Source organism: Microcoleus sp. PH2017_08_TRC_O_A, assembly GCF_020738665.1.
In the GTDB taxonomy this organism is placed as follows: Bacteria; Cyanobacteriota; Cyanobacteriia; order Cyanobacteriales; family Microcoleaceae; genus Microcoleus.
The window spans coordinates 40,194-82,723 of record NZ_JAEQCE010000083.1 but is presented as its reverse complement, the minus strand read 5'-3'; the positions used below and the strand labels follow the sequence as shown (position 1 = coordinate 82,723).

Here is a 42,530-nt window from a genome sequence, read left to right as displayed (position 1 = left end):
CCCAAAATCCCTTTCTTGCCGTAAAAGAGCTGATGGATGGGTGAAAAAATCAACAATTCTACTCCTTGGGACACAGGGAGTCTGCCGGAAAAGATAAGTGATTATCTTGCTAGTTAGGATCACCTTCGGGTGAGTGAAACCTACGGAGGGAGGATAAGACCAGCTTAGAGATGGCTCGCGTCGAGGCTCTCCCGTTGAAAGAGGAAGCCCGCACTCTATTTGTTTACAAAATGAGTGTCGGGTATGTCACGCCTTTAAGGCTTTGCGGGTATGGTACCAAGCTGCCATGCCCATCACTGGAACTAAAAAGCCCAAACTCAGCAGCACGATCCGCAAGCCGAGGTCATCCGATCCCACGGCTTTGCTGACAGCATCCGTCAGCGGGCCGGTCAGTGCTAAAGGCAAGCTGAGAGCAATATTAATCGCATTGTTCTCCAAGCCAAAGACTTTTCCCCGCATAGATTCGGGAGTTTTTTCTTGAATCAAAGCTTGCATCGGGCCGTTAATTAAGGAAGCGCCAAAACCGAACAGAGCACTCAATCCGAATCCCAGCCAAAGCTGTCTGACAAAGGCAAACATTCCCAACACAAAACCCATCATTACGAAACCAATTAATGGCAAAGGTTTGTTGTGCATTCGATCGCCCCAGTGGCCCAAAAACGCCGCGCCGAAGACCATTCCGATGCCCGCAGCAGCCAGCAAAAACCCAAATTGAGTTTCTTTGAGACCTATTTTGCCCGAAAGTGCGATCGCCAGAACTTGCAGCGCCGCAAACACCGAATACAAAATCGTCAACTGCACCATCGCGTTGCTAATCAGGCGATTGTGCTTCAAATACCGCAAACCTTCTTTAAAGTCTTGCCAAGGATGAACATTTTTGCCACTGCTACCGCCGCGATTTTCTTTAATGTGCATCAAGTAGAGCAAACCTGCTGAAATCAGGTACAACCCGCCCAGAAAAAACTCTTGAGAAGCTGGCCCGTAGCTGTGTTTGAGCCAAGTAAATATCGGTTCGCCGATCGTCATTCCGACAATTATCCCGCCCATTGTGGACGAGGCGAACAGAGCATTTGCCGACATCAGTCCCTCTCGCCCCACAGCCAGCGGGATTGCCGCCGCCTCTGCGGGAGCAAAAAATTGCGTTACGGTAGACACTAAAAACGTGAGTACCAACAACACCACAAAAGTTTTGGGCAAAAACGGCAAAGATCCAATCAACACCGCTCGGATCGCGTTGCAGCCGATCAGCATTTGCTTTTTGGAAAAGCGGTCTACCACGATACCGGCCGCCGAACCAAAGACGATCGCCGGTAGCGTGTAGGCGATCATCACCGCTGACAGCATCGAATTTTCCGAATGCTGCCAAGAAACGGGCCAGGGTCGGTAATCGCCTGTTTTCAGCAGAATAATCAGCAATACGTAAAAGATTTTATCCGCCACTTGGGCCAACAACTGGCCAGTCCACAAGGTGAGGAAGGGGCGATTTCTCAGTAGGGCATCAAGCCCGCTGCGGTCAGGGGGAGGGCTAGCTGGGTGCATAGGAATAGTTTAACTGACCGCTTCTGGCAATTATAGTTTTCAGCAATACGTGCAAATCTGACTTGTGCAAAGCGGAAACCGGCGAAAAATCCTGTCTCCTGTGTTCTTTTTCTGTTTTAGCAGATCGGCGACGGACGGCTTGGGTCTTTTTCACTCTAGCGCGATCGGCTCCACACGGCCACCACCGCCGGAAAATCAGGGAATGTTGTTAAATGTTGACCTGCATTATTTCATCGGGAGTACAACATAAGGTAATATATTTGACAAAATAGTTGCTGTTGGCAGTGATCTTAAAAGATGTCACGCCGATTAAGTAATATAACGAACGTAGTAATGTTAGGAGTGAGAAACTTGAAAAAGGTTGAAGCTATTATTCGCCCGTTTAAACTTGACGAAGTGAAAATCGCACTCGTCAATGCTGGGATTGTGGGGATGACTGTTTCTGAAGTTAGAGGTTTTGGCCGTCAGAAGGGCATGACAGAACGCTATCGCGGTTCTGAGTACACTGTTGAGTTCTTGCAAAAGCTCAAGGTCGAGATTGTTGTCGAAAACGATCAGGTTGACATGGTGGTTGATAAAATTATCGCTGCTTCCCGCACGGGCGAGATTGGCGACGGCAAGATTTTCATCTCCACCGTAGAACAAATTATCCGCATTCGGACGGGAGAAAAGAACCTGGAGGCAATCTAGAATACTGGGGAATTGGGAATGGGGAATTGGGAATGGGGCATTGGGCATTGGGCATTGGGCATTGGGCATTGGGCATTGGTAATCAATCACAAATAACCAATAACTAATAACCCATAACAACTGACTTCTTCCTTCTTCCTTTTTCCCTCCGAAATTACTTGACTAATGACTTCATTTGTGGTAATAAAGCCTGGAATGCTTGACCGCGATGGGAGTGCGATCGCTTAATTTCGGGTGTCATTTCGGCAAAACTCTGTTGCTGTGCGGGTACGTAAAAAATTGGGTCATACCCGAAACCTCCCGTACCGCGAGGAGAGTGCAGGATTTCGCCGCGACAAATTCCTTCTACTTGCAGGGCAATTGTACCGTCGGGACGGGCGATCGCGATCGCACACACAAATTGTGCACCCCGGTTCTGTTCGGTTCCCAATTCTTTGAGAAGCCGAGATATCCTGTCAGCATCGGTTTTTCCGTAGCGCGCCGAGTAAATCCCAGGTTGACCGTCGAGTGCATCTACCATTAAACCAGAATCATCGGCGATCGACCATTCACCGATCGCTTTGGCAATTTCCGAAGCTTTCAAACAAGCATTAGCGATAAAAGTCTCGCCAGTTTCTTCTATTTCCAACTCTGCCGGCTTCAGTTGCAACTCCCATCCCAAATCCTGAAGATAAACCTGCATTTCCTTAACTTTGCCAGGATTGCCCGTAGCCACAACTAGCAATTTATTATTTGTCATTATTTCTGTTAAAAATTACGGATCTATCTTAACAAAAGATTGGTGAAACGGCTGCAACAAAATTCCCAAAATCTTATCAACGTCTTGAATATAATATTCGATCTGATCGATATAAACAGTAGTTTCCTCCAAAATCAAGAATTTCCAGTTAGTACCCGTTGTCACCGCGCCGTAAATGCGATCGATCTCAGTGTCTTGATTTTGATTAAAAGATTGAGCCGCCACCATTGCTGCAACACATTGACCCAACCCGCCCATAATATCTTCTTTTTTTGCCTCAAAAATTGTTACAACCGGAGCGCTGATGAATAATTGTTCTGGAGAACCGCTCATGATATAATCGCAAAACCCTTGCAAACCTCTTTCTGGATCGACTATAAAATCTTTACCTGAGAAAAGAGAAACTCGTTTGTTTAACATTCGCCTAACTTCTGCCAAAATCGGAGCAATTAAAAATTCCGATCGAGCTTTTTGAGTTGATATGAAAGTTGCGAGTGGCACATAATCGATGAGAAGTGTTGTTAATATTTCTGATGGTGTAACAGGTTCTGTGTCTGCAAATAAATTGCGCGTTTCATCTAAAGTTAATCCAAAATCTTTTTTGACTCTCGCAAGGCTGAAATCGCTGTATGCCATTTGCTTTTATACCAATTATTAAAAACTCTTACAACATTCTTCCGTAGGGTGTGGATCTCTTAAAAATCTCTGCATAAAAATCAACTGTTCGAGTGGCGACGCACCTTACACAATTGTTGAATAAACAAGCACGAACAATTATTGTGTATCAAGCTTTGTCAGGTGCGCTGCTTTAAGATTGTTTGTCTAATTTAGAGATTTTTAATGGCGGCACATCCTGCAATACTTTTGATTTATGAATAAGAAAGATTTTTTTGAACCACAGAGGCCGCAGAGAACACAGAGAAAGAGAGGTTTCATATTAATTCATCCGCGTTTATCTGCGTTTATCTGCGGTGGCAAACTCTTCTCAATTCTGTGCCCAACTCTTCGCCCAATTCAAGTTTTGCATCACCTCTTTCAAGGTCGCAGCTTCCGAATACAACCGCAACACTGGTTCAGTACCGCTAAACCGAATTAACAGCCAACTTCCGTCAGCCAAACGGAATTTATATCCGTCAACTTTGTTGCAATCTACAACTGCTTTCCCCGCTATTTCTGTGAGAGGTTGATTTTGCAGCAGCGACAGCAAACGCGCTCTTTCTGCCATGCTTGCTAGATGCAAGTCAATGCGATCGTAAGCTGAAGTAAAATTAGTTTCTGTTTGCAGTCGGCGATAGATGTCGCTCAAATCTTCCCCGGATTTGACAACGGCTTCTAGCAAGTACAGCGCCGATAGCAACGCGTCTCTTTCGGGTATGTGGGTACCGTAGCCGATTCCGCCGGATTCTTCGCCGCCGACTAGGACTTGGGTGGTTAACATTCGATCGGCTATATACTTGTAACCGATCGGCGTTTCAAACAATGGTAAGCCATAAAGTTCGGCAATTTTTGGCATGATGTCGGAACCGCTGACGGTTTTGATGACTTCTCCGGTGAAGCCGCGCCGTTTGGCTAAGTGTTCGATTAATATAGGAACTAGGATTTGCGAACTGAGGAAGTTTCCGCTAGAGTCAACGGCTGCAATCCGATCGCTATCTCCGTCAAATACAAATCCGATCGACAAACCAGATGCTTTTCGCTGGTGAGTCCGCATGACGCGGAACAACTGCGACAGGTAGCGCGGCAAAGGTTCCGGTGCACCGCCACCAAACAGCGGATCGCGATCGCTGTTGACTTCCTGCACTGTTTCTTCTAATATTTGAGCTAATCCGCCCGCCGCTGCGCCGTGCATTACATCTACAAATACTGTGATTTTCCCGGATGCGATCGCCCCCTTAATCGCTTCAATATCCACCATTTCCCGCAAGGTTTTGCAGTAAGCCGGCCAAGGATTGAAACTTTCCAATTTTCCGGGAGTTGCTGAAAGTGCCGCCGGATTTTCGAGTTTTGCTTCTATCTGTTGCGTAACTTCGGGCGAAACTGAACCGCCAAATCCGCCCTTGACTTTTAATCCTAAATATGCACCGGGATTGTGGCTGGCTGTCAGGACGATCGCACCTAAAGCATTTAATTGTTTGGCAGCTAAACTAAAAGCCGGAGTTGGGGCGTAGGATTCGCTGAGGAGCACGTCAAATCCGGCGTTTTGGACTGCCTTAGCTGCTGCGAGGGCAAAATCTTCAGCCAGAAATCGGCGATCGTAACCGACAATTACAGTGCCGCTACTGGCATTATTGCCGCCGGTTTGTGCGAGAACTTGTGCTGCTAGGGGAGCTACCAACGCTACGCGATCGAAGGTAAAATCGTCAGCAATGATGCCGCGCCAGCCATCTGTACCGAATTTAATAGGATTCATCGTTTAGTCACAAGCCATAAGTCACTCGTCTATTTTATGAGCTTATTTGGCGATCGTCAGTCTATTTTAGATTTTAGATTTTAGATTTTAGATTTTCTTGCAGCCTTGAATCTGGCAGCTTGAACAAGACTCTAAAATTTGGGGAGCTCCTTTTAACGAGTGTACCTGGCACGGTACCGGTTTTGGGGCTGCTTAAAAGTCATCATTAGTCAGCAGTAAGCAGTCATCAACTGTCAACCGACAACTGACAACTGTCAACCGACAACTGTCAACTGTCAACCGACAACTGACAACTGTCAACCGACAACTGTCAACTGTCAACCGACAACTGTCAACTGTCAACTGTCAACTGTCAACTGTCAACTGTCTAAAAGAATGCCGGTTGGTGGCGGATCAAATTCAGGAATTCTTCGCGAGTTTTTTGTTCCTCCTGAAACACGCCCAACATCGCACTCGTCACTGTCCAAGCACCGGGTTTTTGCACGCCCCGCATCGTCATGCACATATGGCTGGCTTCCATTACTACAGCCACTCCCTGTGGTTCCAATATTGTCTGAACTGCTTCGGCAATTTGGCGCGTCAAACGTTCTTGTACCTGCAATCGTCGGCTGTACATTTCGACAATTCTCGCTAGTTTGCTCAGTCCCACTACTTTTTGGTTGGGAATGTAAGCGACGTGAACTCGACCCATAAATGGCAGCATATGGTGTTCGCACATACTGAAGGCGCTGATATCTCGCACCAGTACCATTTCGTTGTGACCTTCGTCAAAGATAGCGCCGTTGAGGAGTTCTTCGAGGGATTGACTGTAACCGCTGGTGAGAAACCGCATTGCTTCTGCTACCCGCTTCGGGGTTTTGAGCAATCCTTCGCGTTCGGGATCTTCTCCTATTCCCAGCAGCATCGTCCGAACGGCTTCCATCATTTCTTCCTGACCTATTTCTGAGGTTACCGGAACGTTGGATTCTTGACCGTGGGAGGAATTGCGATCGGGTCGAGTGGCGATGCGGGGCAAGTTGTTATCGGCGGTTGCGGGCTGTTTCATGGTGTCAGTTGAGATTGAGTTTGAGCCGTTCGTACCGTTATTCGATGCAATTGTCATAAAAAGTTGGTGTGAGGATGAATCTATTTTCGATTTTCGATTTTCGATTCGGCATATACCTATCGATTTTCGATTTTCGATTGAGGGATAGAACGAGAGATTTAAAGATTGTTGAATTCGATAAAAATCCAGCTTTCTACAATCTCAAGTTCACAAAACTCCGGCGTTGGACATGAGCGTGATTTCTTCAATTACTGCACTTGCCGGTAACTGAACTGCGTGCAGGATTGATTGGGCGACGATTTCTGGAGTTAACATCGCGCTGCGATCGAAATCGGCTTGGACGCTCTCTGTGTCCCACATGGGAGTGTTGACAGAACCCGGACAGATGGCTGTGACGCGAATTCCGCCAGCCCGTTCTTCTGCGGCTAATGTCTTGGATAAAGCCATGAGACCGAATTTGCTGACGCAGTAGGCTCCCCAGTTGGGGAAGGTTTGGGTGCCTGCGATCGAGGAAACGTTGATGATGATTCCCGATCGCCGATCGCGCATTCCCGGCAAAATTCCTAAAATACACTGCCAAACGCTAGTAAGATTCAGGTCTAGAACGTTCTGCCAGTCGGCTAGGGGCGTTTCGGTCAATGAGCCGGTGTAGCCCATGCCAGCGCTGTTGACCAGGATATCTACGGGGCCGAATTGAGCTGCGATCTCGCTGATGCCGCTTTGCACTTGCTCAATTTTTGCCAAGTCTAAGGGATAAGCTTCTGCTTTCACTCCGAATTCTCGGGCTGCTGTGGCAACGGCTTCTAGGTTTTCTGACTCTCGGCTAACTAAGGCCAGATTTATGCCAACGGCAGCGAACCCTAGAGCAGTTGCTTTGCCAATACCGCTGCTGGCTCCGGTAATCAGAGCCTGCTTTGTTGTTCGATCGTTCATTAAATTTCCTGATACTTTCGCTCGGCAACTCTCTCAAGCGTTACAGCCTTCTTCGGCAAATTAGAAAGCTGTTTGCCACGGGTGAACACAGTTAATTATGAAATTAACATTAAGAACTGTTAAGCCGATGTCATCTGAAAAATTATAACACTGCTGACAGATTCGCAGAATGGTGAGTTGTGAGTTATGAGTTTGAAGTTAAGAGATTTTTAACTCATAACTAATAACTATGAATTCGTCGGCTCAAGCAACCTTTTCAGTGAACACACCGATGTCGCGGAATTTTTGATACCGGAGATCGCGTCGCTGCTGGCCGGTGAGCTGTGTCAGTTCTGCTAAGTTTTCCAACAAAGCTCCTTTGAGCATAGCCGCAGCTTTCAGGGGATTGGAGTGCGCGCCACCAACGGGTTCGGGTACTATCTGATCGAGAACGCCGAGGTTTTTCAAATCCCAGGAAGTAATTTTGAGGGCTTCGGCGGCTAAGTTGGCTTTACCGGAGTCTTTCCAGAGGATGGCCGCACAAGCTTCGGGGGTGGCTACGGTATACACGGAATGTTCTAACATTAACAGCCGCTCGCCGACGCCGATACCTAATGCGCCGCCGGAACCGCCTTCGCCGATGACAGTGCAAATAATTGGAACGTCGAGGCGAAACATTTCTCGGAGGTTGCAGGCGATCGCCTCTCCCTGTCCGAGCTGTTCGGCTTCTAAGCCAGCCCAAGCCCCCGGAGTATCGATAAAGGTGAAAATTGGCATACCGAAGCGATCGGCGTGTTCCATCAACCGCAGGGCTTTGCGGTAGCCGCCGGGAGCTGCCATCCCGAAGTTGCGGGCGATATTGTCTTTGGTGTCGCGTCCTTTTTGATGGCCGATGATGACTGTAGGGCGCCCGTCTATGCGGGCAATTCCGCCGACGAGGGCGGGGTCGTCTCCCCCGCGCCGATCGCCGTGGAGCTCGATCCACTCGTCGCTAATTGCCTGAATGTAGTCGAGGGTGCTGGGGCGGCGCGGGTGACGGGCGAGTTGCAGCCGCTGCATAGGGGACAAGCTGCTGAAAATTTCTTGTCGCAGTTGGGCGGAACGAGCTTCGAGTTTGCGAATTTCGTCGGTGACATCGACGCTGTTTTCTGCGGCGAGTTCGCGAATCTGGTGAATTCGGGTTTCGAGTTCGGCCAGAGGCTTTTCAAAATCTAGGAGTAATGGTTTGCGGTCGGGGTTTGCCACGCTGATAATTTCTATAGGGTTTTTAAGGTGAAAGTCGATCGACTGTTTCCCGATCCTACCTTGTCAGTTGACACTGAAAAAGAGGGTTCTTGGGAAGTTTTGAATTTTGAATTATGTTTTTCTTCGTAGCCAGAGTTGAAAACCTGAGGCTTGAGCCTCGTTTTTTGTTACACTATTTTTGCTTAATCCCAGAGTTTTACCAGAAAGAATTGGTTTAAAGCCGAAACCCTTGTAGGGAGAAATTAAAATCAGACTATTCATTAATCCAATCCTCTTGCTTCCAGGTAGCTGTTAACTGTCAACTGTCAACTGTCAACTGTCAACTGAACCACCCCCCCTATGCCTGCCCACAGCCACAAAAGACCTAACCCTGCTGAATTGTTCCAAAGCGCAAAAAGCGATACAAGTGCGATCGAACTCAGTCCGTCGGAAGCTTTGACAGCTATTTCAGTCTTAGCTGTTGCCGCCGACGGTGAAATATCCGAAGCCGAAAGACAAACCCTTGCCGCCAATCACATTCGCTTGTTCGGCTCTTATTCTGGCGAACACTTCCAAGAACTATTTAAGAAAGTTCTGAAATTGAGCAGTCTGTACACTCCGGCCGAAGTATTTGCCGCAGCTAAAAACGCATTGAATGCTCAGCTTCGAGAAACAGCTTTTGCAATTGCCACAGATTTGGTCTTGGTAGATGGAGTTTTCACAACCGAGGAAAAAGATTTCTTAGTTGAACTTTCCCAAGCTCTCGACATCTCCGAGACAATGGGCAAAAAAATCATCGAAGTCATGACCATCAAAAACTGCGGGGACAATTTGATCTCAGCTCAATCTCTTGAATAAGTTGAGCGATAGACCACTATATCATGTCTGGTTAAATAACCGTTAGCTGTATATTTTTGACCGATCCGCACTCTTTGTCCTGACTGCCAAAAACTTTTCTTCGAGTCGTGCGATCGAACACAATCTCAACTCTTAACTCCCTCAAAAAAAAAGTTACTGGTTATTATCAGAAAAAATTTCCTCAATAACCAATAACCCTTAATCAATCACATCAAAATGACATCAAAGGTCGGAAACCGTGCTTGACGGAAATTTCTCCGATTTGCTCCATCTTTTCTACCGTAATTTGATTCCGTCCCCAAGAAAAATTGGTGTACAACTTTTCAAATTCCAGCAGCATGGATTCGGCAAAACAGGCAAATAACTGCCGGCCCGGCACATCCATATTCACAATCTTCATAATCTTCCACTCAATATCGAGGGAATGCTCCACAATCCCGCCATTGAGTACGTAAATTTCGGGATGCTGAACCTGAGTTGCCAGATTTTTCGGATAACCACCGTCAATCAACAAACAGGGTTGCTTCAATGTCTTCGGGTCAATTTCTACTCCCTTTGGCATACTGGCTACCCAGACTACAATATCCGCTTGGGGGAGAGCTTCTTCCAAATCCATGATTTTGCCTCGTCCCAATTCCGATTGCAAATCTTGCAATCGTTCTTTGTCGCGGGCAATGAGCAACAATTCTGCTACATTAGTTTTAACATTCAGCCAGCGGCAGACAGCACTGCCAATATCTCCAGTAGCACCACAAACCGCCACAGTAGCTTTTGAAAGTTCAATCCCCAATTTGGGGGCTGCTTCTTCTACTTGGCGGCAGAGGATGTAAGCCGTGTGGGTGTTACCAGTGGTGAAGCGTTCAAACTCCAACTTTAGATTGCGGATTTGCTTAATTTGCTGCAAGTTGAAGGTTTCAAAAATGATCGAAGAAAAGCCGCCTAAAGCAGTGATATTAATCCCGTTTTTTTGAGCGTGTGCCATCGCGTTAATGATTTTGCGAGTGGCTGCTTTGATCCGGCGAGTGGCTAGCATTTCTGGTAGAAAACACGACTCCACATAGCGGCCTTCTATTTTTTGCCCGGTAATGCTAGTGACAGTGATATGATCGACTATCTGGGGCGGTGCGCTGCACCAAAAATCGAGCCCTTGATCGGCATATTCTGGATAGCCCAGCTCGTTAGCTACTGATTGGGCGTGTTCTAAGCTGGTTAAGTGACCGATTAGACCAAACATTAAGTTGTCAAATGAAGGAAGAAGAAAGATGTCAGTTGACAGTTGACAGTTGACAGTTGTTAGTTGTCAGTTATCAGTTATCAGTTGTCAGAAGTCAGAAGGGAAAATTAATTTTTTTTAATTTAGTTCCCGTTCTTTATTTCCAACTTGATTGGGGTACAAGACCTTGTAATGCAGAAGGAAGAAGGGAAAATTAAAAGGTTTTAATTTTTAATTTTTATCCCATTCCTTATTTCCAAATTGATTAGGCTGCGAGGCCTTGTGCTGACATCCGCATGATGTCGCGGTTGTTAAACCCTATGTTACCCAGGGCTTCGCCGTAGGCAATCATGAAGTCTTCAATTAAAGCATCTTTTTCCATTCCCAAAACGCTAGCATCGTCTGCGACAGCGTTTAGCAGCCTCCAGATGATGGGCAGGTTTTGGCGGTTGGCGGCTTCGAGTTCAGCTTTGGATTCTTCAAAGTGAGCTTGCAGCCAGACTTCCCCAAAGTTGAGGTGGCTGTATTCTTCTTTGACGACGCCTTCGGTGATTTTGCGGGCAAAGTCATCGGCGACGGGAATGTAGATGTTGTAGGCTGCGATCGCAAAACACTCGATAATGAGTGATTGAATCAGCAAGCAAGTTACAACCTTACCTTCGGCGGATGCCGTTTGGAAGTTGCTGTGCAAATCCGAAAAGAACTCCTTGGCAAATACCATGTCAGGCGTGACTTTGAGATTCTTGCCACAAGCTTGGAAGCCTTTCATGTGGCGGTTCTCCATCTTGGACAAGCCAATTAACTCACTTTTTTTGTCAGCCAACATTTCTGCCAGTTGCAGGTAATTGTCATGAGCTTCTTGTTCGCCTTCAATCACAATGGCGTTGATGCGGCTGTAAGCATCTTTGTAAGTTTCGGTTTGAAAGTCAATTGTTGGGCTGGCCTCAAGCTGGGGCATAGATATGTCGTCTCCTTATATAACCTTGTAGGATGTTTGGAAACCCCTTTGAATTTTGGGGTCACGTGCACTACACTTTACCTATTTTTGACTAAAAATTTACGGTTGTGTGGGAATCTGGAAGGCGATCGGGTTTGAGAGCCTCACAAGCTTATTATTTTAGGTTAATTCACAAGTTTATGGGTAAATCCTTTGACAGGTCTCAAGCGCTGGAACTGCTGAGTTTTATTTTGTTGCTGGCGGGGGCTGCGCTGGTGCTGCTGCCGCTGGCTGCTGTTTTTTGGGTTTCTTTATCACCATCTGGTGTCGGTGTCAAGGCGACAGACCTGACTTTTGCAAACTATCAGGAGGCTTGGCGACGGGGGAATTTTTTGTTGGCATTTGCTAATTCTACTCTAGTGGCGATCGCAGTTACTGCTTTTCAGGTAGTGACTTCTGCTTTAGCGGGTTATGCTTTGGCCAGGCTGAAGTTTCGCGGGCGACAGGCCCTAGTTTTGGTGGTTTTGGCGACGCTAGTGATTCCGTTTCAGCTTTTGGTGATTCCAATATTCATGGTTTTGAAGTGGGGTCATTTGCTGAATACTTACGGGGCGCTGATTTTGCCGACGGCGGTTAACGGTTTCGGAATTTTTCTGCTGCGCCAGTATTTTCTGACAATTCCGGTGGAGTTGGAGGAGGCGGCAATGCTGGATGGGGCTAACCGCTGGCAGGTGTTGTGGCAGGTGATGCTGCCTTTGGCGCGCCCTGCTTTGGTGACACTGTTTTTGTTTACCTTTATCGGCGAGTGGAACGATTTGTTTAAGCCGCTGGTGTTTACAACGCGACCAGAGTTGCGGACTGTGCAGTTGGTTTTAACCCAGTTTCAGGAACAGTTTACTAGCAGTTGGCAGTTGTTGATGGCGGCGGTGGTAATTGGGACTGTGCCGGTGGTGTTGCTGTTTTTGGCGGGCCAGCGGCAGTTTATTCGCGGGATTGCGGCAACGGGAATTAAGAATTGAGTTGGTGGGCCGAAGAAGACCGGGCGGTTGAAACCGCGTCTATACAAACAAAACCCACCTCCGTGGGTTGAAGAGTGAGCAATTAAAATTACGTTATTTTCTTTACACCCTCGCTCGGACTTCCTTTGTGTATGCGCGGTTTTAACCGCGGCCCGATCTATAATTATCCAATAAATGAAATCTATGCAGAATTTGCAAAAGCTGGGTTGGTTTTTATTTATTGCATCTTTTTTGCCCTGGCTGGGAATCTTGTTTGTTGTACCATTCCTACCACTGAGCATCGCCGAAAAAACGCAAATAGATGTTGTTTTAGCTGTGCTAGCCGAAGTGTGTTTTTGGCTGAGCGTGGTAATTTTGGGGAAAGAAGTAGTTACTAAATATCGGCGTTATTTGAATCCCCGCTATCTTTGGAACAAAATCAGAAATTTTCACCGCAGATAAACAGGGATTGACGCAGATTTGGTTCGTAGTGAGGACTTTAGTCCGCATTTCTGAGGACTAAAGTCCTCACTACGAACCCAGGTCAAGGTTGAGCTATTCGCTGATAATTTGCAAGCGAATAGAGCGCTCTCCGTCTCCAAAATCCACTTCAATCTTTTCTCCGGAAAGACTGTCCAAGCATCCCAAAAGTAAGCGCAAATTTGGTGTGCTTGCTCCTGTATCCACGTACAATCTATCTGCCAAACTTCCTAAACGCTTCCAAACAGTGTAGAGTTTGACTACAGTTTGTTCTAGCAAGGCGGCTTGTTTGACAACATCGGCGGTAGTTCCCAAACAGCCGACTCGCAAAGATTCTTCCAAAGCCATTTCCATGTCTAAGTGAGACTGGTTGAGAGCTTGCACTTGGGCGGCCGCATCGAGATATTTCGATAAATTCTTGGCGTCGGAAGTTAGCTGTTTGACAGTATCTACGTCGGGATTTTCTGCTACTTCTTTTTGAATTTCGCTTTGGTGAGATGGGGAGAGTTTCTCCATTTCTTTGACTAAAGGAGCCAGATAGCGGGAAGGAAGAGAACCGCTAGATGCTTTTTCTTTGACTTCTTCTGGCAATAAATCGGAGTTCATTGCCATCCATTCGTCGGATAGTTGTTTGACTTCGCGGCGGGTAATGCGATCGCCCTTTCCGGCAGCATCTGTTACCATTTGCTGTACTTCTGGAGATGCTTTGGCAGTTTCGACAAAGGCTCTTTTGCTGAAGTTTCTAATGGATTCTGGGTCTAAATCTCCTTGTTCGATGAGAGTATCGGCACTTTTAGCTAATTCGATTAAAGAATAGGCTTGACTTTTGCTGATTTCTCTTTCTTTTAGCCAATTCAAGAAGCCGGTACCGCGTCCGTCGCCGCCTTTTTTTTCTCTATCTCTGACTGTGCGGAGAATTTGTCCGCGCCAGATGTCGGTTTGTAAGTCGAAACGATCGCACACTTTCCAGGCGTTGTCAACCTGCGATTCAAAATCGAAGTCTGGTATTTGTTCGTCTTCGGGATCTGGTAATTGGAAATTGATATCTGTCAAGCCTCTGAGGGCTTCGGCGAGTTCTGTGGGAGATTGGGGGACTTCAGCCATTAGGAGAAATTTGTGTAGAGCGACAGCCGGTTTAATTGGGAATTTGCACGAATTGAGATTGAAGACGCTATCTGTAGTAGTAAGGCGGCAAGGCTGGCACTACTGATAGAGTTTTTGTGCAAGTTATCTCATTATTGCATGGCGGGGGGCGATCGGCGAAAAGATACTCAAAAAGACTCCGGGTACGGCCCTGATGGGACTTGATGCGAGTGCTGGCTGTGGGGGGATTGAGTTAAAGTGAATTAGGAAACTAAAGGAACTAATAAAATGCTGGAAACTACCAAACGTTAGGAGCGCTTTATCCCTTTGTTAAGCTAGAATTGAGAAAATAAGGTAAAGGAAAAGTGCCATGTCAGAACAAGACATCGCTAAGATCATTACGATCGAACCGGGGAAGCGTGGTGGCAAACCCTGTATTCGGGGCATGAGAATTACGGTTTATGACGTGTTGGAATATCTTGCATCTGGGATGAGTTATGAAGAAATCCTAGATGATTTTCCCTATCTCACGCAACAGGATATTTTGGCTTGTTTGAGTTTTGCTTAAGAGGTAACTATGTCAACAACTGCGATCGACATTGGCACGCTGGTTGTCAGTACGCCTGAAACTTGTGGAGGGCGGCCCCGAATTGCGGGAACCAGAATTTCTATTGCTCAAATTGCCGTTTGGAATAAACAAGGAATGAGTGTAGAAGAAATACTCGAAGAGATTCCCTATTTAGATTTAGCACAGGTTTATGCGGCCCTATCTTACTATCATGCTAACCGTAATGAAATTGAGGCAGATTTAGCTGCGGAATTAGCTGAATATCAGCTTTTGGAAGCTGAACACAGGGCGGGGAATCTTTAATGAGCCAGATTCGTTTGTATTTGGATGAGGATACGCTTAGAAAAGCATTCGTGCAAGCCCTGCGAGAGAATGGGGTTGATGTGGTGACTGTCTCAGATGCCAATAATTTAGGGCGTATAGATGAAGAACAACTGATATGGGCAACAGAGCAAGGTCGAGTCATTTATACTTTTAATAGTCGAGATTTCTGTCGGTTGCACGGGAACTTTATCGAAGTAGGTGGGAGTCATGCAGGAATTATTGTTGCACCGCGACAAAGTTACTCTGTAGGCGAACAGTTGCGCGGGTTGTTGAATTTGATTCGTAGCAAGTCTGCTGAGGAAATGATGAATCAACTGGAATTTTTAGGAACTTACATCAGGTATGAATAAACGTATCTAAGTCAGTGGTTGTAACTATCCCTGCCTTGTGCTAGATTTTTATCCAATTCAATAAAACTTTTATCAGGGCGATCGCCACAGCATCGCAATGAAAAAATAACTACTATCTCCCTGCGTGAAATCATGCCCCAAGACTTCTCCGGTAAAAATCTCCGAGGCCGCAATTTCAAAGGTCAAAATCTCACAGGTGCAAAATTCATCGGTGCAGACATCCGAGGCGCAAACTTCACCAATGCCATCCTCAGAGAAGCTGACTTCACTGGTGCCAAAGCTGGACTGCAACAGCGATGGCAAATTCCACTGCTAATAATCGCATTACTTATCGCAGCAGCAGCGGGATGTGTCGGGGCAATAGGCGGTGCTTTTGTAGGAGCTTTTTTGTCCGAAAACTATCAAAAATTTCTGAGTTACCCAGGGATAATCTTTTCAATAGCTACTGTTATTTTCTTGATGATGATTATCCCCCACGGATTCAAGTCTGCTTTTGAATTTTTCCTAGTTATAGCTTTTGTTTTTGTTGTAATTTTAACGTTTTCCTTTGGCTTATCATTAGAAGTAGCTGGACCTGTAAGTCTGGGTTTATTATTAACTTTGGTTTTTGCTGTAGAGTTTTCTTTGGCTTTGGCTTTAACTTTTGCTGGAGTTGTATCTGATACTTTTGCTTTAGGTGTGATCGCGACTTTATTTGGAAGTTTGATCGCAGTAATACTTGTAGCTTTTGTTAAGGCGTTTGCAACAGCAAGAGCTATTAGTCTCGTTGGGGCTGTGGTTGGCATTTACGCTGTTACTTTTATATCAGCTTATATTAGCAAGCGAGCTTTAGCTGATGATAACAGATTTTCGTGGCTAAAAAGTATAGCAATTGAGTATGCAACTGTGAAAGGTACTACTTTTCGTAATGCCGATTTAACTGATGCCAATTTCACTGAAGCAACTCTCAAAAGTACAGATTTTAGAACAGCTAATCTCACTCGCACTTGCTTCCGAAATACAGAAAAACTCGATCGCGCGCGAGTCGGTAAATCGATATTAGCTGATACCCGCGTCCGAGAATTACTCGTCACTGGCAATGGCTACAAAAAATCCTATGTTGGTGCGAATCTTCAAGGCGCAAACTTGATAGGCGTTAATCTCAACGAGGCTAATCTCAAGCAGGCTAACCTCAGCGAAGCAACTTTGCATCAAGCTAATTTGGAATGGGCAAACCTCACTGAAACTCAAGCCTTGGCAACAAATTTTACAGCAGCTAGTTTTACAGGTGCTTGTTTGGAAGCTTGGAACATTGACGGTAATACAAAGCTCGATCGCGTTGACTGTCGGTTTGTTTATCTTCTAGAATATCCCAAACCGGGAACTGACGATCGCGAACGTTGCCCCAGCAGTGGCGAATTTGCACCAGTAGAATTTACCAAACTGTTTGAGGAGGTTTTAAATACAGTTAATCTAATTTTTCGTAACGGAATTGACTGGAAAGCTTTTGTTGCTGCATTCAAACAATTGCAAGTGGAAAACGAAGGCACGGAACTGACTATCCAGAGTATTGAAAATAAAGGCGATGGAGTCATTGTTGTCAAAGTTAGCGTACCACCTGATGCTAATAAGGAGCATATTCATAAAAATTTCACACAAAATTATGAACTAATGGCGGCAAGATTGGAAGATCGAGACAAGCAGATAACTTTTCTTGAAGGAGTCGTTATCCAACTGGCTGCTAAACCTGTTACCATAGAAGTGAAAGCTATAGCAGAGAGTAACTCCACTGGAAATCAAAGCAGTAACCTCAATCTGGCTGGAGATGCGATCGGGTCAACGTTAAATATAGGTAATATTGAAGGTACAGTTACCAACGCAAACAACGAACAGCTAGAGTCTACAGAAGAAGTAGAAGAAATATCTCAAGCCGAACTTCAAGCAAAAGATGCTCAAATAGAGAGGTATCGTGAGGAAATAGCTTTTTTGAGAGAAATGACTATCAAGTTAGCTAAAAATCCGATCGTGATTAATTCCAGCCCAGACAATAAGCCAGAATAAATTCCTTTTTAGTTTATGTCAAATGAGGAAGAACTGGCTCGGCTGAAACAAAAGTGTGAAGCAAAAATTAGAGAATTAATGCAAAGACATAAATTAGAAATCGCTGTTAAAGACAAGGAAATTCAAGGCTGTTGCCAAGAAATCGCTATTAAAAACAGTAAAATCCAAGACTATAGCGAACAAATCTTATATTTAAGAAAACTTAATATGGCTTTAGCACAAAAAGAATTAATAATCTATAATAATAATGAAGTAAAATCTACATCAAAGAGTAAATCTATGACTGACAGTAGCAGCAAAAATATCAATGTTGGGGGAGACGTTACTGGGTCAACATTGAACATAGGCGAGATCAGCGGTATAGTTACCAACACGATCGGCCAGCTACCAGCCTCTCCTCAAAGTGACAAGCCGGGAATCAAAGAATTGTTGACTGAGTTACAAACAGCGATCGAGGCTGATACTAATTTATCTGATAAGAATAAAGCTGTGGCCTTGAAACAGGTAAAATCCTTGGCAGAAGTAGGGAAAAATCCCCAAGAAAGCACAATGCAAGAGGCGGGGGAAACAGCCATGACAATGCTGAAAGGTATTCTTGCTGGTTTACCGAGTGCGGCGACGTTGGTGGAAGCTTGCAGTAAATTGTTGCCCGCGATCGCAAGTCTCTTACTTTTACCCTAAAATTATTCAGAAATTCAGACATAACTAACGCGCTGCTACGAAGAAACCGGGTTTTTGACCATATCTGGGACTGCAATGAGTATGCTCGGAAAAAACTCGGTTTCTGAACCCCGTGCGAAGTCCTAAAAAGGACACAGCAATGCTGTTTCCCTACCCCAAAACTCAACATCAACCGCCAGTCAAAGCTTTAAACACCCACCCAAAAAACATCACGCTCAAGAAAATTACACTACCAACAATCAACGTCAAACCCAACAGCAAAGCCACCACAAACAACCAATCAGCTTTTTTTCCAGCCGGTTCAGGCGAACCTAAATGAGCATCCAGCAATTCGATATTTTTGATATTAGCTTTCCAAGCAACATCTAACAAGTCTCCGGCAACTGGTACAGTGCCAGCAACTGTATCAAATACGATGTTAGCGGCCATCTTTACTAAAGTCTCTTGCGGCACTCCCATTTGAGCGGATTTGAAAACTACATAACCTGCAAAAATTGAACCAACTAAATCGCCGCCACCCGGTATCAATCCTAATATTGGATCGAGTCCGATGCGGTATTTTGTGCCGGGAATCGGAATTGCATTGTCTAGTAAATGACTGATGCGGCGGAGTCGGCGCAAGGATGCAGCCTGAGATTTGTTGGGAGTGTTTGCGGATGAATTTTGTATAGGAGGACGAGACATTTAGATTACTCCTGACTTTATTTCTTAGTCCGCGGAGGCGGACTTCGTTTTTGTAGAAGCGATTTCAATCGCCGAATCATGAAGGTGTTAACTTTTATCATACAGAGAAACCCGGTCTCTATTCAAAACCGGGTTTCTTGCTTCTAGCTGCTGGCTGTTAGTTTAGCCTACTATTTGTTGCCTTCGGTGAAGTCGGCGTCAATCACGTCGTCGCCGCCGCCAGTCGGGCCGCCGTCTCCAGGGCCACCAGGGCCGTCAGTGGGGCCGCCTGCTTGCTGGTAAAGGTTGCTGCTGACTGCGTAGAATGCTTGCTGCAACTCTGTTGTTAAGGTTTTGATACGATCGTCATCTTCACTTTCGATCGCAGCCCGCAAGTCTTTTAGCAAGCCTTCAATCTTGGTTTTGTCATCAGCAGGAACTTTATCGCCCAATTCTGCCAACTGCTTCTCGATTTGGTAGGCTTGAGAATCGGCTTGGTTTTTGCGATCGATCCGTTCGCGACGTTCTTTGTCAGCAGCCGCATTCGATTCGGCTTCCCGAACCATGCGATCGACTTCATTGCTAGGCAAAGTAGAAGCACCGGTAATGCTGATAGATTGTTCCTTACCAGTACCTTTATCCTTAGCAGCTACATTCAAAATACCGTTAGCATCGATATCAAATGTAACTTCAATTTGAGGTACGCCACGGGGAGCTGGGGGAACTCCATCTAAACGGAAAGTTCCCAAATCTTTGTTATCGTTTGCCATTTCCCGTTCGCCTTGCAAAACGTGAATTTCCACGTTTGTTTGGCCGTCTACAGCAGTCGAGAAAGTTTCCGACTTCTTGGTAGGAATTGTGGTGTTGCGGGGAATGATTTTGGTCATCACGCCGCCCAAGGTTTCGACGCCCAGAGACAGCGGGGTAACGTCGAGCAACAGGATGTCTTTGACTTCGCCTGCGAGCACGCCAGCTTGAATTGCGGCACCGACTGCGACCACTTCATCCGGGTTTACCGTTTGGTTGGGGTCTTTTCCGAGGATTTTTTTGACGAGTTCTTGCACGGCTGGAATGCGTGTAGAACCGCCAACTAAGACAACTTCATTAATTGCTGATTTGTCGAGTTTGGCGTCGCGGATTGCGTTTTCTACGGGAATGCGAGAGCGATCGATCAAATCTGAACAAAGTTCTTCAAACTTGGCCCGCGTCAAGGTGGTGTCCAAGTGTTTTGGGCCGTCTTGAGTTGCGGTAATAAACGGCAAGTTGATTTCTGCTTGGGTAACGCTCGAAAGTTCAATCTTGGCTTTTTCGGCTGCTTCCGTCAGGCGTTGCAGTGCTTGTTTATCTTTGCGGAGGTCAATTCCTTCGGCTCTTTGGAATTCTCCGGCGATGAAATCAACAATTTTTTTGTCGAAGTCGTCACCACCGAGGTGAGTGTCTCCAGAAGTTGCTAGCACTTCAAATACGCCGTCGCCGACTTCGAGAATTGATACGTCGAAAGTACCGCCGCCCAAGTCAAATACGAGGATGGTTTCGTTGCTCTTTTTATCTAATCCGTAGGCTAAAGCGGCTGCTGTAGGTTCGTTAATAATCCGCAGAACTTCAATACCGGCAATTTTTCCCGCGTCTTTAGTAGCTTGGCGCTGGGAATCGTTGAAGTAAGCGGGTACTGTAATTACCGCTTGGGTAACAGTTTCGCCGAGGTATTTGCTGGCATCTTCTACGAGTTTACGCAACACTTGCGCGGAAATTTCTTCGGGAGCAAATTGCTTGCCGCGGGCAGGACAGTCGAGTTTGAGGCTGTTGCCGACTTTCAGGACTTTGTAGGAAACTTCTGTGGTTTCGTGGGTTACTTCGTCAACCCGACGCCCGATAAACCGTTTTACTGAGTAAAAGGTGTTTTCGGCGTTCATCACGGCTTGACGCTTGGCGATTTGTCCGACGAGTTGATCGCCATTTTTAGCATATGCTACTACGGAAGGTGTGGTGCGACCCCCTTCGGCGTTGGCTATGACGGTGGGTTTGCCGCCTTCCATAACTGCGACGCAGGAGTTTGTCGTACCTAAGTCAATTCCAACTACTTTTCCCATAGGGGTGTTCCGGCTCCAATCTCTACAAAATTTTGGTTTTCTATCTGTGTGATAGTCTGGTTATTCAGAACTGCGATTCTACTTCGCGGTTTACGGGTAGTCAGCTCTGCTTTAATACAACAGTCTTCGATAGGGTGCTTATCTCTATACTGCGGGCGGTTAGACCTTGCGATGAAGGTGTATTTACCGAACCTGTTGGGGGACGGTTGCATCGGTGAGGCTTGTACTGCTACAGCTTTGGACTGCTTTTCTTTACTCTTCCTAATGTAGGGCGTGCGATCGATTCGGGCATTGTGGCAAACCGTATACGTTGTGTTGTATTTGCCGTCTTGCGCGTATAAATTTAGTTGGGCCGGTTTGGGCGATTCGTTGTGCGATCGCATTTTTTGGATGCCAAATAGAAAATTTTATAGATGCAGACGGCGGTTGAAACCGCATCTACACAAACGATGTCCGCCTCCGCGGACTGAAGATTGTGTAATTTTAACTGTGTACTAATTTTAACTGTCTACTCTTCAACCCGCGAAGGCGGGTTTTGTTTGTGTAGACGCGGTTTCCAACCGCCGGGTATTCAACCGCCCGGTTTCAACCGAATTTCAACCACCGCCGAATTTCAACTACCGCGGATCGCCAATTAAAATAAACGGCGACCAATAAAACGGATGGCGACTAATCTGACTCAACTTAGCTTGCTGCAAAGCTTCATTTTTACTCATCCCCTTATTAATATTTTGATAAAACTGAACCATCAAATCTTTAGTAGCTGCATCATCAACACTCCACAAACTCGCCATCACAGCCTGTGCGCCCGCACGCTCAAATATATAGGCCATTCCCGATATTTCTTCACCGTTGGAATTCGCTTGTATGGCGGTTTCACAAGCACTTAAAGTGATCAGTCTGGTGTTTTGCAATCCCAATAAGGCGGCATCGCGAATATTGAATTGGCTATCAGCAAACAGCAATGTATTTTCATCCATGCCCAAATTTTGAGCTTCGCGAAACCCAACTCTCTAAATCGAACAAGTTGGGTTTCGCGAAGCTCAAGCTAAAACTGGACGCACTCCTACCGAAAGAAACCGGGTTTTTATCGAATCTGCGGGCTACAACGAAATATTTTCGTAAAAAACCCGGTTTCTGACCCCCGACGGACTCAATAAGGAGTCGCTACAATTTCGATCGTCTTTTTCTGCACATTAAATCGCATTTCATCAACGAAAAATCGCTTGTTTTTTCGTATGTACTGCAATTGCGCCCGATCAACGACAGGCGAACTCAATTTCACCACAGCTTGACCTTTAATAGCATCTTTCATCTCAAAAGCACTCATGGGAATGCCATTCCATATGGCTTTGGCTTGAGGCAAAATCCCATGCCGATAACGAGGCCCCCGATTACTCCTAGGCGGGGGCGTACTTTGGGGAAACATGATTTTCTCAATTTGGTTCAAGGGGAGAGATCGCTGTTCCCCGGATGCCTGTATCCATAATTTTTGCCCTTTCTGATCAATTTTTACAACTCGACCATCTCTTTTTTCACCTCCTTTCATCACAATTTGCGCTTGCGTCCGTAAAGTTACTGGTACGGCCTGGCTAACGTTAGCTTGTGCTTGTATGGATAGCAAATTCTGTGGTTGGCTGGCGGCATTGACTTGTGCTGCCATACCCGCTGTTACTGTAAAAAATCCTACAACTAGAAATGAAAGTGTGTTGCGTTTCATAATCTCCCTAAACCCCCTTCAATGGTAAGCGTTAACTCCGCTACCGTTATAAAATTGTATTTCACCTCTCTAGAAGGTGATTCAGTACATTTTTTGAAGGTGATTCTGTGACCGCTTTTCCCCAACCGACTCCCCAACCGACTCCTCCACCGACTCCTCCACCGACTCCCCAACCGGCTCCTCCACCGAATCCCCAACCGACTACCCCGAATCCCCAACCGACTACCCCGAATCCCCAACCGACTACCCCGAATCCAGAACCGAATATTTTAGGTAACTTTGCCAGTATTGTTGGCTTGCTTGGTACAGCTTTGTTTTTCACAGGCTGGATTTATCGCTGGTCTTATTTTTACTACTTTCAGCTAGAGGTAATGACCCTTGATTTACCAGTAGAATCGTTTTTCATAGTACCGATTCAGGTTTTTTTAGCTGACCCCTGGACGATACTCAAAAGTTTACTCGCACTTCTGCTAACAGCTCTAGCAATTTACCACACTTTGTGGGTATTTGATATTGTAAATAGAAAAATTTCTGCTATAGTCAATTGGACAATTATAAGGTTTTCTTCGTCGGCTCGTGTAACAAGAATTTCGTGGTTTTATCACCCACTGATGTCTTGGCAGCAATTTAATATCAATCGATTTAACTCGATTAAATTGGTACGATCGCTGGTTAACGAAATTATTATCGTTAGTTTGGTATTAGTAATGTTGTTTTGGTCTGCTCGCTACCAAGGTATTGCCGATGCCCGAGGCGATGCGGGGGAAAATTCATCTTTACCCGCCGTTGCTTTAATCGCTAAGCAAGACAACATTGCTTTAGGCAGAAAACTCGACGATCCAACACTCCGATTAGCCCCCAAAGGATTTAAGGCGATCGGCGATGCAGGTCTATTTGCAGATTTGAGCAAAAGAGATTATACTGATATCAATAATCCCAAAGAACCTAGAGTTTGGCGGTTGCTTTTGGAGAGAGGAAACTGGATTTATCTGTTTCCGGCTTTAACAACAGAACAGCAAAAAGACCCTAAAGCACGCCCGCCAGTGATGGCAATTCAACAAAGTCAATCCGGCGATCAATTGTTAATTATAAGTCCCGAACCTTCTAAACCGTCTAAATAAAGTCGGGGCTGGTTGATTGGATGCCAAAATAGTCTCGATGCTAATGGTTAGACAGTTAAATTAACTTTTAGAGTGTGTCAGACATTGATTAAGACAGTCCGTTGGAAAAACGAGGTGAAAAATAGACGCTGCGATTGCCGCGCGTGGACGTTCGCAATGACAAAAAAGCATTAAGTAAACCGTATTGCGATTTCAACAGGTTTTTCTGGGGAACCTTACGCATTTTCTAAGCAACTCCATAGCCAGTATATGGACGCTTGTACGGTGGATGCAACCCTAAAATAATATCCTCTTTGGGTACTCCCATCTCAACTAATTCTTGTCCTAAATCGGCTTCTGTCATATTGCGTTGAATCCAGATTTTACCATCCTTGATATCTAAGTGAATGAAACAGTTATAAATCCGCTTGTATCCCTCCCAGCCAACGTCTAAAATTTGGTAATGATCTTGTTCTGTATCGAACACCAACTGACATTCAACATCCAATTCTGAATTTGGATCGACTGTGGCATGAGTGGTTAGCAACTGGCGGATAAATTGGCGGTACTCCTCTATTCTTTCCATTCAATGATTACCTCCTGAACTGGTTCGTAGACGATTAACTTCACTTGATACTGTCTGACGGCTTCCTGAGTGAATCTTTCTTGAAAAAAGGATTCAAATATATCGAGAGGAATTGCCAGATACAGAGTTCTATCTGGTTCGTTCATTTGCAATCCTAAGCGGTAGTTCAAAAACTGTCCCAACGCTGAATGAAAGTCTGTCACCGCTGATGGATTCAAAAAACTTTTGATTTCAACTGCAATCTTTTGTCCAGCTTTTTCAGCGGCAAAGACTTTTTCTGCTGCTAAATCAATCTCAAACTTCACCTTATCTATCTTGAGGATCAGCGGATCTGCCGTAATTACCCACTGCTCCTTCAAGAGAGCTTGTTTAACAGCATCATGAAATCGGTCTTTGGCAGCCATCGTTTTTTACAGTATCTAGGTATTATGATAGCCGATCGCTCTTCAACTGTATTTATTGATTAAGCCCGATCGCACATCACAACTTCAAACACACCCCCCGGAATAAACCGACACAAAGCCCTCCGCCGATCGTCCGCATCTTGGCGGTTGACAAAACGCGCAATTGTGTAATGCTGAGCATTCGGTAAAATTCGGACGATCGCCCAATAATTGCGATCGCCACCCACAATCGGAGAATCGGCTTTTCTGAGAGTGTTGAGGTAGCGGGCGATGGCTACGCCCCGGCTTGCGCCTACGCGCTTCCGTTCAGATTCGCCCCGACGCGCAGAATCAGAAACACCGCACAGCTTTCGAGCTCTGGCTGAGTCATACACGCGCGATCGGCCTCGAAATCCTCATCCTAGTAGCTGCGGATGCGCGACAGCAGTTGCGTCACGCTAAAGTCATCCAAAGCTTGTTGATAGCCGCGAGTATATTCACTCTCGTCGCTTTCAGGTCGTACCATAGAGATTGCCTCCTTGTTTATTAGGGGCCATAAGCCAGCGACGAACTTTCCTAGGGATGACGCTGGCTTTTGACTTGTTGAGATTATAGCATGGATATAGCACATATAAATGCTTTAAATGAGCTATATTCGACAAAGTGGTCTAGATACAGCACAATTGCGATCGGTTTAAACTAAAAAATAGTGAATATCTTATGACCAAACGCTTAGCGACCTATTTAGCCGATGGAATCTATGACATCCTTGAAGAGTGGGCAAGTCAAGAACGCCGTTCAATCAGCAGCTTAGCAGCCTTCGTTTTAGAACAAGCTGCTAGAGAACGTCAAAAGGAAATGAAACAACAGCCCCCGCCATCGGATGAGAAGCAGGAGAAGAGTTAAGTTGAGTTTGGGCGATCGATCGCTCTCTCAAACAAACTGAGGACTGAAGTTTTTTATTGCTGATTCATGCGCGATCGGGCGCATAGTGCTGTGCAAAAGCAGCATAATGCTGCATATTCGACAGAATCGTCTAAAATACTCTACGGTATGAAAGGCTAAATATGCCAGTCATAGAAACCAGTATCGACAAAGCTTGGGGATTTTTAACTTATTTTTTTCATACCCTGATTAAGCAACGCCAATAAAAAAATACTGAATTTCTAATGGCTAAACGTGTATCAACCTCAATAGCAGAAGGAATTTACGACCTACTCCAAGAGTGGGCAGATGAAGAACGGCGCTCAATCAGCGGCTTATCAGCATTCCTTTTAGAACAAGCTGTGAGAGAACGTCAAAAACAAAAACAGCCCCCGCCATCCGATGAAAAGCCGGAGAAAAATTAAGTGCAGTTTGTGCGATCGCCCGAATTCAGCAGATCGATGGCTGAAGTCCTTGCTGCAAAACGATTGTGCAACAAGTCTATTCTGCTGCGACTTCAAAATTTATGCGATCGTAAATATCCGTCAAGCTAATTTGGAACTCAACCGAGTCCATTGCTAATACAGAATCTTCTGACTCATACTCAGTAAATAGCCATTTATCATCAGCAGTCTTAGTCAATTGTTCGACATGATATTTGTATTGGTCAATTAAAATATATTCCCGAAGTTCAGGAATCGATCGATAATAAAGAAACTTCTCCCCTCTGTCATAATCTTTAGTAGATTTCGACAAAACCTCAACAATTAGCAAGGGATTTGTCACAGTCGTGGTGTTAGTTCCCTGATAAACCGGTTCACCCTGAATCACCATCACATCTGGATAAGTGTACAGACGATAACGCGGTATCCACAACCGCATATCATTGATAAAAATCTCGTAATTTTGCCCGCTTACAGTCAAGGGAAATATGCGGCAAAAATTCAGCGCAATTTTATTGTGATTAGCTGTTCCACCAGTCATCGGTAATATTTCTCCATCTAGATATTCGCTTTTGTATTCCGCAGCTTCGTCTAAAGCTAAATATTCCTCTGGAGTATAGTAGCGTTTTTCTGTTTCTGCCAACATACTATATTTCTCCTATCCAATTTTATATCTATCATTGTATCATATTTTTGATGGTGCAATTATCTCTCGCACACAAGCATCTGTAGGAAAGCGGCACTGCCGTATCCTAATCCGCAGCTAGATTTTTATGTATAATTATCACGGCTGACACATGGGGGTAAGAAACCCGGTTTCTACGAGATTTTGCGGACAGGAACGAGAAATATACGAGGAAACCGGGTTTCTAATCTCAGCGCGCGTCCAGGACTAATTTAAACAAGTATGAAATTTATCGGCATAGACTTAGGTTGGAGTTCAGGAGCAAGCGGTTTGTGCTGTTTGAATTGGGAAAACAATCGATTGCAATTCATCGAGTGCGATCGCCAACAATCACTCAACGACATCCTCACCTGGATCGATCGCCAAATCTCCCCAACCGAACCAGCCATCATCGCCGTAGACGCACCCACAATCATCGCCAATCCAACGGGAATGCGCGACGCTGACAAACTCACCCACAAACACTTCGGGCGCTACCACGCAGGCTGCTATCCCGCCAATCTTTCTCGCCCCTTCGCCCAAAAAACAGTCGAATTTGGCCTTTGTTTAGAAGCCCGAGGATTTGTCCACTCACCAACTATTGAAGCTAAGAAACTAGGCAGATATCAAATAGAAGTCTTTCCCCATCCAGCCACAATCAACTTATTTAAATTAGATAGAATCATCAAATACAAAAAAGGAAAACTGGCAGAGCGTCAATTAGAATTGATGAAACTCTGCCAGTATATTATCGATATTTTACCGAGCCTTGAACCAAGTCTCAATCTGTCTTGTGGCACAGACATCTTGCCTGTGAACTGTGGCATAGGCATCTTGCCTGTGAGCGATATCCCCACCAGTATCGCTACCCTTAAAGCCTTAGAAGACCAGCTAGATGCCTTGCTATGTGCTTATATCGGCGCTCACTGGTGGTACTGGGGAATCGAGCGGAATTTGGTTTTGGGCGATCGCGCAACCGGCTACATAGTCATTCCCCAACTTCAATAAGAATAGGGAGCATCTCATTTTTGTAAAAAGCATTTTTTCTTATAGTGCGAGCTTAAGAGCTCGCGTATCGTATAATACGCGAGCTCTTAAGCTCGCACTATTAAATGCAAAACAGAGATGCTCCCTGCGGACTAAAGTCCTCACTACGAACCTGAGGGAGTATCTCAGTTTTGCAAGAAGCATTTTTTATGGTAGTGCGAGCTGTCGCGAACTCGCGACAGCTCGCACTGTAAATGCAAAACTGAGATGCTCCCGAAAAATAGCACAATCGCGCATTGACCATCACAAATGTCAACTGTCAACTGTCAACTGTCAACTGTTTAATGTGCCCAGAGAATCACACCAACTTCATAAGGACTGCTGAGATTATCGTGCTTCGGCAAAACCCGCAGCGACAAACCTTGCAAACCGCTAGAAGTATAAGTAATGTCAGCCGTATAAAGGCTAGCATTGTGAGGATCTTCTCCCAAATACTCCATTACCATTGGCACGCCACCAACAATCTCGCCGTTAGCATCAACCGAACCTTGATAAAGTTCGACTTGTACGTCCGCAGGTGTCAATCCCATCAGATTGATTCGAGATTTAACAGCGATCGACTGATTGACCTTAACTTCCTTATCCTGGGAAATATCAACAGCCTCAATCTTAATGTCGTGCCACTTCCCGAGAAGGTGCTTCTTCCACTGAGACAACTCCTTAGCCGGAGCGCACCCGTCGTTCGTCATGGTGTAGAAGCGATCGCTCACGGGGAAATAAGCCCGCCGCGCGTAATCCTTCACCATCCGAGCCGTATTGAAGAAAGGACAGTTCAAAGCAATAGAATCCTTCATTTTCGCCGTCCAACCGCGGGGAATACCATCAGCATCCCGGTTGTAAAACAGCGGTACAACTTCCTTTTCCATCAAGTCGTACAAAGCATTCGCCTCGACTTCATCCTGATACTTAGTATCTTCGTAAAACTCGCCATGTCCGATCGGCCAACCAGTGCGAACATAATCCGCCTCATCCCACCAACCGTCAAGAATGCTGAGGTTTGGCAAACCATTCATCGAAGCTTTCATCCCGGAAGTACCAGAAGCCTCACGGGGACGGCGCGGCGTATTCAGCCACACATCGCAACCGGACACCATCATCCGAGCCACGTTAATGTCGTAATTCGGCAGAAACACCATCGAACTGATAGTTTCGTGCTCGCGGATGAAATGAACGATATCCCGAATCAATTCCTTACCCGGAATATCCATCGGGTGAGCTTTCCCAGCAATCACAAACTGCACGGGGCGGTTTTTGTCACGCATGATCCGCATAATGCGATCGACATCACGCAAAAACAGTGTCGCCCGTTTGTAAGTAGCAAAACGGCGCGCAAACCCGATCGTCAGCACCTTCGGATCGAGAGCTTCCCGAGCGTGTTCAATTTCCGTTTGAGCCGCCCCGCGCTCGCGCAGAGTCTTTTGCAGCCACTCCCGCGCAAACACCACCAACTCCGATCGACAGCGTTCGTGATTGCGCCACAGTTCCTCATCAGGAATCGAAGTTATCTTATCCCACAGGCGATCGTCCGTGGGAGTCATTTCCCAATCCGGGCCAAGATAGCGATCGTACAACTCCTGAGTAGACTTCGCCACACAACTGCGAGCGTGAACCCCGTTGGTAATCGAAGTAATCGGCACCTCTTCCTCAGGCAAACCCGGCCACAACCCTTGGAACATCGGGCGCGACACGACACCGTGCAAAGCCGCCACCCCGTTGACAAAACTCGACATTTTAATTGCCAAAATTGCCATATTCAGAGGCCCGGACAAATCTTTAGTATTCTCCCGGCCCAATCCCAGGAACTCATCTTGCGACAAGCCAAACATCTTGGGATACTGACCCAGATAGTGCATCACCATATCCGGCTCGAACAAGTCAAACCCAGCAGGCACAGGCGTGTGAGTCGTAAACATACTGCTCGAAATCACCACCTGTTCCGCTTCCAAGAAACTCAGGTGATGTTCCTCCATCAGCATCCGTATGCGTTCCAAAGCCATGAAAGCCGCGTGGCCTTCATTCATGTGATAAGCCGTAACTGTCAAGCCCAAAGCCTTGAGCATTTTCACTCCGCCGATGCCCAACATGATTTCTTGGTGCATCCGCAGAGTTTTGTCACCGCCGTACAGTTGGTCGGTAATATCTTGGTCGTAGCGGCTGTTAGGTTCAATATTTGTATCCATTAGGTACAGGGGCACCGTGCCCACCTGTACCCGCCAAATCCGGGCGTATACCTTGCGGCCGGGATAGTCCACCTCAATCCGCAATTCCGAACCATCGGGATTGCGTTCTAGGTGCAGCGGCATATTGTAGAAATCGTTCAGCGGATAGCGTTCTTGCTGCCAGCCATCGGCGTTGAGATATTGCGAAAAATAGCCTTCTTGATACAGCAAGCCTACGCCAGCCAAGGGCAAGCCCAAGTCGCTAGCAGATTTGAGGTGGTCGCCCGCGAGCACGCCCAAACCGCCGGAATAGATGGGTAGGGCTTTAACTAAGCCGAATTCCATCGAAAAGTAAGCGTAGCATTCCTGGCGATCGGTGCCGCGCTGTTTGCGGTACCAGGCCCGATTTTTGAGATAATCGTCTAGCTGCTGGGCTGCTCGGTTCATTTGAGCAATGAAGCCTTCATCTTCTGCCATTTCTTGCAGTCGCTCTTGAGAAATGGTTCCGAGCATCAGCACCGGGTTTTGATTGCTGGAATCCCAGAGATCTCGATCGAGCCGGCGGAAAAGGTCTTTGGTATCAACGTTCCAGTCCCAGTGCAAGTTGTAGGCAAGCTTGCGTAGGGGTTCGAGAATTGCCGGCAGAGACGGGGAAACGTTAAATGTGCGAATTGGCTGCATAGACAAAGCGTTTATGTTGGGGTAGCGATATTTTCGTCTGTCTTTTGGCACAAGTCCGTTATTCTGCACACTATTTTAAGTTTTAAGTCGTGCGGGCGATCGATCGCAAGGTCGATCGCCCACCTCCAACGACACAGCAGTAGGGTTTCCCTACAAGTGGTGAGAGCAAATGCCGATCGCCCTTTACTCTCACATTCAAGGTACGTAGTTGCGCTTCAGCGCTCTTTCTTGATATATAGGAAAAGAGCGCTGAAGCGCAACTACGTACCTAAAGCAGCGTCAGCACCCGATCGAATGACCAATGACCAATTAAGCAATTTTCACTTTCCTCAACAGACAATTTACCAAAAGTTTGCTCGCATCCCCAGCCGAGAGCGCCTTGCTAAAATAATGACCCTGAATTTCGTGACAGTGGAGCGATCGCAAACAATCCAACTGCTCTTTAGTTTCTACTCCCTCAGCCACCACGCTCAAGTTCAAATCTCGCCCCAGAGTTGCTACAGCATTTGCGATCGCCCGTTCGCACGGATCAGTCGTCAGTTCGCTGACAAAAGATTTGTCTATTTTCAAGATATTCAACGGAAACTTTTTGAGATAATTTAGAGAACAATAACCCGTACCGAAATCGTCCAGCGCAATCTGCACTCCCATAGCCTGCAACTCCCTCAAAACTTTTGTGGTATAATCCACATCTTGCATAGCTGTAGTCTCGGTGATTTCTAACTCCAAATACTTCGGTGCTAAACCAGTTCTTTCCAAACAATTCGCCACCATTTGCACTAAATTAAATTGCTGAAACTGCCGCGCCGAAAAGTTGACCGCTACCCGCAAATCTGGTTGCAAAGCATCCTGCCAAGCTTTATTTTGAGTGCAGGCAGTTTGCAGCACCCATTCGCCAATAGGGACAATTAATCCGTTCTCTTCGGCGATCGGAATAAATGTCGCCGGAGAAACTAAACCTAATTCTGGATGTTTCCAGCGCAGCAGGGCTTCCATACCCTGGATTTTCCAAGTAGTGATGTTGACTTTTGGCTGGTAAAAAATCTCAAATTCTCCCTGTTCTAGAGCCTCGTGCAACCTGTTTTCTATATTTAGCAACTGGCTGCCTTCGGGATTAAGTGTTGCAGTGTATAATTGATAATTATTTCTTCCCCTTTCCTTAGCGCGGTACAAAGCGGCATCGGCATTTTTGACTAAAGTTTCGGCATCTTCACCGTCGTTGGGATAAAGGGCAATGCCGATGCTGCTACTGATGTGAAACGCCTGTTGTTCTAGTTTAAATGCTGGTTTTAAATTGTCGAGTATTCTTTGAGCTGTTTTAATCGCATCTTCTAAGCAATTGATTTCGGGAAGCAGTACAGTAAATTCATCGCCTCCCCAGCGGGCTACCGTATCCGTCGATCGCAAAGTGTCGCTGATGCGTCCGGCAAAACCCTCTAACAGGCGATCGCCCGCAGCGTGACCTAGCGTATCATTAATCTTTTTGAACCTGTCCAAGTCTAAAAACATCACAGCGAGCATTTTTTCATTTTTTTTAGCTTGTTTTAATGAAGCCAACAGGCGATCGTTAAACAGTATCCGGTTCGGTAAACCTGTGAGTTGGTCATAAACAGCTTGATAGCGAATAATTTCTTCAGCTTGCCTGCGCTGAGTGATATCCATCATAGTGCCAATCGCCCGCACTGCTTCACCGCTAGCATTCCGGATAATGTAACCGCGATCGAGCACAAAAACATATCCCCCATCTGCGCGGCGAAAGCTGTATTCCTCCGACCAACATTGAGCGTCTGAGTTCATTGTTTCGTTGAAGCTAGACTTCACTCTTTCCCGTTCTTCGGCATGAACATTCAGCCACCATGATTCTAAATCTATCGTCTGAGTTTCGTTGAGTTTGTATCCAAAAACTTTTTCAAACTCTTCGCTCAACCAATACTCATTTCTTGACACATTAAAATCCCAAACTGCATCATTTGTTGCCCGCGTCAGCAGGTGAAAGCGTTCTTCACTTTTGCGGAGTTTTTCTTCAGATTGCCAGCGTTCCGTTACATCCCGAAAGCTGAACACTCGACCAGTAATTTTGCCTCCAGTATGCTGCGGTAGCGAGTAGCGTTCGACAATTCTGCCATCTTGAAACTCGATGACATCGAAACTTTCTGCTGCGGGGATATCGGACAATTCTTTAGCACGGTTGAGAAAGATTTCCGGGTATCTTAACTGGCTGATTCCGAACCCCAAAATTTGGTTGCTATCTCTCGAATCTAGCAGAAAATCTGGCAACTGCCACATTTGAGCAAACTTGCGGTTAAAGCTGACAACTTTTCCGCTACCATCCACCGCCAGAATTCCGTCAGCAGTAGATTCAATGGTTGCTTGAAGCAAAGAAAGAGATGTTTCTAGTTCTAACTCTGCTAATTTGCGATGGCTAATGTCAAAAGCAGTGACTAATATTGACGCTTTTCTCTCAAATTTGATAATATCAACAGTGGCTTCAATCCAGCGAGTTTCTCCAGTTTTCGTGATAATTCTCACTTCATATTTTGAGCCTGCACTGTCTCGCGGCTGGCGGGATTTACCCCATTGTTTAACTGTCGATCGAAAATCTGGATGAATAAAATCGTATAAATCCAATCCTAGCAATTCTTCGCGAGTATATCCAGTTAAAGCTTCTGTCTGAGAATTGACATAGCGCAACTGTCGGCGCTGATAGATAAATGCAGCAGCATTAACAGTTTCTACCAGTTGCCGAAACTTTTTTTCACTGCGCCGCAAATCTCTTTCAGCCCGCTTGCTATCGGTAATATCTTGTGCTACATACAACTTGCCGCTCACTTCACCTTTGCCGTCGCGAATAGTTGAAATTGAAAGCAGTACAATTATTTTTTTACCCTGTTTGGAAAGGTAGACTTTTTCGACGTTGCGGACAGAACCTTGGGCTGTTAATGTTGCTGATTCTAATCCGGCTGCCGGTGATTCAGTTTGTTTGAAAAGTCCAGCTATTTGTTTGCCTAACAACTCTTTTTTAGAGTATCCTAAAAGTTGACAGGTAGCTTGGTTAGACGACAGGATATGACCGCCGGGAGTTGTAGCAACGATCGAGACGCTCATTTCCTCGCAAATATCGAGGGCGTATTCCGCAGTTTGCTGCAAATCTTGGGTCATTTTGGCAATAGTATCCCCGATATCTTGTTCTTTTTTTTGACGCAACACTTTTTTTGCTTCTGGTAGCTTTTCTTTCTCTGTTTCAGAGTGAGATTTCCCGCTCGTCTTAGATAAGATAGTTGCTGTGTTCGTCCTGATTAATAACGAGATTACTATAGAAATAAAAGCCAAAAAAGAACAGATTGTTTCCCGACCAAAACTACGTTTATTTTCGGAATTTTGCGGAGAATGTATAAAGTTGTCGCTTGGTAAATGTACAGCTTCTCTTTGGGATAAATTATCTACAAATAAGTCGGCGGTTGCCGAAGTAGTGGGGCGAGATGACGCTCCCAAAGAGCTAAGTTTCTCAGGCTCCAGCAAAATTGCTTCCACACTGCGATTGTCGGTTATATCCCCTATACTTGCCGACAATTTTATTGAATTAATGCTACATTCCACACCAAAAATAGCAGCAGTCAAAGATACCAAAATCAATTGATACGTAATTTTCATTTGCTCCAGTTCCTGATTTTAAAAAGATGTCTTCCTGTCTCAAGAAATCTAAATACTTTGAGCATATGTTGAGGAATTACAGAAAGAATAGCACCTAAATTTATGTTGCTTTAGTAAATTGAAGAGTTCAAAAATAAGAATTTATCTTTGTAACTAATTATAATTTTAATCTTAATTTAAGATCTGTCATCGGCCATTGTGCCACAAACTATCCGCCATTATGCCTAGACATCGGCTGGGATCGCGCTAAAATTAGAAAATTCCCGCTCATAGGCGGCGGAGATTTGTTAGAAAAATAAACAATTAGCTTAAGATCGATGCAGAGATCCACGAATTGAACCAATGAGTCAGACGATCCCAGAACTCCAAACAGAAGTCCGCGCGCTGCAAGCAGAAGTTGCCACTCTGCAAGAGACGCGGGAAAAACTTTGCCTACAGCGCTCAGAGTGCCGAGTGACAGTCAGTTTTCCCAAGAATAATACTCCTGAGGCCCTTGCCGAGTTCCACCAGCAAAATGCTGCTTTTGGGGAGCAGTGGTTGCAGCAAATCCAGGAAATTGACCGAGAGACTAAAATTATTGAAAAGCAACTGGAAGCAAAACAGGCTTTACTCAATTACAAACAAGGTGAACTAGATAAATTGCTGGCGGGAGAGCACTGGAAAGAAGTAGAAAACCACGTTCAAACCGGGGAAAAGCGCTTGCAAGCACAAGCTCGCAAAATTAATCAAGCAGCAGCGCAGCTAGAGGCAGAAATCCAAGCTTTAAAAGCACTGTACGACCAACTAAATCCCAGTTACTCGGAGTGGTTTCAACAACCAACTCAAATTGTTGAGTTTTCCGCAAAAACTATTCCTTATGCTGTGGGTAGCAGCAGCGGGTTGATATTGGGAAATAAGGAGATAGAGTGGGAGAAAAAGTAGTTTTGAGTTGTGAGTTACGAATGTAAATTAGTATTTGAGTTCGTCGTGAATTTTCTGAAGCAAGTAACAGGAATTACGCAACGGCTACATTGAAACAGGTACGTAGTTGCGATGAAAGCGCTCTTTCATATATAAAAGAAAAGAGCGCTGAAGCGCAACTACGTACCTAAGAGCTAGTTATACAATACGATCTTTGAGGATAGCGCTACTAGAAAAAATGTTAAGAACTTTGAGTTTCATTTTTGGAAACAGGGTTATTTTAAAGGATGGTGTCAAGTAAAATCACAAACATAATAGCCTAAAATATAAAATAGACTTACTGATGAAACAATTGATTTCGATAGCGCTATTTATTCTGGTTGCGGTGGCAGTTGTGGGTTGGGGCTCTGACTCGTTGCAGCCGAAAACGGCTGTACCGGAAGTTTCGATCGATCGCACTATCCACACTTTCCAAAGCCAGTCTCCTGCTGAAAAAAATGCAGTCAGTCAGCCGCAAGTTGACTCGTCCCGGTTGTGGAAACACGTCGAAACTTTAGCAGGGGAACGCGAGGGAGAACGAGCTCGCTCTTTTACGAGAGACTACATTTCCCAACAACTGAAAACCTTCGGTTTTTCACCAAAATTGCAGGAGTTCGATCGCGGAATCAACGTTTTCGCCGAGAGAAAAGGTACTGACTCAAACGCTGGTGCAATTTTAATTGCAGCACACTACGATACTGTACCACAATCTCCTGGGGCTGACGACAATGCAACAGGAGTTGCGGCAGTTTTAGAAGTAGCAAGATTGCTGGGTTCTCGTCCTACGCCTCGGACATTGCAAGTGGCATTTTTTGACCGGGAAGAAATCGGACTTTTAGGTAGTTTAGCATTCGCGGGTAGCCCGGCGCGGTTAAAAAATTTGCAGGGTGCGATCGTCCTGGATATGATCGGTTATGCCTGCCGCACGGCTGGATGTCAGCGATATCCCGAAGGATTGAAACCGCAACCTTTTCTAGATGCAGCGGGGGTGACTTCTCCCGATAAGGGCGAGTTTATTGCTGTGATTGGGGATGCGGAACATCCGCTGCTGTTGGGTACTTTTGCGGAGTCGCCACAAGCTGATTTACCACCGGTGATGACGTTGCCGGTTCCTCTGAAAGGGCTGCTGACTCCCGATGTTTTGCGTAGTGACCACGCGCCTTTCTGGTATAAAGGAGTTGGTGCTGTGTTGGTGACGGATACTGCAAATTTGCGATCGCCCCACTACCACCAGTCTACCGATACACTCGCAAATATCGATCGACCTTTTTTCATCGGTTCTGCTCAAATTGTGGTTAATGCTACTGCTAAATTATTGGAAATTCGGTAATGGGTAATGGGTAATGGGTAATGGGTAATGGGTAATTGGTAATTGGTAATTGGTAATTGGTAATTGGTAATGGGTAATGGGTAATTGGTAATGGGTAATGGGTAATTGGTAATTGGTAATGGGTAATTGGTAATTGGTAATTGGTAATGGGTAATTGGTAATTGGTAATTATGTAAGGTGTTCTTTCCTTCTTCCTTCTTCCCTCTTCCTTCTTCCTTCTTCCTTCTTCCTTCTTCCTTACAAGAAATGACTAACAAAGACAATCTGCGACAGCATTTACTGCAACTAGACAATCGAAGCTACAAAGCGTACAAAGACATTCAAGGTAGATATGATTTTTCAGAATTCACATTAATAATTGATTATGTCCAGGGAGATCCCTTTGCATCTCCCAGTAAATTTAGAGTCAAAGTTCCGCCAAACATTGCTCGAATTCCCCGCGAACTTTTCCAATCTCGCAGTCGAGAAATAGCCCTGCGAGATTACCTAACTCGCCAGTTTGACAAAGCAGCATATAGCATCAGCAGCAAGCGCGGCAGCGGTAAAAGCGGTACGATCGCAGTGACTCGCTTCAGACAAGAAGTTTTAGAACGAACTTCGGCATTTATCCTAGACTCAACTGCATCAGATCTGGGAGATTTAGGGGGGGTTGAAATCCGATTTTCCGTCGGACTTCCGGCGGGCGGGCGCAGTATTTTAGGGCGACAAGCTGCTGAAATGCTGTGCGAAGATATCCCGCGAATTGTCAGCCAAGCTCTGAAATATTCTAGCTTAAATGCTGCGGAATGTCGCCTTCATGTTGAAACGGTAGAAGATGCTGATTGGCTGCGGCAGCAGTTAGCTGAAAACGGATTAGTTGCGTTTGTTGCTGACGGTTCTATTTTACCCCGCCGCAGCGGTGTTGACAACCGTCCTCTGTTAAATGATGCTGTGGCTTTTGTGTCGCCGTCGTCGTTAAAGGTTGAGTTTAATTGTCCGAATCGCGGTTTGATTTCCGGTATGGGAATTCCCGCTGGGATTAGTTTGATTGTGGGCGGTGGCTATCACGGCAAATCAACTTTACTCAGGGCGATTGAGTTGGGAGTTTATAACCGAATTCCGGGTGATGGTAGGGAATTTGTGGTGACAAGTCCGGCGGCGGTGAAAATTCGGGCGGAAGATGGCAGAAGTGTGGCGTCGGTGGATATTTCTCCTTTTATCAATCATTTGCCGCAAGGTAGAGATACTGTACAATTTTCTACTGCAAATGCGAGCGGCAGTACGTCGCAAGCTGCTAATATTATTGAGGCTTTGGAAGTTGGGAGAAGGAAGAAGGAAGAAGGAAGAAGGAAGAAGGAAGAGGGAAGAAGGAAGAGGGAAGAATCTCAATCTTTTGCGACAGGGATGCAAGCCGCCTCTTGTGAAGGGGATTTAGTACCTGTTTTGTTGGTGGATGAGGATACGGCGGCGACTAATTTTATGATTCGCGATCGCAGAATGCAGGCCCTGATTGCTAAGGATAAGGAACCGATTACGCCGTTTATCGATAAAGTGAAACAGTTGTACGCAGATTATGGCGTATCGACGATTTTAGTCATGGGCGGAAGCGGCGATTATTTTGATGTGGCGGATACTGTGATTTCCATGGATAATTTTGCAGCATATAATGTGACGGAAAAAGCTAAAGAAATAGCAAGTATTTACTCGACCAGTCGCGCTGCTGAAGGGGGAGAAAGTTTTGGTGATATTACTCACAGAGTCCCGGTTCCTGCTAGTTTAGATCCGAGTCGGGGACGGCGAGATGTGCGGGTGAAGGTGCGGGATGTGGATGAATTGGCTTTCGGAACTGAGGAGATTGATTTGGGCGCTGTCGAGCAAATTGTGGACAGGGGACAGTTGCGGGCGATCGCCTCGGCAATGATTTATGCAAAGGGTCACTACATAGACGGGAAGCGCACTTTGTCGGAAATTATCGATTTGGTGATGGCAGATATTGACGCGCAGGGGATGGATATTTTATCCTCTTTTCCTGAGGGAGATTTTGCTATGTTTCGCCGCTTTGAATTGGCGGCGGCTATTAATCGGCTGCGAAGTTTGTCGGTTGTCAGTTGACAGTTGTCAGTTGTCAGTTGTGTGCATTTGAGTTTGCCAAATACGTGTGTAGGGGCGAAGCATGACCGCAGAAAATATGAGATTATCACTAATAACTTATATGCGGTCATGCTTCGCCCTCTTCAAAACCCAGATGCGCCCTGTCAGTTGACGGTTGACAAAATGAAGAGGAAAGAATGAATAGGGAATAGGGAATAAGTAATATAGATGTAACGCGCGCGGAAGACGATAGTATAGACATTTTGCATTAGTTCGCAAATAAATAAGTGGATTGTTGCCTTACTTTTGATATGCTGACAAAAGTGAATGCAAAAAAGGCGATTTAAATATGATAGGTAATATAGGACAACCGACTGCTGTCAGCGATCGCCCTTATTTAGTATTAACGAGTCAAGATCAAAGCATACAGTTAGAGTTAAAACAGCCGCAGCACGTACTGGGGCGCGATCGCACTCGTGCTGATTTGGTTGTTCCCGAACCCTGGCGGGCAGTTTCCGGGGTTCACGCTGTGTTGCGCCAAATTGGCCAAAATTACTGGATTTACGACGGTGACGGCCAGCAGCCGAGCACTAATGGCTTATTTGTCGATCGCACTCGCATCACTCCCAACGACGGTTATTGTCTCAAAAACGGTACAGAAATTAAAATCGGTCTCGATCCCAAAAATCAAGTTTTGGTGACTTATTTTAATCCCCTGGCGAGTCAAATCTTTCCCCCCAGCAAACAGTCAATTCCCCTCAGCAATCGATCGGTTTTGTTGGGCCGCGATCCAAATGCTTCGCTACAATTAGATGCGCCACTGGTTTCGAGGCGACACGCGACAATTGACGCTGACAGTCGCGGCAATTATATTTTACGCGATCACAGTGTTAATGGCGTTTTTGTCAACGGCCAGCGCATCACGAATTCTGTACAGTTGGCCGAGGGAGATGCGATTCGGATCGGCCCGTTTACTCTAACTTACCGCAATCATACGTTAGAGGTGCAAGACCGAGGCAGTCAAATTCGCCTGGATGCTGACAGTCTGGTGATTCCCAAGCGCTTGGATCGTATCACTTTGGCGATCGAACCTGGGCAGTTTGTGGCTTTAGTCGGCGGTAGCGGCGCGGGTAAATCTACTTTAATGCGGACGCTTTTAGGCATCGAGAAAACTACTCAAGGCGCTGTGTTTCTCAACGGCGACAACCTGCGCCAAAACTTCAATATTTATCGCAATCAAATTGGTTACGTGCCTCAAGATGATATTATTCACGCAGATTTGACAGTAGAAGAAGTGTTGAGTTATGCCGCTAAATTACGCTTACCTCCCGATACAGATGTTAAGGAAGTAGTCACAAAAACTTTAGAAGATATTGAAATGACTCACCGCCGTACTGCTTTTGTAAAACAGCTTAGTGGCGGACAGCGCAAACGGGTTAGCATCGGAGTTGAACTGTTAGCAGATCCGAAACTTTTCTTTTTGGACGAACCGACTTCTGGGCTCGATCCGGGTTTGGACAAGAAGATGATGCAACTGTTGCGAAAGTTGGCAAGTCAAGGCCGGACGGTGATTCTGGTGACTCACGCGACGGCAAATATCACGATGTGCGATCGCATTGTGTTTATGGGCCGCGGCGGACGGCTTTGTTACTTCGGCCCGCCCATGGAAGCCCTGGATTTTTTCGATGTCAAAACAGGGGATTTTGCCGACATTTACAACGAATTAGAAACAGGAGAAACTAACGTTCAAAGCTGGGCGGAAAAGTTCCAGAAATCTCCCTACTATCAGCGCTATATTGTTAACCACTTCAGCACCGGCAACGCTAGTGGAAAAACGCCCGCTGCACCTCCCAAGCCCAAATCTCTATCTTTTATCAAACAACTTGTTTTGCTATCTCAGCGCTATTTTCAACTAATTTCCCGCGACTTAGTTAACTTAAGTTTAGCTCTTTTGACTGCGCCGATCGGGATTAGTTTGCTGCGGCTTGCCGTCAGGGATAAAGACCCGTTAATTGGCGCGCCGGAGCCAACTTTAGCACCTTTAGCAATGCGAGTTTTGTTTGTGTTTACCTGCGCGGCTATTTGGGTAGGATTGGCAACTTCCCTGCAAGAAATTGTCAAGGAATCTGCTATTTATTTGCGCGAACGTTTGGTTAATTTAGGATTATTTGCTTATTTGGGTTCCAAGGTTTTCATACTTTCCGGGTTAGCAGTATTGCAAACGCTGTTGATGGTAGGAGTGATTCTGATTGCTTTCAAATCCCCCGAACCGAGTTTGATTTCCTGGCTGGTGGGAGCAGCTATTACCACTTTTCTAACTTTAATGAGCTGCATCAGTCTCGGATTGCTGGTTTCGGCTATCGTCAAAAATGGCTCTCAAGCTAACAGTGCTTTACCTCTAATATTGCTACCTCAGATTATTTTCTCGGGAGTTTTGTTTAGGATGGAAGGTGTGGCGAGCAAGTTTTCTTGGTTGATGTTAAGTCGTTGGTCTGTGGGCGCTTACGGCTCTTTAGTTAATGTAAATTCCCTGGTTCCCGCGTCTACGACTTTGCCGGACGGGAGTACACTTCCTCAGCCGTTTGAGCCTACTCCTGTTTACGATCCGACGTGGCACAATCTGAGTTTAAATTGGGGGATTTTGTGCGTGCATATTTTCGTATATTTGATGTTGACTCTGTGGTTGCAGAAACGGAAAGATATTTTATAGCAGTTGACAGTTGACAGTTAAAAAGTTAATAACGTAGGGTGCGTCACCATGAATCATCTGCTCGAAAAAGTGAAAAATCTCACAGCGACGCACCTTTCACAGTTGACAGTTGACACTTGACAGTTTAAACCAAGAAGGGCTAAAGCCCAACAACGTCCGCGAATCTTTGTGAGAACCGCTATACAATTAGAAATCTGCACTTAGTTAATGCCAAAAATTTGAGGATTAAATGTTAGTTAAAACCAACGCCTTAGTAGAAATTCCTGCATCACCGGAAGTAGTCTTTGATTTTGTGGCATCACTATCGAATGTGCCAAAATCATTTCGCGGATTTGGTTTAATTCCAGCAATTATTAAAGCTGAAATGGCTGATGGTGGAGAAATGCGTGAAGGCGGTGTGCGTCAGATAAAACATTACGATGGATCGGTGATTGATGAAGAAATAATTACTTTCAAAAAGCCAGAAAGACAAACTTACCGATTGGTTAGAGGGTTTAAGTTTCCGATTTCTCTACTGATTGAGTCTGGTGGCGGAGATTGGAAGTTTACTACTACAGAAAAGGGGACTCGGATTGATTGGGAGTTTTACTTTATGCTGACTTCTCCGGTATTTTATCCGGTTGGGTTGTTGTTGGTTCAGGTTTTTATGCAAAAAGCTATGCAGCAGTGTTTAGACAATATTCAACAATCTTTGGCTAACCAAAGCGAAGGGATTGTATGAATTATTGGCTGATGAAGTCGGAACCGGATGTTTATAGTATTGCGGACTTGCGGCGTGACAAATTTTCGATTTGGGATGGCGTTCGTAACTATCAAGCGCGCAATTTTATGCGGCAAATGAGTTTGGGTGATTTAGTATTTTTTTACCATTCTAATACTAAAATTCCGGGCATTGTTGGGTTGGCGCGCGTGGTTGAAACTGGGATTGCTGACCCGACTCAGTTTGATGTGAATAGCGAGTATTATGATGCTAAATCGCAGCTTGATGCGCCTCGGTGGCAGACTGTGAAAGTTGAGTTTGTTGAAGAGTTTACTAAGTTAATATCTTTGGATGAACTGAAAGCAAAGTTTACTGCTGATGAGATTTTGGTGGTGAGGAAAGGTAATCGCTTGTCGGTGATGCCGGTGTCTGAAAGTGCGGCGCAGAAGATTTTTAAGGTGAGGTAGGAGAAAGGTGTTGATATTTGTCACAGGCAAGATGCCTGTGCCACAAAAAATCTTGTGGGGTGGGCTTCTAGCCCGTCACAGGCAAGATGCCTGTGCCACAAAAAATCTTGTG

41 protein-coding genes are annotated in these 42,530 nt (G+C 45.6%); 19 read left to right on the top strand and 22 right to left on the bottom strand.

All coding sequences use genetic code 11. The features are described 5' to 3' along the window. Nucleotides 1-246: 246 nt before the first annotated feature. Nucleotides 247-1,539 carry an MFS transporter gene (locus JGK22_RS25575; protein ID WP_293182150.1) on the bottom strand — a complete coding sequence of 431 codons (1,293 nt, stop codon included), beginning with the start codon at nt 1,537-1,539 and terminating at the stop codon, nt 247-249. After that, the gene (locus JGK22_RS25570; RefSeq protein ID WP_293182148.1) at nt 1,526-1,693 is read right to left on the bottom strand and encodes a hypothetical protein; all 168 of its coding nucleotides are present in this window, start codon (nt 1,691-1,693) and stop codon (nt 1,526-1,528) included. The genes JGK22_RS25575 and JGK22_RS25570 overlap by 14 nt, the downstream gene beginning before the upstream one ends. A gap of 197 nt (nt 1,694-1,890) precedes the next feature. Between JGK22_RS25570 and JGK22_RS25565 the strand changes: the two genes are divergently transcribed. Then, nucleotides 1,891-2,229 (top strand): P-II family nitrogen regulator, encoded by a 339-nt coding sequence (locus JGK22_RS25565; RefSeq protein ID WP_293182221.1) that lies wholly within the window; start codon nt 1,891-1,893, stop codon nt 2,227-2,229. Between the two features lie 154 nt (nt 2,230-2,383). Here the strand turns inward: JGK22_RS25565 and rdgB are convergent, their stop codons facing one another. The 6 genes from rdgB to accA form a co-directional block, all read right to left on the bottom strand. Then, entirely contained in the window at nt 2,384-2,968 is a 585-nt protein-coding gene (rdgB, locus tag JGK22_RS25560; RefSeq protein WP_293193156.1) for an RdgB/HAM1 family non-canonical purine NTP pyrophosphatase, read from the bottom strand. Between the two features lie 15 nt (nt 2,969-2,983). Then, complete coding sequence (locus tag JGK22_RS25555) at nt 2,984-3,604, bottom strand: hypothetical protein (RefSeq protein WP_293207676.1); 621 nt, start codon at nt 3,602-3,604, stop codon at nt 2,984-2,986. A 349-nt stretch (nt 3,605-3,953) separates the two neighbouring features. Next, nucleotides 3,954-5,378 carry a phosphoglucomutase/phosphomannomutase family protein gene (locus JGK22_RS25550; protein WP_293182143.1) on the bottom strand — a complete coding sequence of 475 codons (1,425 nt, stop codon included), beginning with the start codon at nt 5,376-5,378 and terminating at the stop codon, nt 3,954-3,956. 367 nt (nt 5,379-5,745) lie between these two features. Beyond that, nucleotides 5,746-6,480, bottom strand: coding sequence for a GTP cyclohydrolase I FolE (gene folE, locus JGK22_RS25545; RefSeq protein ID WP_293182141.1), 735 nt, complete (start codon nt 6,478-6,480; stop codon nt 5,746-5,748). Nucleotides 6,481-6,630: 150 nt separating this feature from the next. Further along, the gene (locus JGK22_RS25540; RefSeq protein WP_293219661.1) at nt 6,631-7,356 is read right to left on the bottom strand and encodes an SDR family oxidoreductase; all 726 of its coding nucleotides are present in this window, start codon (nt 7,354-7,356) and stop codon (nt 6,631-6,633) included. A 243-nt stretch (nt 7,357-7,599) separates the two neighbouring features. After that, nucleotides 7,600-8,580, bottom strand: coding sequence for an acetyl-CoA carboxylase carboxyl transferase subunit alpha (gene accA / locus JGK22_RS25535; RefSeq protein ID WP_293182137.1), 981 nt, complete (start codon nt 8,578-8,580; stop codon nt 7,600-7,602). A gap of 339 nt (nt 8,581-8,919) precedes the next feature. Between accA and JGK22_RS25530 the strand changes: the two genes are divergently transcribed. Further along, on the top strand, nt 8,920-9,417 hold the full coding sequence (locus JGK22_RS25530) for a tellurite resistance TerB family protein (RefSeq protein ID WP_293182135.1): 498 nt from the start codon (nt 8,920-8,922) through the stop codon (nt 9,415-9,417). 211 nt (nt 9,418-9,628) lie between these two features. Here JGK22_RS25530 and JGK22_RS25525 read toward each other — a convergent pair whose 3' ends face one another. Together JGK22_RS25525 and JGK22_RS25520 are read right to left on the bottom strand one after the other, a co-directional pair. Next, the gene (locus JGK22_RS25525; protein ID WP_293132515.1) at nt 9,629-10,651 is read right to left on the bottom strand and encodes a long-chain acyl-[acyl-carrier-protein] reductase; all 1,023 of its coding nucleotides are present in this window, start codon (nt 10,649-10,651) and stop codon (nt 9,629-9,631) included. Between the two features lie 244 nt (nt 10,652-10,895). After that, the gene (locus tag JGK22_RS25520) at nt 10,896-11,588 is read right to left on the bottom strand and encodes an aldehyde oxygenase (deformylating) (protein ID WP_293182134.1); all 693 of its coding nucleotides are present in this window, start codon (nt 11,586-11,588) and stop codon (nt 10,896-10,898) included. Between the two features lie 179 nt (nt 11,589-11,767). Between JGK22_RS25520 and JGK22_RS25515 the strand changes: the two genes are divergently transcribed. After that, nucleotides 11,768-12,586, top strand: coding sequence for a carbohydrate ABC transporter permease (locus JGK22_RS25515; protein ID WP_293225217.1), 819 nt, complete (start codon nt 11,768-11,770; stop codon nt 12,584-12,586). 183 nt (nt 12,587-12,769) lie between these two features. After that, nucleotides 12,770-13,027, top strand: coding sequence for a transporter suffix domain-containing protein (locus JGK22_RS25510; protein WP_293225215.1), 258 nt, complete (start codon nt 12,770-12,772; stop codon nt 13,025-13,027). A gap of 93 nt (nt 13,028-13,120) precedes the next feature. On the opposite strand, the gene JGK22_RS25505 is transcribed toward JGK22_RS25510, so the two are convergent. After that, nucleotides 13,121-14,149 (bottom strand): hypothetical protein, encoded by a 1,029-nt coding sequence (locus tag JGK22_RS25505; protein ID WP_293225213.1) that lies wholly within the window; start codon nt 14,147-14,149, stop codon nt 13,121-13,123. A gap of 349 nt (nt 14,150-14,498) precedes the next feature. On the opposite strand from JGK22_RS25505, the gene JGK22_RS25500 reads away from it, so the two are divergent. From JGK22_RS25500 to JGK22_RS25480, 5 genes are all read left to right on the top strand, one after another. Continuing rightward, the gene (locus JGK22_RS25500) at nt 14,499-14,696 is read left to right on the top strand and encodes a DUF433 domain-containing protein (RefSeq protein ID WP_293182130.1); all 198 of its coding nucleotides are present in this window, start codon (nt 14,499-14,501) and stop codon (nt 14,694-14,696) included. Between the two features lie 9 nt (nt 14,697-14,705). Continuing rightward, nucleotides 14,706-14,999: a DUF433 domain-containing protein gene (locus tag JGK22_RS25495; protein ID WP_293193154.1), complete on the top strand. Its 294-nt coding sequence runs from the start codon at nt 14,706-14,708 to the stop codon at nt 14,997-14,999. After that, nucleotides 14,999-15,370 (top strand): DUF5615 family PIN-like protein, encoded by a 372-nt coding sequence (locus JGK22_RS25490; protein ID WP_293314044.1) that lies wholly within the window; start codon nt 14,999-15,001, stop codon nt 15,368-15,370. The genes JGK22_RS25495 and JGK22_RS25490 overlap by 1 nt, the downstream gene beginning before the upstream one ends. A 132-nt stretch (nt 15,371-15,502) precedes the next feature. Continuing rightward, nucleotides 15,503-17,410 (top strand): pentapeptide repeat-containing protein, encoded by a 1,908-nt coding sequence (locus JGK22_RS25485; RefSeq protein WP_293314042.1) that lies wholly within the window; start codon nt 15,503-15,505, stop codon nt 17,408-17,410. A gap of 15 nt (nt 17,411-17,425) precedes the next feature. Next, nucleotides 17,426-18,091: a hypothetical protein gene (locus tag JGK22_RS25480; protein WP_293193150.1), complete on the top strand. Its 666-nt coding sequence runs from the start codon at nt 17,426-17,428 to the stop codon at nt 18,089-18,091. 168 nt (nt 18,092-18,259) lie between these two features. Here the strand turns inward: JGK22_RS25480 and JGK22_RS25475 are convergent, their stop codons facing one another. The 4 genes from JGK22_RS25475 to JGK22_RS25460 form a co-directional block, all read right to left on the bottom strand. Further along, a complete protein-coding gene (locus tag JGK22_RS25475) occupies nt 18,260-18,775 on the bottom strand; it encodes a DUF4112 domain-containing protein (RefSeq protein ID WP_293182120.1) in 516 nt (171 codons plus the stop codon). Between the two features lie 170 nt (nt 18,776-18,945). Beyond that, nucleotides 18,946-20,844, bottom strand: coding sequence for a molecular chaperone DnaK (gene dnaK / locus JGK22_RS25470; RefSeq protein ID WP_293198439.1), 1,899 nt, complete (start codon nt 20,842-20,844; stop codon nt 18,946-18,948). Between the two features lie 617 nt (nt 20,845-21,461). Next, entirely contained in the window at nt 21,462-21,824 is a 363-nt protein-coding gene (locus JGK22_RS25465; protein ID WP_293276955.1) for a CHAT domain-containing protein, read from the bottom strand. Between the two features lie 173 nt (nt 21,825-21,997). After that, on the bottom strand, nt 21,998-22,564 hold the full coding sequence (locus tag JGK22_RS25460) for a hypothetical protein (RefSeq protein WP_293314040.1): 567 nt from the start codon (nt 22,562-22,564) through the stop codon (nt 21,998-22,000). Nucleotides 22,565-22,671: 107 nt separating this feature from the next. Here JGK22_RS25460 and JGK22_RS25455 point away from each other — a divergent pair, with 107 nt between their 5' ends. After that, nucleotides 22,672-23,685 (top strand): hypothetical protein, encoded by a 1,014-nt coding sequence (locus JGK22_RS25455; protein ID WP_293219649.1) that lies wholly within the window; start codon nt 22,672-22,674, stop codon nt 23,683-23,685. A gap of 226 nt (nt 23,686-23,911) precedes the next feature. On the opposite strand, the gene JGK22_RS25450 is transcribed toward JGK22_RS25455, so the two are convergent. The 3 genes from JGK22_RS25450 to JGK22_RS25440 are packed head-to-tail and all read right to left on the bottom strand — an operon-like array spanning nt 23,912 to nt 25,028. Then, on the bottom strand, nt 23,912-24,250 hold the full coding sequence (locus tag JGK22_RS25450; RefSeq protein WP_293182108.1) for a XisI protein: 339 nt from the start codon (nt 24,248-24,250) through the stop codon (nt 23,912-23,914). Continuing rightward, nucleotides 24,238-24,654, bottom strand: coding sequence for a XisH family protein (locus JGK22_RS25445; protein ID WP_293182106.1), 417 nt, complete (start codon nt 24,652-24,654; stop codon nt 24,238-24,240). The genes JGK22_RS25450 and JGK22_RS25445 overlap by 13 nt, the downstream gene beginning before the upstream one ends. Nucleotides 24,655-24,713: 59 nt before the next feature. Then, entirely contained in the window at nt 24,714-25,028 is a 315-nt protein-coding gene (locus JGK22_RS25440; protein WP_293219647.1) for a hypothetical protein, read from the bottom strand. Nucleotides 25,029-25,353: 325 nt separating this feature from the next. Between JGK22_RS25440 and JGK22_RS25435 the strand changes: the two genes are divergently transcribed. Both JGK22_RS25435 and JGK22_RS25430 read left to right on the top strand, forming a co-directional pair. Further along, nucleotides 25,354-25,539, top strand: a complete 186-nt coding sequence (locus tag JGK22_RS25435; RefSeq protein ID WP_293219645.1) for a hypothetical protein — start codon at nt 25,354-25,356, stop codon at nt 25,537-25,539. Between the two features lie 263 nt (nt 25,540-25,802). Next, the gene (locus tag JGK22_RS25430) at nt 25,803-25,982 is read left to right on the top strand and encodes a hypothetical protein (RefSeq protein ID WP_293182100.1); all 180 of its coding nucleotides are present in this window, start codon (nt 25,803-25,805) and stop codon (nt 25,980-25,982) included. Nucleotides 25,983-26,058: 76 nt separating this feature from the next. Here JGK22_RS25430 and JGK22_RS25425 read toward each other — a convergent pair whose 3' ends face one another. After that, nucleotides 26,059-26,646, bottom strand: coding sequence for a Uma2 family endonuclease (locus JGK22_RS25425; RefSeq protein ID WP_293182098.1), 588 nt, complete (start codon nt 26,644-26,646; stop codon nt 26,059-26,061). Nucleotides 26,647-26,907: 261 nt separating this feature from the next. Here JGK22_RS25425 and JGK22_RS25420 point away from each other — a divergent pair, with 261 nt between their 5' ends. Next, nucleotides 26,908-27,672 (top strand): DUF429 domain-containing protein, encoded by a 765-nt coding sequence (locus tag JGK22_RS25420; protein WP_293182096.1) that lies wholly within the window; start codon nt 26,908-26,910, stop codon nt 27,670-27,672. Nucleotides 27,673-27,992: 320 nt separating this feature from the next. Here the strand turns inward: JGK22_RS25420 and glgP are convergent, their stop codons facing one another. Next, complete coding sequence (gene glgP, locus JGK22_RS25415; protein ID WP_293314048.1) at nt 27,993-30,551, bottom strand: alpha-glucan family phosphorylase; 2,559 nt, start codon at nt 30,549-30,551, stop codon at nt 27,993-27,995. Nucleotides 30,552-30,860: 309 nt separating this feature from the next. Then, complete coding sequence (locus JGK22_RS25410) at nt 30,861-34,202, bottom strand: EAL domain-containing protein (protein WP_293232641.1); 3,342 nt, start codon at nt 34,200-34,202, stop codon at nt 30,861-30,863. A gap of 342 nt (nt 34,203-34,544) precedes the next feature. Between JGK22_RS25410 and JGK22_RS25405 the strand changes: the two genes are divergently transcribed. Both JGK22_RS25405 and JGK22_RS25400 read left to right on the top strand, forming a co-directional pair. Continuing rightward, the gene (locus JGK22_RS25405) at nt 34,545-35,123 is read left to right on the top strand and encodes a hypothetical protein (RefSeq protein WP_293186728.1); all 579 of its coding nucleotides are present in this window, start codon (nt 34,545-34,547) and stop codon (nt 35,121-35,123) included. Between the two features lie 322 nt (nt 35,124-35,445). Next, a complete protein-coding gene (locus JGK22_RS25400) occupies nt 35,446-36,471 on the top strand; it encodes a M20/M25/M40 family metallo-hydrolase (protein ID WP_293186729.1) in 1,026 nt (341 codons plus the stop codon). On the opposite strand, the gene JGK22_RS25395 is transcribed toward JGK22_RS25400, so the two are convergent. Further along, nucleotides 36,426-36,728, bottom strand: a complete 303-nt coding sequence (locus JGK22_RS25395; protein WP_293314038.1) for a hypothetical protein — start codon at nt 36,726-36,728, stop codon at nt 36,426-36,428. The genes JGK22_RS25400 and JGK22_RS25395 overlap by 46 nt on opposite strands. Here JGK22_RS25395 and JGK22_RS25390 point away from each other — a divergent pair. The 4 genes from JGK22_RS25390 (at nt 36,718) to JGK22_RS25375 (ending at nt 42,418) form a co-directional block, all read left to right on the top strand. Then, nucleotides 36,718-38,562, top strand: coding sequence for an ABC-ATPase domain-containing protein (locus JGK22_RS25390; protein WP_293186731.1), 1,845 nt, complete (start codon nt 36,718-36,720; stop codon nt 38,560-38,562). The two genes, JGK22_RS25395 and JGK22_RS25390, sit on opposite strands and share 11 nt — an antisense overlap. A gap of 328 nt (nt 38,563-38,890) precedes the next feature. Next, entirely contained in the window at nt 38,891-41,251 is a 2,361-nt protein-coding gene (locus JGK22_RS25385) for an FHA domain-containing protein (RefSeq protein WP_293314036.1), read from the top strand. Nucleotides 41,252-41,480: 229 nt separating this feature from the next. After that, a complete protein-coding gene (locus JGK22_RS25380; protein ID WP_293186733.1) occupies nt 41,481-41,972 on the top strand; it encodes an SRPBCC family protein in 492 nt (163 codons plus the stop codon). After that, nucleotides 41,969-42,418 carry an EVE domain-containing protein gene (locus JGK22_RS25375; protein WP_293186734.1) on the top strand — a complete coding sequence of 150 codons (450 nt, stop codon included), beginning with the start codon at nt 41,969-41,971 and terminating at the stop codon, nt 42,416-42,418. The genes JGK22_RS25380 and JGK22_RS25375 overlap by 4 nt, the downstream gene beginning before the upstream one ends. The last annotated feature ends 112 nt before the right edge of the window (nt 42,419-42,530 follow it).

Bases quoted from the DNA above. Each gene is read 5' to 3' on its own strand.
- JGK22_RS25575 (WP_293182150.1), bottom strand. From the start codon at position 1,539: ATGCACCCAGCTAGCCCTCCCCCTGACCGCAGCGGGCTTGATGCCCTA.
- rdgB (WP_293193156.1), bottom strand. From the start codon at position 2,968: ATGACAAATAATAAATTGCTAGTTGTGGCTACGGGCAATCCTGGCAAA.
- JGK22_RS25555 (WP_293207676.1), bottom strand. From the start codon at position 3,604: ATGGCATACAGCGATTTCAGCCTTGCGAGAGTCAAAAAAGATTTTGGA.
- JGK22_RS25550 (WP_293182143.1), bottom strand. From the start codon at position 5,378: ATGAATCCTATTAAATTCGGTACAGATGGCTGGCGCGGCATCATTGCT.
- folE (WP_293182141.1), bottom strand. From the start codon at position 6,480: ATGACAATTGCATCGAATAACGGTACGAACGGCTCAAACTCAATCTCA.
- JGK22_RS25540 (WP_293219661.1), bottom strand. From the start codon at position 7,356: ATGAACGATCGAACAACAAAGCAGGCTCTGATTACCGGAGCCAGCAGC.
- JGK22_RS25530 (WP_293182135.1), top strand. From the start codon at position 8,920: ATGCCTGCCCACAGCCACAAAAGACCTAACCCTGCTGAATTGTTCCAA.
- JGK22_RS25525 (WP_293132515.1), bottom strand. From the start codon at position 10,651: ATGTTTGGTCTAATCGGTCACTTAACCAGCTTAGAACACGCCCAATCA.
- JGK22_RS25520 (WP_293182134.1), bottom strand. From the start codon at position 11,588: ATGCCCCAGCTTGAGGCCAGCCCAACAATTGACTTTCAAACCGAAACT.
- JGK22_RS25515 (WP_293225217.1), top strand. From the start codon at position 11,768: ATGGGTAAATCCTTTGACAGGTCTCAAGCGCTGGAACTGCTGAGTTTT.
- JGK22_RS25510 (WP_293225215.1), top strand. From the start codon at position 12,770: ATGCAGAATTTGCAAAAGCTGGGTTGGTTTTTATTTATTGCATCTTTT.
- JGK22_RS25505 (WP_293225213.1), bottom strand. From the start codon at position 14,149: ATGGCTGAAGTCCCCCAATCTCCCACAGAACTCGCCGAAGCCCTCAGA.
- JGK22_RS25500 (WP_293182130.1), top strand. From the start codon at position 14,499: ATGTCAGAACAAGACATCGCTAAGATCATTACGATCGAACCGGGGAAG.
- JGK22_RS25495 (WP_293193154.1), top strand. From the start codon at position 14,706: ATGTCAACAACTGCGATCGACATTGGCACGCTGGTTGTCAGTACGCCT.
- JGK22_RS25490 (WP_293314044.1), top strand. From the start codon at position 14,999: ATGAGCCAGATTCGTTTGTATTTGGATGAGGATACGCTTAGAAAAGCA.
- JGK22_RS25485 (WP_293314042.1), top strand. From the start codon at position 15,503: ATGCCCCAAGACTTCTCCGGTAAAAATCTCCGAGGCCGCAATTTCAAA.
- JGK22_RS25480 (WP_293193150.1), top strand. From the start codon at position 17,426: ATGTCAAATGAGGAAGAACTGGCTCGGCTGAAACAAAAGTGTGAAGCA.
- JGK22_RS25475 (WP_293182120.1), bottom strand. From the start codon at position 18,775: ATGTCTCGTCCTCCTATACAAAATTCATCCGCAAACACTCCCAACAAA.
- dnaK (WP_293198439.1), bottom strand. From the start codon at position 20,844: ATGGGAAAAGTAGTTGGAATTGACTTAGGTACGACAAACTCCTGCGTC.
- JGK22_RS25465 (WP_293276955.1), bottom strand. From the start codon at position 21,824: ATGGATGAAAATACATTGCTGTTTGCTGATAGCCAATTCAATATTCGC.
- JGK22_RS25460 (WP_293314040.1), bottom strand. From the start codon at position 22,564: ATGAAACGCAACACACTTTCATTTCTAGTTGTAGGATTTTTTACAGTA.
- JGK22_RS25450 (WP_293182108.1), bottom strand. From the start codon at position 24,250: ATGGAAAGAATAGAGGAGTACCGCCAATTTATCCGCCAGTTGCTAACC.
- JGK22_RS25445 (WP_293182106.1), bottom strand. From the start codon at position 24,654: ATGGCTGCCAAAGACCGATTTCATGATGCTGTTAAACAAGCTCTCTTG.
- JGK22_RS25435 (WP_293219645.1), top strand. From the start codon at position 25,354: ATGACCAAACGCTTAGCGACCTATTTAGCCGATGGAATCTATGACATC.
- JGK22_RS25430 (WP_293182100.1), top strand. From the start codon at position 25,803: ATGGCTAAACGTGTATCAACCTCAATAGCAGAAGGAATTTACGACCTA.
- JGK22_RS25425 (WP_293182098.1), bottom strand. From the start codon at position 26,646: ATGTTGGCAGAAACAGAAAAACGCTACTATACTCCAGAGGAATATTTA.
- JGK22_RS25420 (WP_293182096.1), top strand. From the start codon at position 26,908: ATGAAATTTATCGGCATAGACTTAGGTTGGAGTTCAGGAGCAAGCGGT.
- glgP (WP_293314048.1), bottom strand. From the start codon at position 30,551: ATGCAGCCAATTCGCACATTTAACGTTTCCCCGTCTCTGCCGGCAATT.
- JGK22_RS25410 (WP_293232641.1), bottom strand. From the start codon at position 34,202: ATGAAAATTACGTATCAATTGATTTTGGTATCTTTGACTGCTGCTATT.
- JGK22_RS25405 (WP_293186728.1), top strand. From the start codon at position 34,545: ATGAGTCAGACGATCCCAGAACTCCAAACAGAAGTCCGCGCGCTGCAA.
- JGK22_RS25400 (WP_293186729.1), top strand. From the start codon at position 35,446: ATGAAACAATTGATTTCGATAGCGCTATTTATTCTGGTTGCGGTGGCA.
- JGK22_RS25390 (WP_293186731.1), top strand. From the start codon at position 36,718: ATGACTAACAAAGACAATCTGCGACAGCATTTACTGCAACTAGACAAT.
- JGK22_RS25385 (WP_293314036.1), top strand. From the start codon at position 38,891: ATGATAGGTAATATAGGACAACCGACTGCTGTCAGCGATCGCCCTTAT.
- JGK22_RS25380 (WP_293186733.1), top strand. From the start codon at position 41,481: ATGTTAGTTAAAACCAACGCCTTAGTAGAAATTCCTGCATCACCGGAA.
- JGK22_RS25375 (WP_293186734.1), top strand. From the start codon at position 41,969: ATGAATTATTGGCTGATGAAGTCGGAACCGGATGTTTATAGTATTGCG.